The sequence below is a fragment of the Actinophytocola sp. genome, from assembly GCF_036555685.1.
Lineage (GTDB): Bacteria > Actinomycetota > Actinomycetes > Mycobacteriales > Pseudonocardiaceae > Actinophytocola.
Genome location: NZ_DATBKY010000296.1, coordinates 1 through 56978, shown reverse-complemented (window position 1 = coordinate 56978; position 56978 = coordinate 1). Strand labels below are relative to the sequence as shown.

The following is a 56978-nucleotide window of genomic DNA, read 5'->3' as shown; positions in this document are numbered from 1 at the left end:
TGCGCATCGCCAACGACACCACCTACGGCCTCGCCGGCGCCGTCTGGAGCCAGGACGCCGGCCGCGCGCAGCGGGTCGCCGGCCGGCTGCGGCACGGCACCGTGTGGATCAACGACTACCACCCGTACGTCCCGCAGGCCGAGTGGGGCGGCTACGGCCGGTCCGGCATCGGCCGCGAGCTCGGGCCGTCCGGGCTGGCCGAGTACCGCGAGACCAAGCATGTCTGGCACAACATCGATCCGAAGCCGCAGTACTGGTTCCACGCGTGAGCTCGCGGGCGAACCATGAGTCAGGAGAGGGGCCGGCCGTGACGACATCCGCCGATCCGGTGATCTCGGTTCGCGACCTGTGGAAGGTGTTCGGCCCGAAGGCCGACCGGGTGCCGACCGACACCAGCCTCACCGAGCTCTCCCGCCGGGAGCTGCTGTCGAAGACCGGCTGCACGGCGGCGGTGCGGGAGGTGTCGTTCGACGTCGCGCCGGGCGAGGTCTTCGTGGTGATGGGGCTGTCCGGCTCGGGCAAGTCCACGCTCGTGCGCTGCCTGACCCGGCTGATCGAGCCGACCGCGGGCGACGTCATGGTCGAGGGCGAGAACATCCGCACCGCCGACCGCAAGCGGTTGCGTGACCTGCGCCGGCGCAAGTTCGCCATGGTGTTCCAGCACTTCGGCCTGCTGCCGCACCGGCGGGTCATCGACAACGTCGCGTTCGGACTGGAGATACGCGGCATGAGCCGCGCCGACCGCCGCCGGCGGGCCGCCGAGGTGGTCGAGCTGGTGGGCCTCGCGGGCTACGAGAACTCCTTCCCCGACCAGCTCTCCGGTGGCATGCAGCAGCGCGTCGGCCTCGCCCGCGCGCTCGCGGTCGACCCGGACGTGCTGCTGTTCGACGAGCCGTTCTCCGCGCTGGACCCGCTGATCCGCCGCGACATGCAGCAGGAGGTCATCCGGCTGCACCACGAGGTCGGCAAGACGATGGTGTTCATCACCCACGACCTGTCCGAGGCGCTCAAGCTCGGCGACCGGATCCTGATCATGCGCGACGGCGACATGGTCCAGGTCGGCACCGGCGACGAGCTCGTCGGCGCCCCGGTCGACGACTACGTGGCGGACTTCGTGCGCGACGTGGCGCGGGCGAACGTGCTGACGCTGCGCTGGATCATGCGCGAGCCCCGGCCGGACGACCCGCTGGACGGCCCGGAGCTCGGCCCGGAGGTAGTCGTCCGCGAGGCGACCCGCGCGGTGCTCGCCGCGGAGAAGCCGGTGAAGGTCGTCGAGGGCGGTGAGCTGCTCGGCGTCATCGGGGACGAGGAGATCCTCGAGGTGATCGCCACGATGCCCGAGGTGCGCGAGACAGTGCAGGTGTCCGCCTCCGTGTCCACACCGCAAGCCGCACCGGCGAACGGCTCCGAGCCGGACACCGCCGACGCCGAGCCCGAAGCGGCAAGGAAGAGCGCGACATGACCACGTGCCGACCGCGCCCAGGAGGAACGGGACGCGACCCGGCCGGCGGTACGCGCCCAACCGCCGGGCGGCAACCGATGGCGACCACGAGGGTTCGGTCCGGGGAGGCGGAACACCAGTGACCACCACCGTCGCACCGCCGGCCCCGGCGAAGGCCGAGCCGCCGCGACCGCCGGCCCCGAAGGCCGAACGCGGACCCCGCAGATGGGTCGCCGCCATCGTCATCGTCGTGGCGTGGCTGGTCCTCTTCGTGATCTTCCGCGGGCGCGCCACGCTCGAGCTGGCGCCCGCCCAGCTCACCGGGCTGCACCGCTGGTTCAACGAGGTCAACGACGCGATCGGGGCCAGCCGCAACTCCAACCCGATCTTCCTCTACTTCTTCAACGAGATCCGGCTGGTGATCGACAACTTCGTCACCGGCATCCAGTACCTCATCGCCCAGCCGATACCCGGCCGCGGCGTGCCGCTCATCGGCTGGGTCGGCGTGGTCGCGCTCGCCGGCTACACCGCCTGGGTGTTCGGCAACGTCCGCGTCGCGGTCCTCGCGACCGTCGGCTTCTTCTTCTTCGGCCTGCAGGGCCTGTGGGAGGAGAGCATGGACACGCTGGCACTCGTCGCCGCGTCCGTGATCATCGCCCTGCTGATCGGGATCCCGCTCGGCATCTGGGCGGGCATGTCGCGGCGGGTGAACCGGATCATCACGCCGGTGCTCGACTTCATGCAGATCATGCCGACGTTCGTCTACCTCGCGCCGCTGACGCTGTTCTTCCTGATCGGGCCGGCCTCGGCGACGATCGCGACGCTGATCTACGCGATGCCGCCGGCCATCCGGATCACCGCACACGCGATCAACTCGGTGCCCGGCAACAGCCGCGAGGCCGCCGACTCGCTCGGTGCCACCCGCGGGCAGACGCTGGTCAAGGTGCTGCTGCCGATGGCCAAGCGCACGATCGTCGTCGGCATCAACCAGTGCATCATGGCCGCGCTGGCGATGGTCACGATCTGCGCGCTGATCGACGCGCCCGGGCTCGGCAAGACCGTGATCAAGGCGCTGCAGACCCTCGACGTCGGCACGGCGTTCAACGCCGGCCTCGCGATCGTGATCATGGCGATCGTCCTCGACCGGGTCACCACGGCGGCCGGCGACCGCGCCGAGCGCCAGCTGCGGCACTCGGGCGGGCGGTCACCGGCGGCGCGGCTGCGCCGGCCGCTCCTGATCGGCGGCGGCGTGGTCACCGCGGTCTGCGTGTACCTGTCCTACACCTACGTCTGGGCCGCGGAGTTCCCGGTCGACTGGAACATCGGGCCGTGGATCTCCCGCACGACGACCGACATCACGCTGTGGATCCAGGACAACTTCTCGGTCATCACGAACGACCTGCGGGACTGGGTCACCCGGGCGATCCTCAACCCGTTCGAGGCGCTGCTCACCGAGTCGCCGTGGTGGCTGATGTGCGCGGTGATCATCGCGTTCGCCGTGGTGATCGGCGATCTGCGGGCGACCGCGGTGACCGCGATCTGCCTGGCGCTGCTGCTCGGCACGGGACTGTGGCACGACTCGATGACCACGCTCGCGTCCACGCTCGTCGCGACCGTCGTGGTGATGGTGGTGGGCGTGCTGATGGGCGTCTGGATGGGCCGCAGCCGCCGCGCGGACCGGGTGATCCGGCCGGTGCTCGACGCCGCCCAGGTCATGCCGCCGTTCGTGTACCTGGTGCCGTTCGTGGCGCTGTTCGGACCGTCCCGGTTCACGGCGATCGTGGCGGCCTTCGTGTACGCGGCGCCGATCGTCATCAAGATCGTCACGGACGGGATCCGCGGGGTGTCCGCCACGACCGTCGAGGCGGCCACCGCCTCGGGTGCCGGCCGCTGGCAGACGATCTCGAAGGTGCAGCTGCCGATGTCGTCGAAGTCGCTGACGCTCGCGACGAACCAGGGGCTCATCTACGTGCTGTCCATGGTCGTCGTGGGCGGTCTGGTCGGCGCGGGCGCGCTGGGCTACGACGTCGTGGCGGGGTTCTCACAGGGGCAGCTCTTCGGCAAGGGGCTCGCCGCCGGGCTCGCGATCGTGCTGCTCGGCATCATGCTCGACCGAATCACGCAGGCCGCGGCTCGCCGGACCGGGCGGACCGCTGGTTAGACCCGACGAGGAGGACGGTCACGATGAGAAGAAGGTATCTGCGCACGTCGGTGCTCTTCGCCGCGGTCTCGCTGGTGCTCGCCGGATGTGGCGGTGCGAAGGTGGGCGAGGACTCCAGTTCCGGCGGCGGCGGTGGCGACAGCGCCGACTGCGGCGACTTCAACATCGCCGTCAACCCGTGGGTCGGCTACGAGGCCGACGCGGCCGTGGTCGGCTACGTGGCGGAGAAGGAGCTCGGCTGCAATGTCACGAAGAAGGACCTCAAGGAGGAGGTCGCCTGGCAGGGCTTCGGCACCGGCGAGGTCGACGTGGTGCTGGAGAACTGGGGCCACGACGACCTGAAGAAGAAGTACATCGACGACCAGAAGACGGCCGTGCGGGTGGGCTCCACCGGCAACACCGGCACCATCGGCTGGTACGTGCCGCCGTGGATGGCCGAGAAGTACCCGGACATCACCGACTGGAAGAACCTGAACAAGTACGCGGACATGTTCAAGACGTCCGAGTCAGGTGGCAAGGGCCAGCTGCTCGACGGCGACCCGTCGTTCGTCACCAACGACGCCGCCCTGGTGAAGAACCTCAACCTGAACTTCAAGGTCGTGTACGCGGGCAGCGAGACCGCGCTGATCCAGTCGTTCCGGCAGGCGGAGAAGGACAAGAAGCCGATGATCGGCTACTTCTACGAGCCGCAGTGGTTCATGCTCGAGGTCAAGCTCGTGCACGTGAAGCTGCCCGAGTACAAGACGGGCTGCGACGCGGACGCGGAGAAGGTCGCGTGCGACTACCCGCCCTACGACCTGGACAAGATCGCGAGCAAGAAGTTCATGGACTCCGGCAGCCCGGCCGCGGACCTGGTGAAGAACTTCAAGTGGACGAACGACGACCAGAACCTCGTGGCCAAGTACATCGCGGTGGACAAGATGAGCCCCGAGGACGCCGGCGAGAAGTGGGTCAAGGACAACCAGTCCAAGGTGGACGCCTGGGTCGGCAAGTCCTGATCCCGTAACGACACCCACACCGGCAACCACACCGGCGACCACACGGCGCCGGCCGTCGCGGGCTACGACCCGAGGCGGCCGGCGCCGCCGTCGATGCCCCGCCACGGGTCCGTCTTGCGCGCGAGCCTGCGCCGGATCCGTTGCGGGGTGAAGCCGTTGGGGTAGGCGCGGCTCAGCTCGTCCCAGTCCAGCGGGGTCGCGACGGGCGCGCCGGGGCGGGCGCGCAGCGAGTAGGGCGAGACGAAGGTCTGGCCGAAGCCGTTGCGGTTGACGTCGAGGAACACCCGGTCGCCGCGCTTGTACTTGCGCTGCGCGGTGGTCAGCAGGTCCGGGTCGGCGGCGGCGAGCTCGCCGGCGAGCTCGGCGGCGGCCGCGCGCACCTCGTCGTGGTCGGCCGAGCGGTCCAGCGGCGCCACGATGTGGAACCCGCGCCCACCGGTGGCCTGCAGGTACGGTGTCAGCCCCCGTTCGGTGTACGCATCGCGCACGCGCCGGGCGATGTCGCGCAGCGTCGCGACCGGCGTCCGCCCGGGCGGGTCGATGTCGACGACCACCCGGTCCGGGTGCTCCAGATCGTCCACGGTGGACGACCAGACGTGGAACTCGAGCGTGGCCTGGTTCGCCAGGTAGAGAAGGGTGTCGGCGCCGGCCTCGGAGTCCTCGCACACGACGTGGCGCACGGTGCCCTCGGCCGACTTCCGGGCGATCTCGACGGTGCGGACCCAGTCCGGGAAGTGGTCCGAGGCGTCCTTCTGGAAGAAGCCCTGGCCGTCGATCCCGTCGGGAAACCGGCGCATCGTCAAAGGTCGTCCGGCCAGGTGGGGCAGCATCGAGCGGGTGACCGTGCGGAAGTGGGCCACCACGTCGGCCTTGGTGAGGCCGTCCGCCGGGAACAGCACCTTTTCCGGGTGCGAGACCTCGATCGTGCCCACGCCCGCCGCGTACCCAGTGGACGGATCGGCAAACGAGAGCGTTTCAAAACCGACACTTTGCAGTGCGTGACGTCGGGAACCGTAGGTCCTAGGGTCGATCCGACATCGTCGTCAGGCATTGACCAACGAGGTAGGCCAACATGACCTCTGGAAACTCACGAGGCAAGGTCTCCGGGCTGGTTTTCAACCCATGGAACCTGCTGCTGATAGTTCCGTTCATTGTGCTGCTGACACCCATATACAACATGAGATCCCCCGAGTTCATCGGGATGCCGTTCTTCTACTGGTTCCAGTTCCTCATCATCCCGGTTGGCGTGCTCTGCACGATCATCGTCTTCCGGATGACGCGGAAGGTGCGGGTGGACGACGCACCCGGCGAAGTGGCGGACGTCGACTCGCTGGACGAGGGGAGTGAGCGCTGATGCAATGGGTGGAGCTCATCGAATTCGTGCTCCTGTTCGCGTTCGTCACGGTGATCGGCTTCGTGGCGGCGCGCTGGCAGTCCGGCAAGACCCTGGAACATCTCGACGAGTGGGGGCTCGGCGGGCGCAAGTTCGGCTCGTGGGTCACCTGGTTCCTGGTGGGTGGTGACCTCTACACCGCCTACACCTTCGTCGCGGTGCCCGCCCTGCTGTTCGGTGCCGGCGCGACCGGGTTCTTCGCGCTGCCGTACACGATCATCGCCTACCCGCTGGTGTTCCTGCCCGTGCTGCGCATGTGGTCGGTCTCCCGGGCGCGCGGCTACGTGACCCCGGCCGACTTCGTGCGCGGGCGTTACGGGTCCTCGTTGCTGGCCCTGCTGGTGGCCATCACCGGGATCGTCGCGACCATGCCCTACATCGCGCTGCAGCTCGTCGGCCTCGAGGCCGTGCTGCGGTCCATGGGCTTCAACGGCGGCGGCTTCTTCGGCCACCTGCCGCTGCTGATCGCGTTCATCATCCTGGCGCTCTACACCTACCAGTCCGGGCTGCGCGCGCCGGCGCTGATCGCGTTCGTCAAGGACATCCTGATCTACCTGGTGATCCTGGTCGCGATCATCTACCTGCCGATCAAGCTCGGCGGGTGGAGCGAGATCTTCGGCGCGGCGGAGGACAAGTTCGACGCGACCCCGGCCCCGGCCGACGGCATCCTGCTGAACTCGAACAACCAGCTGCAGTACGCCACGCTGGCGTTCGGCTCGGCGCTCGCGCTGTTCCTGTACCCGCACTCGGTCACCGGCGTCCTCGCCTCCCGCGGCCGCGACGTGCTCAAGCGCAACATGTCCGCGCTGCCGGCGTACTCGCTGCTGCTCGGCCTGCTCGCGCTGCTCGGGTTCGTGGCGATCGCCGCGGGGACCAAGCCGATCACGAACAACGCCACCGGCCGCCCGGACGGCAACACGATCATCCCGGAGCTGTTCAACGGCCAGTTCCCGTCGTGGTTCGCGGGCATCGCGTTCGCGGCCATCGGCATCGGCGCGCTGGTGCCGGCGGCGATCATGTCGATCGCGGCGGCGAACCTGTGGACCCGCAACGTCTACAAGGAGTACGTCCGCCGCGACGCCTCCCACGCGCAGGAGGCCAAGCAGGCCAAGATCGCCTCGCTGGTCGTGAAGTTCGGCGCGGTCGTGTTCATCGTGTTCATCGACCCGCAGTACGCGATCGACCTGCAGCTGATCGGCGGCGTGATCATCCTGCAGACGCTGCCGGCGGTGGCGATCGCGCTCTACACCCGCTGGCTGCACCGGTGGGCGCTGGTCGCGGGCTGGGCGGTCGGCCTGCTGTGGGGCATGGTCATGCTCTACGGCATCCCGAACCCGGCCACGGGCCGCGCGCACTTCGGCGGCTCGGCGCTCGCGCTGGGCAAGCTGAACATCTTCGGGTGGGAGCCGTTCGCCGGCTCGACCGTGCAGATCTACGTGGGCTTCGTGGCCCTCGCCGGCAACCTGCTGGTGGCGATCATCGTCTCGCTGGTCATCCGGCGGATGAACGTCTCCAACGGCGTCGACGAGACGACCGGCGAGGACTACCACGTCGACGAGCACACCGAGAACCTCCGCCCGATCGCGGGGGAGGAGCCGACGCGGCCGGCTCCGGTGACCTCGTCCTGACCCGCTGACCGGTGGTGCGCCGGGCCGTTCGGCGCACCACCGGTCACCGCGGCCGCAGCTGCCGGTCGTGGACCCGGCTCAGCACGAGCTGGGCCACGATCGCGCCGCACAGGCACAGGAACATGTCCCACTGGGTGTCCCAGACGTCGCCTTGCGTGCCGAGGAAGTCGTCCGCCCCCGCGCCGAGGATCACCGCGGACGCCCACTCCACGAACTCGAAGCACGCGCTCACCGAGAGGCAGACCGCGACGGTCAGCGTGAACGTCCAGCCGCCGCGGCGCAGCGGGGTGAGCCGCAGCAGCAGCTCGCGCACCAGCATGGCCGGCACGAAGCCCTGCACGAAGTGCGCGATGCGGTCGTAGTTGTTGCGCTGCCAGTCGAACACGTCGCGCAGCCAGTCGCCGAGCGGGGTCTGCGCGTACGTGTAGTGGCCGCCGTAGCAGAGCACGATCGCGTGGCCGACGAGCAGCCAGCACACGAGGCGGGTCAGCGGGAAGCGCCGGCGGTTGAGCAGCACGAGCGGTGCGCCGATGAGGATCCACACCACCTCGAGCGCCCACGTGCCGAGGCTCCTCGCGCCGATCGCGGACCACACGAGCGCCGCGGCGAGGATCGTGACCAGCAGGAAGCCCTCGCGCCGCGACACCGTGCGCACCGGAACCCGAACCGTCGTCATCACGACAATGTGCCGCATCGTGCCCGGCCGCGCGCTTTCGCCGCGCCGTACTACCAGTGCCGCGGCCGGGGTCGGCGGGTGAGCGCTCGGCGACGTTCCGTCAGCCGACGAGCCGAGTCGGCGAGCTGAGCCGACACTGCGAAGGGCGCTCCCGGGGAGCCGGGAGGGCCCTGCCGCGTTCGTAACGCTTTCGTGATGTTCGGGATGTATTTCCCGAACGGTTGGCGACACGTGGAAGGGCAGAAGTCGCGTGCCCAGAGAAGGGGAGGCCTGATGGACTTCTACATCAGCCGCGACCCGCAGGTCGCGGGCCTCGGCGCCGAGGCTCCGGAGCTACCGGCCGGACTGCGGGACCGGTACGGCGTGGGCGGGTCGCGTCCCGATCAGACGCGCCGCCCGGCGACGTACCGCCCGGACGCGCTGCGTGTCCCACGCTCCGTGGACCGCACCGTCCTCGATCGATCGCTCGCCGAGATCAACCTCAAGCTCGCCGAGCCGGGCGACGTGGCCGGCCGGCCCGTGGTGGTGCGGCTCGAGCCGCTCGACCCGGCCAGGGGACGCGACGTCGACGCGTCACAGGCCCTGGCGCACCTGCGCCGCGCCGCCGACGAGGCGGGTGGCGACCTGCGGACCGCGGTCGGCACGCCGGACCCGGTCGGCCTGGAACACCTGCTGTTCGTCGGTGTCGGGCCGGTGCCGTGGGACTCCCACCCGTGGGACTCCCACCCGTGGGACTCGCACGACGCCGGCGCGGTGCCGTGGGACTCGCACGGGTGGTTCAGCTCGGACTCCTACATCCGCAACGCCCGCGGCGGGCCCGTGCCGGTGAGCGTCGCCTTCCGGCCGGACCAGCCACGTCCGGTGGTCGCCGGGACCGGGTTCGACCGCAGGCCCGTCGTCGCCGTGCTGGACACGGGCATCGCCGGGCACGACTGGTTCGGCACCGTCGGCCCGCAGGGCGGCCTGCCCGACGGCGGGTTCATCCGCGAGCTCGCCGACGTCCAGGACGCGATCACGGCCAGCAGCCGCGAGTCGGGCATCGAGGACCGGCACATCGAGGACATCTGGGACCGCGACGTGCTGACCGACCCGATGACCGGGGTGCTCAGCCGGCACGCCGGTCACGGCACGTTCATCGCCGGGATCGTCCAGCAGATCGCGCCGGACTCGCAGGTCGCGATGGCCCGGGTCATGGCGGGCGACGGTGTCGCGTACGAGAGCGACCTGATCGCGGCCCTGGAGACGCTCGTCCACCGCGTGGACAGGGCGCAGGCGCCCGGCGGCGATCCGCGCGAGATGGTCGACATCCTGGCGCTGTCGATGGGCTACTACATCGAGGACGAGCAGGACGTGAAGGAGACCCGCCAGTTCACCGACCTGCTCAACGCGCTGGCCGACCGCGGCGTGCTCGTCGTGGCCGCCGCCGGCAACAACGCCACGATGCGGCCGTTCTACCCGGCCGCGCTGGCGGCCGACCCGCCTGCCGGCGGCGGGCCGGCGGTGCTGTCCGTCGGCGCGCTCAACCCCAACGGCACCAAGGCGTTCTTCTCGAACCAGGCACCCTGGGTGCACGCGTGGGCGACGGGCGCGGGCGTGGTCAGCACGTATCCGAAGCTGCGCGGGAGCATGGGCCCGGCACAGGTGATGTCCGACCTGGGCCGCGAGTCGATGGACCCGGACGACTTCACCAGCGGCTTCGCCGTCTGGCACGGCACCTCGTTCGCGGCGCCCCACGCGGCCGCCGTGCTCGCCAACAAGCTCGTCGCCGCCGCGGACGGCGGCGCGCCCGCGATGAGCAACGTGACGGGGGACGCGATGCTCGAGCGCGCCCGGCGGGCGGTCGACGCATGCGCTCGGCAGAAGGACTGACGTAACGGATGCCGGTGGACCAGGACCAGGTCGGGGCGCTGTTCCGCGCGGCGCGGGACGGCGACCGCGACGCGCTCGCCGACCTGGTCCGCCGGCTGACGCCGATGCTCTGGCAGGTCGCCCGGTCGCAGGGGCTGGACCGGGAGGCGAGCGTCGACGTCGTCCAGACGGCATGGCTGGAGCTGCTCGGGTCCCTGGCGGACATCCAGAGCCCGAGCGCCCTGGCCGGCTGGCTGGTCACCGTCACGAAGCGGGAGGCGTGGCGGGTTCGCAAGGCAGGTCGTAGCGAACACGTGGAGGAGGACGCGGTGTTCGTCGAGATGCGAGATCCCCGGCCCGGACCGGCCGACCAGGTCGTCGACGGCGAAAGCCGGGCCCGGTTGTGGGCCGCGGTCGACGCGCTGCCCGAGCGGTGCCGCACGCTGCTGCGCATCGTGGCCTTCGTGCGGCGGCCCGACTACGCGGAGGTCAGCGAGGCGCTCGGCATGCCCGTCGGCAGCGTCGGGCCGAACCGCGGGCGCTGCCTCGCCAAGCTGCGCGAGCTGCTGGTCGCCGACCGCACGGGAGGCTGGCGGTGAACCGGGAGAACAGCCGCAACGGCAACGGAGCCGGCACCGGCACCGGCGCGAACGAGCCCCTGTCGGATGTCGACGAGTCGATCCTGGCCGCGGTACGCCGGCTGTGGGAGACCGCCGACCCGATGCCGGCCGGGCTTATCGAGCAGATCCGGTTCGCGCTCGACCTCGACACCTCGCTCGACCTCGAGGTGTCCCGGATGGTCGAGACGCAGGAGCTCGCCGCCGCCCGCACCGACGAGCTGACCCGGCTCGTCACGTTCCAGAGCGACAGCCTGAGCATCATGATCACCATCGAGCCGCGGGTGGACGGGACCGCGCGCATCGACGGCTGGCTCACCCCGGCTGCCTGCCACGAGATCGAGCTGCGCTGCCCGGCCACGCCGATCACGACCTCGTCCGACGACGCCGGGCGGTTCTCCCTGGACTCGGTGCCTACGGGAATCGTGCAGCTGATCGTCCATCTCAGCGGGAACTCGCGGCGGATCATCACGCCGACGATGGAAATCTAAGGACCTTTCACGGAATCCTGAGATACGGACCATAGCCCCTGTCCTGCACCGCCCGGCTGACTCGATACTGAGCCAATGCCTGGTGTGGTGGCCGCCGAGGCCGTCGAAGCTCGCGCGCGCGAGCTGCACCGGCGGGGACTCGAGGCGCTCAACCGCGGCCGGCCGCTGCTCGGGGCCCGGTCGCTGCGCGCGGGGCTGCGCCGGCTCGGCTGGCCCGAACCCGGCGGCGCCTGGGCGGACCACCGCGAGCTGACCTTCCGCCTGCTCGGCACGCTGTCCGCCGCCGAGGTCGCGCGCGGCAACAGCGACCTGGGCTTCGAGCTGCTGGACAGCACCGAGCAGCTGATCACCGGGGACAACCGCGGCGTGCTGCTGCTGCAGCGCGGGCTGCTGCTGACCATGACCGGCCGCGTGGACGAGGCAGTGACCTCGTTCGACGCCGCCGTGCCGATGCTCGACCGCGCGGGCGAGCGGGTCGCGCTGGCCCGGACGCTGCTCAACCGCGCGTTCATCCACCAGATCGCGGGCCAGGTCCGCCCGGCGCTCGCCGATCTCGCGCGCAGCGAGGAGATCAGCCGCGAGCTGGGCATGGACGTCCAGGTCGCGAAGGCCTTCCACGGCCGGGGCTCGTGCCTGCTGCTCGCCGGGGACATCCCGGGCGCGCTGCGGGCCTTCGAGGCGGCCGAGCGGGGCTACACCGAGACCGCGGACGGCATGCTCGTCGTGCTGGCCGTGGAGAAGGCACGGGCGCTGCTCGCGGCCGGCCTGTGCGTGGACGCGGCCGACGTGCTCGACGCCGCGCTGCCCCGGTTCCCCGACCTCGGCATGACGCAGGAACACGCGGAGGCCGAGCTGACCCGCGCGCAGATCGGCCTCGCGCTCGGCGACCAGGAGTCCGCCCGGCGCTGGGCGATCCGGGCGGAGCGCCGCTTCCGCCGCCGGCACAACGAGACCTGGGCCGCGGTGGCCGAGCTGACCCGGCTGCGCGCGGAGCTCACCGGTGGTCGCCGGCCGTCGCGGATCGCCGCGGTCGCGGCGGAGCTGGCCGAGCGGCTGCGCGAGCTTGGGCTGGAGAACGACGCGGAGGCCGCCGAGCTGCTGGCCGCCCGCGCGCACCTGGGGCGCGGCGAGATCGGCGCGGCGGCCACCCGGATCCGCCGCCAGCCGGGCCGGCGGTCGACCCTGGACACCCGGCTGCAGCGCCTGCTCGTGCGGGCGCGCATCGCGGCGGCACGCGGCGAGCGGGCGGCGACGTTCCGGTACGCGCGGACCGGGCTGGACCTGCTCGGCGAGCACCGCAGCCACTTCGGCAGCATCGACCTGCAGACGGGCGTGACCACGCTCGGCGCCGAGTTGGCCCGCGCCGGCCTGGACGCCGCGCTCGCCGACGGCCGCCCGCCCACGGTGTTCCGCTGGCTCGAGCACTCCCGAGCGCAGGCGTTCCGCTCGCGCGCGGTTCACCCGACCGACGACCCGGTCACCGCCGACGCGCTCGCCGAGCTGCGCCAGCGCTCGCGGGTGGCGCGGGCGAGCGAGCTGGAGGGCCGCCGGGACGCGGCCGCCACGCGGCGCATCGCCGAGCTGGAGCGCCAGATCCGCGCGCACAGCTGGCAGCTGAGCGGTACCGGGGAGAGCGAGGACGAGGCGTCGCTGGCCGACGTGCGCGCCGAGCTCGCCACGGCCGGCGCGACCCTCGTCAGCCTGCTGACCGTCGGCGGGCGGATCCACGCGTTCCTCGTCGGCGAGCGCACCCCGCGCATCGTCGAGCTGGGCGACTTCGCGGTGGCGGCGGAGGCCGCGGCCCGGCTGCGCAGCGACCTCGACGTGCTGTGCGGGCGGCGGCTGCCGGACGCGCTCGACGCCACCGTCCGCAACTCCGTGCGCCGCCAGCTGGATGTGCTGACCGAGCACCTCATGACCCCGCTGCGCGACCACCTCGGCGCCGAGGAGCTGGTGATCGTGCCGACCGGCTCGCTGTCCGGCGTGCCGTGGGCGCTGCTGCCGGACCTGCGCGGGCGGCCGGTGACGGTCTCGCCGTCGGCGACCGTGTGGCTGTCCGGCAGGCGCGCCGCGAGCCCCGCGGCCACCGGCAAGCTGCTCGTCGCCGGGCCGAACCTGGAGTACGCCGCGGACGAGGTCGAGCAGCTGTCCGCGATCTACCCGGAGGGCGAGACGCTGCTCGGCGCGGACGCGACGGTCGAGTCGGCGATGAAGGCACTCGACGGCTGCGCCATCGCGCACTTCGCCACCCACGGCCACCACGAGCAGGACAGCGTGCTGTTCTCCCGGCTCGACCTGGTGGACGGGCCGCTGATGGCCTACGACATCCACCGGCTCGGCGCGGCGCCCGAGCAGGTGATCCTCTCCTCCTGCGACGTCGGCCGGTCGGTCGTACGCGAGGGCGACGAGATCCTCGGCTTCACCGCCGCCCTGCTCTACAGCGGCACCCGGACCGTCGTGTCGAGCGTGGCCCGGATGGACGACGAGGCCGCGGTCGGCGTGATGACCGCGTACCACCGCGGCCTGGCCACCGGGGTCGCGCCGGCCCGGGCACTCGCCGACGCCGCGCTCACCGAGCCACTGACGCCGCTGGTCTGCTTCGGCAGCGGCTGAACCGCCGGTTCGCCGACCGGCCCGACCCGTAACGGGGCCGCCGCGTGTCCCGACTCTTGGGGCGGTCTCCCACAGCACTGCCACCGCGCGTGAGGACGGTCCGATGCGCAACCGAAACAAGGCCGGGTCGCTCAGCGCGCACGCCATCGCCGGCAGCTACGTCGTCCTGCTGGGCCTGGACATCGCGAAGCGGGACACCGCGGGGCTGCTCGGGTTCGCGATCGAGCGGGCGGATCCCGCGACCGGCGACCGGCACTGGCTGCGTGGCCTGAAGGTGTTCGCCGAGACCGGCCGCGACCTGCCGCCCGGCACCTCGGTGAGCCTGCGCGACCACCCGCTCCAGTCGTTCCAGTGGGGCGACTACGGCGTAGAACCCGGCCGCGCCTACTCCTACCGCGTCGTCGCCCTCTACGGCACGCCGGCCGCGCTCGAGGCCCGGCACGAGGTGACGGTCGCGGTCACCACCGAGCCCGTCGACGAGAGCGCGCACGCGGTCCACTTCAACCGCGGCGTGGCCGGCAGCCAGGCCTACGTGCGCGAGTTCGGCGACCGCGAGCCGCGTGCGGGTGACCGGTCCGACCCGGCGTACACGTGGTTGTCGCGCGGGCTCGAGGAGGCGCTGCTCGGCTTCATCGCCACCGCGACGGGGCCGGACTTCGCCTTACGCGGCTCGGTCTACGAGTTCAACTACCCGCCCGTGCTGGCCGCGCTCAAGTCGGCCGCCGACCGCGGCGTCGACGTCCGCATCGTCTACGACCGGCGCGGCAAGGCCGGCACGGGGGAGCGGGCGAAGGTCTGGCAGGCCAGCGAGCCCGCCATCGAGCGGGCCGGCCTCGGCCCGGACATGATCCCGCGCAGGACGAACAGCGCGATCTCGCACAACAAGTTCCTCGTGCTGCTGCGCGCCGGCGTGCCGCTGGCGGTGTGGACCGGCTCGGCGAACATCACCTGGGGTGGCCTGTTCGGACAGTCCAATGTGGGCCACCTGATCCGCGACACGGACGTGGCGACCCGCTACCTCGACTACTGGACACGGCTGTCGGCCGACCCCGCGTACGCGCGGATCCGCCCGGCGAACACGGCCGCGAGCCCCACCCCGGGCACGCCGCCGAAGCCGGGCATCGGCACGGTGTTCAGCCCGCGGACCACTCTGGACATGATCGACTGGTACGCGACGCAGGCGGGCGGGGCGAGGAAGTCCTTCTTCATGACCGCGGCCTTCGGCGTGCACGACAAGATCGCGGCGGCCATCCGGCCCGAGTCGGACGTGCTGCGCTACCTCGTGCTGGAACAGCCGCCGGGCAAGGGCGACGTCCGGTTCGACGTGGACCACGACGTGAAGGTCGCGGTCGGTTCCCTGCTGGCGAAGGGAGTCCTCGATCGCTGGGTCGCCGAGCACCTGACGAACCTGGACACGCACGTCCACTTCACGCACACGAAGTTCATGCTCGTCGACCCGCTCGGCGACCACCCGCTGGTGGTGTCCGGCTCGGGCAACTTCAGCGACCCGTCGGTGCACGAGAACGACGAGAACATGCTGGTGATCCAGGACGACCCGCGGGTGGCCGACATCTACCTGGGCGAGTTCATGCGGATCTTCAACCACTTCTACTTCCGCTTCCTGAGCGCGAGGAAGAGCGCCGGGTCCGGCTTCCTGAGCCCGGACGACAGCTGGGCGGCCCGCTACTTCGACGCCACGACGCCGAGCCACCGCCAGCGGCTGCTGTTCCGCTGACTCACGCGGCCGCCGGCTCGAGCAGCTCGCGGAGCTCGCGCACCGCGGCCCGGCCCGCGCGGTTCGCGCCGACCGTGCTCGCGGAGGGGCCGTAGCCGACCAGGTGCACGCGCGGGTCGGCGACGACGCGCGTGCCGTCCATGACGATCCCGCCGCCCGGGCCGCGCAGGTGCAGCGGCGCGAGGTGGTCCAGCGCGGCGCGCCAGCCGGTGCACCACAGGATCACGTCGGCGGCGAGGAACGAACCGTCGTCCCAGGCAACTCCGGCGGGCGTGAGCCGGGTGAACATCGGGTGCCGGTCGAGCAGCCCACGCCGCCGCGCCGCGCGTACCTCGGGCGTGAGCGCCAGCCCGGTCGCCCGCACGACGCTCTGCGGCGGCAGACCGGCTCGCACCCGCTCGTCGACCCGCGCGATGACCTCGCGGCCGTAGTCCCCGGTGAACGGGCCCGCGAAGAACTCGGGCGGGCGGCGCGTCACCCACGTCGTCTCGGCGACCTCGGCGATCTCCAGCAGCAGCTGCACCGCGGAGGTCCCGCCGCCCACGACGACCACGCGCCGGCCGGCGAACTCGGCGGGGCCGCGGTAGTCGGCGGTGTGCAGCTGGCGGCCGCGGAAGGTCTCCTGACCGGGGTAGCGGGGCCAGAACGGGCGGGTCCACGTGCCGGTGGCGTTGACCAGCGCCCGGGCCGACCAGGTGTCCACGTCGGACTCGACGAGCAGCCGTCCGCCGGTTCCCTCGCGTACGGCGCGGACGGACACCGGCCGGTGGACGTCGAGGCCGAACTCCAGCTCGTAGGCGGCGAAGTAGGCGGGCACCGCCGTCGCGGCCGGCTCGGCCGGGTCCGGGGGGTCGAAGTGCATGCCCGGCAGGTCGAAGATCCCGTGCACGGTCGCCATCCGAAGCGTCGGCCACCGGTGCTGCCACGCGCCGCCGGGAGCCGGGTTCCCGTCGAGCACGACGTGGTCGCGCCCCGCCCGGCGCAGGAAGTAAGCGGCCGAGAGCCCGGCCTGCCCGGCCCCGATCACGACGACGTCCGTATCCCGCACACCCCGCACAACACCCGGGACCGCGCCGCGCATCCCGGCCGGGCGGAGATCACACGAGCGACGTCCGCGAGATCGACCATGCGCCGCCGTCCGGGTGGGCACCCCGCAGCCCGCCGGACGTGTCCACCCCGCCGGCTCAGTCCGGGAACCGGCCGCCGAGTGCCCGGGTGATCCGCTCGGCGTGCTCGACGACGACCTCGACCCACTCGACGCACGTCTCGTACGGCATCCGCAGCGTCGGCCCCTGCACGGTGACCGCGCCGACGAGGTCGGCGGCGGCGTCGAACACCGGCGCGGCGAGGCCGGACGCGCCGTCGATGCGCTCGCCCGCGGTGATCGCGTACCCGTCCGCGGCCGTCTGCTTGACGAGCCGGCGCAGCTCGTCGCGGTTGGTGACCGTGCTGTCGGTCAGCCGCGGCGGCTCGTGCCGGAGCACGGCATCGGCGAGGCCGGGGGTCCACGCGAGCAGCACCCGGCCCGAGGAGCCCGCGGTCAGCGGGAAGACCCGGCCGACGGCCATCTCCCGGCGCAGCGCGTGGCGGGTCTCGGCGACCGCGACGCAGACCCGCTGCTCGCCCTCCACGCGGAAGAAGCAGGCGGTCTCCCCGGTCCGGTCGCGAAGGTCCTTGAGCACGGGGCTGACCACGTCGAGGACGTCCAGCTCCTTTGCGGCGGCCGCCGCCCAGTACGCCATCTTGACCCCGATCCGGAACCGGTCGCCGGTCCGGTCGAGGAAGCCGTTGGCGACGAGGTTCGTCACGAGCCGCTGGACGGTCGAGGCGGGGAGACCGGTCGCACGCTGGATGTCGCGCAACGTCAGCGACGGCTGCCGCAGCGTGAACGCGTTGAGGATCTCGGTGATCTTGCCGAGCACGAGCAGCGGCGTGTGTGCCGCCCCCTGGTTCTGGGGCTCGTCGCGGCCGGTCATGATGTCGAACATACGACAGGAGGAGCCGTGACAGAGCATCCCGTGGTCGCCGCCGACGTCGCGGCGGCGGCAGAGCGCTTCGTGGGCGTGATCCCGCCGAGCCCGCTGCAGCGCAACGAGCGGCTTTCGGTGCGCCACGACCTCGAGGTGTGGCTCAAGCGCGAGGACCTCAACACCGTCCGCTCGTACAAGGGCCGCGGCGCGCTGAACTTCGTGAGCGGGCTGTCCGCGGCCCAGCGCGAGGCCGGCGTCGTGTGTGCCAGTGCCGGCAACCACGGCCAGGGCGTGGCGTTCGCGTGCGCCGCGCTCGGCGTGCGGTCCCGCGTGTACCTGCCGCGCACGACGCCGCGCCAGAAGCGGGACCGCGTGGCGAACCTCGGCGGCCGGTTCGTCCAGGTCGTGGTCGAGGGCGACACCTACGACGACGCGGCCGCCGCGGCGCATGCCTACGCCGCCGAGCACGGCATGACCCTGATCCCGGCGTTCGACGACCCGCGCACGATCGCCGGCCAGGGCACGGTGGTCCGCGAGGTCGTCCAGCAGCTGGGTCGCGTGCCGGACGCCGTGGTCGTGCCGGTCGGCGGCGGCGGGCTGCTGGCCGGGACGCTGACGTGGCTGTCCGAGGCCCACCCGTCCGTGCGGGTCTTCGGCGCCGAGCCCGCGGGTGCGGCGAGCATGGCGTTCGCGCTGGCGCAGGGCCGCCCGGCGCCGCTGCCGCACCTGGACCCCTTCGTCGACGGCGCCGCGGTACGCCAGGTCGGTGGCCACACCTTCGCCGTCGCCGACAAGTTCCGCCCGGAGCTGTTCGCGGTCCCGGAGGGGCGGATCTGCGTGGAGATGCTGGACCTGTACCAGTCGGACGGCATCATCTCCGAGCCCGCCGGCGCGCTCGCGTCGGCCGCGCTGCGGGACGTCACGCTGCCGCCCGGTGCGACGGTCGTCTGCATCCTCTCGGGCGGCAACAACGACGTGAGCCGGTACGCGGAGATCGTCGAGCGGGCGCTGGTCTTCGAGGGGCGCAAGCACTACTTCCTCGTGGAGTTCCCGCAGGAGCCCGGCGCGCTGCGCCGCTTCCTGCACGACGTGCTCGGGCCGGACGACGACATCACGCTCTTCGAGTACGTGAAGCGCAACAACCGCGAGACCGGGCCCGCGCTGGTCGGCATCGAGCTCGGCACCCCGGAGAACCTGGAGCCGATGCTCAAGCGGATGCAGAGCGCACCGCACCGTATCGAGCGCGTGCCACCGGACAGCCCGCTTTTCACTTTCCTGGTCTGAAACAACGCACGCGTTCGCCGCGCGTCCTTTCTGGCAAGAACCGCGAAGAATACGTGGTTCGCGTTCCGAGGGAGCCGGAGAAATGCTGCGAAGAACGAGAGTCATGGTGGTGGCGGCCGCCGTCGCGATGGCCGGTCTGACGCCGGTGGTGGCGACGACCGCATCGGCCGCACCCGCGCCGTACTGCGGGATCACGTGGGGATCCCTGGCGAAGTCGCACAGCCCGACGACGTCGCCGCAACTGACGAACATCCGCGCCGGGCGGCACGACTGCTACGACCGGCTCGTTTTCGATGTCCGTGGAAATGTCACCGGATACACGGTCAAATACGTGAATACCATGACCGAGGATCCGTCGGGCCGGGTCGTTCCGTTGCGGGGCGGCGCGAAATTGTCGATCGCGATTCAGGCACCCGCGTACGACACCGCGGGCCGGCCGACCTACCGGTACGCGAACCGGGCGGAGCTCGTGAACGTCGCCGGCTACCGGACCTTCCGCCAGGTCGCCCTGGCCGGCTCGTTCGAGGGCGTGACGACGGTGGGGCTCGGCGTCCGCGCCCGCCTGCCGTTCCGGGTGTTCACGCTGCCGAACCGGATCGTGGTCGACGTCGCCCACGCCTGGTGACGCTGGGGCGGTCAGCCGCCCTGGCGCCACATCGAGTACAGCAGCGAGTCGCCGTCCGCGCAGATGACCTGCGGGACGTCCGGGTAGGGGACCTGGTTGCAGGCGAACCCGGCCACCGCGATCGGGTCCGAGCCCGGGTCCGGGTCCGGCCGCTCGGCGTAGTAGTCGACGAGCACGGCCGATGCCTGGTCGCAGTCGACCCGCCCGGCCGGCGTCTCCACCACGACGACCATCATCTCCTTGCCGAACGCGCCGGTGATCGGGCGCTCGCAGTACCGCTGGTTCGCGGCGGGGTCGATCGACGTCGGCGGCGCCGGGAGGTCCGGCTCGCCGGACTCCCCGGTCGCCGGCGTCTCCCCGGTCGTCGTGCCGGCGGTGATCCTCGGTTCCGTGTCCGGCGGCCGCGAGCCCGCGGGTGCGCCGGAGACCGTGGACGTGCAGCCGGCGAGCAGCGCGAACAAGGCCACCGCCACGACCCATCTCATGATCCCGACGTCGGCACGTCCGGGCCCGCCGTTACGGGACGCCGCTACGGGACGCCGTTACGGGACGAGGACGATCCGGCCGGCGGTGGTGCCGGCGGCCTGCCGCTGCCACGCCGTCGCCGCGTCGGCGAGCGGCACGGTCTCGTGCGCCACGGCCAGCCGCCCGGCCAGCGACTCGGCGGCGACGGTGCGCATCGCGTCCGCCTTCCGTTCGCGGGTCACCTCGTTGTTCGTGTACCCGAGCAGCCGCAACGACTTGCTGCGCAGCGTCGACGAGTCGATCGGGGACGTCTCGGACGCCGAGCTGCCGAGGTTGACCAGCCGGCCGGCGGGCCGCAGCGCGCGTGCCGCGGCGGCCGCCGGGGCGCCGAACAGCGGGTCCAGCACCAGGTCCACCGGCCCGTCCGCGGCCGCGGCGAACCGGCTCGCGAGCTCGCCGACGTCCTCGGTGTCCAAGGGGACGACCGCGTCCGCACCGGCCTCGGCGGCCCGGGCCTGCGCGGCCGCCGACCGCGCGCCGGCGACCACCCGCCGCGCGCCCGCGATCCGCGCGAACTGGACCGCCGACTGCCCGACCACGCCGCCCGCCCCGAGCACGATCACCTGCTCGCCGGCCGCGAGCTCGCCACGCCACGTCAACGCCAGGTAGGCGGCGATCGCCGACAGCCCGAGCGCCGCCACCGCCACCGGGTCGGCCTCGGCCGGCAGGTCGACGAGGTCGACCGCGGGCACCGCGGCCACCTCGGCCATGCTGCCGTCGCCCGGCCGCATCCCCGCCGAGGTCGGGAACCAGACGTGCCGCCCGTCCACGGCCCCGACACCCTGCACGCCCGGCACGTACGGGGTGGCCGGCCGCCCGAAGTACGACGTGCCGGACGCGCACAGCAGGTCCAGCGGCATGATCGGCGCGGCCCGCACGCCGACCAGCACCTCGCCCGCGGCGGGCACGGGCTCGGCCCGGCCGGTGACCCGCGGCGGCCGCCCGGGTTCGACGACCTCGACGGCACGCATCGGCTGGCTCGTCACGTCACCCCGTCACGTCGAGATGTCCGGGTAGGGCAGCGAGTTGTGCGCGAGCCGCCGCGCGTACTCCAGCTGGAAGCCGAGCGGCTGGTCGTGGTCGCGCTCGAACATCGCGATGAACAGCGTCAGCGTGAGGAACGGGTGCGCGCCCAGCTCGAACAGCTTCGGGTAGTCGTGGCCGGCCAGCGCCGCCCGCTCGGTGTCGTCGAACGCGAGCCACGTCGACGCCTCGCCGGTGTGGCAGTTGAGGATCCGGTTGGCCTCGTTGGCCTCCCACCACTCGACCGTCCCTTGTGGATCCTCGCGGTACCGCTCGACCAGCTCCGGGTCGCGGTCGACGGTGAACAGGAACTTGTCCAGCAGGTACTTGCTCACTGTTCCGCCTCCCCGGAATCAACCCTGTGGGTCACCGTGAGTTGGTCCCATCCTGTTTGGTGCGTACTTGTGGCCGGGTTGCGTCCCGTTCCCCTTGGGTGCGGTTGGGAGCCGCGCGGCTCATGTGGGCCGTGGCAGGCGACGGACAGCAGGTGCTTCATGCCTTGCCTCCGTTCGGGTACCAGGTGAAGTAGGCCTCCATCGTGTGGAACAGGTCGTACGTGTCGACGAAGTCGGCCTTGCGGCCCTCGCCGGCCACGCCCATCATCAGCATGAAGTCCATGAACCCGTGCGTGGCGTTGCCCGGCAGGTGCAGGCTGTCGAGCGTCACGTCGCCGCAGCAGCCCTCGATGTCGCCGGTGGAGATCCACTCGACGGCCTTGCGGTCGAACTCCGGGTCCGGCCCGTGCGGCCCGAACTGGCGTGGCCCGCCGAGTTCCAGCGACAGGTGCCCGGTGCCGATGACCGCCACCCGCTGGTTCGACGGCCAGGACTCGACGAGCTCGCGGATCATCTGTCCCAGTTGGACGAACCGGCGCGGCCGGGGAAGCGGCGGGGCGAAGATGTTGGTGTAGATCGGCACGATCGGCAGGTCGTTCTGCGGCCGCAGCGTGATGATCGGGCACGTGATCGAGTGGTCGATGCGCAGCTCGTTGGAGAACGCGAGGTCGAAGCCGGCGTCGATGCCCTCGCGCAGGATGTAGGACGAGAGGTCCTCGTTGCCGCGCATGGTCATCCGCGGCAGGCCGAACTCGCGCTCCTCGTTGTACCAGTTGGCATCGTAGAAGGGCGCCTTGCCGACGAGGAACTGCGGCATGTTGTCCAGCCACAGCTGGTGGAAGTGGTCGGAGCCGACCATCACCAGCAGGTCCGGGTTCGCCCGCGTCAGCGTCTCCCGGAACGCCTCGACCTTGCGCACCCACTCGTCGGCGAACGGCGGCCGGTCCGCCCCGGTCGACGTGCTGGCCCGGTAGTAGAACGGGTGATGGGTGGACGCGATGACCGCGACCAGTTCAGCCATGCTGACCTCCGTACGGCTCAGGCGGGACGGACAGGTTGTTCAGATCGACGGACAGGAATATCTCGTTCGCGACCGGGTTGCGCAGCTCCTCCGCGAGCTGGCCGATCAGCCCGGCGGTGCGGGCCAGCAACGCGAAGCCGCGCAGCAGCTCCATCGGCAGGCCGAGGTCGGCGAGCGCCGCTCCGCACACGCCCGCGCCGTTGAGCGGCAGCGTCCGGCCCAGCACCCGCGGGTGCACGCGGCCGATCGCGGCGAAGAGCGACAGGTGCGGCCCGTAGTGCCCTTCCTCGCGGGCGATCTCGAACAGCCGCGGCGTGCGCGGGTCGCCGTCCTTGTGCACGTGGTGGCCGAGGCCCGGGATGAACCGCTTCGCCTCGCGCTCCTGACGCACCACCGAGAGGGCCAGCTCGTCCCAGCCCTCGCCGTCCATCCGCACGTCCAGCGGGAGCTGCCGGTCGCGGAGCACCTCGTGCAGGAACCGGCCGCAGTCCTCGGTGACGCCGAGGAACCGCGAGCCGCCGCCGAGCAGCCCGGCCGCCAGCGCGCCCTGCACGGAGTCCGGTGCGGACAGGTAGGTCAGCCGCGTGACGATCGCGGTCGGGGTGAACCCGTGGTCGGCGAGTGCCGCGAGCACGGCCTCGAACACCCTGGTCTCACCCGTGGTCGGCCGCCGCTGCGTGGCGAGCCAGAACGCCAGCTCGCCGAAGGAGACCTTGCCCATCACGTCCTCGGCGAGGTCCTGGCCGAGCAGCGTGATCTTGTCGGGGGTGGACGCGCCGAGCGCGGTCGGGTACTCAGGCATCGGCATCCCCCGGGCGACCCTCCGCCAGCCACTTACGCAGCTCCGTGCCGTGCTCGTCGAGCAGCGGCGGCGGCAGCGCGTAGTCCACCGGTGTCGCGGAGAACCGGATCGGGTGGCGGGTGGTCGGGATGACCCGGTCGCCCTCGCCGACGTCGACGATCGGGTCGAGCTCGAAGCGCTCCGCCATCGCGAACCCGCCGTCGATCGTGTTGATCGGTCCACTCGGGACGCCCGCCTCGACGAGCAGGTCGAACCACTCGACCGCGCCCCGCTCGACGAGCCGCTCGGTGAGCAGCGGCCGCAGCTGTTCGCGGTTCGCCGTGCGGTCGGCGTTGCGGGCGAACCGCGGGTCGTCTGCGACCTCCGGGATGCCGAGTACCTCGCAGAGCTTGCGGAACTGGCTGTCGTTCGCGGCGGCGACGATCAGGTCGTTGTCCTTGGTCGGCAGCGGCTCGTACGGGAAGACGCTCGGGTGCGCGTTGCCCATCCGGTAGGGCACGACCCCGCCGGCGGCGAACGCCGAGCTGTGGTTGACCAGGCCGGTGAGCGCGGAGGACAGCAGGTTGACCTCCACGCGCTGGCCCTGCCCGGTCGCGTCGCGGTGGCGCAGCGCGGCGAGGATGCCGATGACCGCGTGGTTGCCCGCCATCACGTCGAAGACGGAAATGCCCGCGCGGTAGGGCGGGCCGTCCGGGTCGCCGGTCAGGCTCATCAGGCCGGACATCGCCTGGACCATCAGGTCGTAGCCGGGCACGTGCCGGCCCGCGCCCGAGCCGAACCCGGTGATCGACGTGTAGACCAGGCCCGGGTTCGCCGCGCGGACCGAGGAGTAGTCCAGCCCGTACTTGTCCAGCCCGCCCGGCTTGAAGTTCTCGATCAGGACGTCCGCGCGCCGCGCGAGCTCGCGGCCGAGCCCGGCATCGTGCTCGTCGCGCAGGTCCAGCACGATCGACCTCTTGCCCCGGTTGATGCCGAGGTAGTACGTCGACTCGCCGTCCCGCACCGGCGGCATCCAGGTCCGGGTGTCGTCACCGCGCGGGCCCTCCACCTTGACGACCTCCGCGCCCATGTCGGCCAGCAGCATCGTCGCGTAGGGGCCGGCGAGGATCCGGGAGAAGTCGGCGATGAGGATGCCGTGCAGCGGGCCTGCCATGAGCCTCCGTCCGGGTTGCTGTCCGTATCACGGACACCTGTCCGCCATTCTGGCACGGGAGCCGCGAGGGTCAAGACGCCTCGGTTCGGGTCACGTGCGGCACGGCCTCGAGCCGGGCGAAGTCCGCGCTGATCTCCCCGGCCGCCTTGAGCAGCAGCGGCAGGTGGTGGTCGAGGAGGTGCTCGACCGGCGTCTCCGCCGCGTGCGTGTTGACGTTGAGCGCGCCGACCACCCGGCCGCCGCCGTCCCGCAGCGGCGCGGCCACGGAGCGGATGCCGAGCGCGAGCTGCTGGTCGGTGAGCGCCCAGCCGCGGGCCCGCACCTCGCGGAGCGCGGCGTCGCGCTCGGCGGCGTCGGGCTGCCAGACCGGGGTCAGCCCCGAGCGCGTCGGCTCGGCGAGCACGGCCGCCACCTCGGCCGGCTCCAGCGCGGCGAGCAGGACCTTGCCGAGCGAGGTCTGCAGGGCGGGGAACCGGGTGCCGATCTGGACCGCCAGCGCGACGATCTTGGGCACCGCGACGCGGGCGACGTAGACGATGTCGGACCCGTCGAGCTGGGCGACCGAGCACGACTCGTTGGTCGCGGCCGACAACTCCTCCATGTGCGGCCGGGCGATGTCCCACAGGCCCTGCGAGCGCACGTACGCCACGCCGAGGTCGAGCACCCGCGGGGTGAGCGCGAACCCGGGGCCGGCGGCGCGGACGAAGCCCAGCTCGGTGAGCGTGAGCAGGATCCGGCGCGCGGTCGGCCGGGCGAGCCCGGTGGCCGTGGCGACCTCGGCGAGCGTCATCACCGGCCGGCCGGGCTCGAAGGCCGCGATGACCTCGAGCCCGCGCGCGAGCGCTTCGATGAAGTCCGGTCCGGTGCCTTCGCGCGGCATGGAGGCTCCTGTCTGTGAAGGCCATTGACTTCGTCGCGGTCCAGGATCAGAGTAGCTGTCGTCGGGATACGGACAAGAGTCCGCTAGACGGTCGAGGAGTTCCCCGATGAACGACTTCCAACCCGGACGGCCAGTTCTCCTGCGCGGCGGCACCGTGCTGCCGATGGACGACGCGCGCTCGGTGCTTGCTGACACCGATGTCCTCGTGCTCGACGACCGCATCGCCGAGATCGGCCGCGGCCTGGTGGCCCCCGAGGGCGCCACGGTGATCGACGCGTCCGGCGGCATCGTGCTGCCGGGGATGATCGACACGCACCGCCACATGTGGCAGACCGCGATGCGCGGGTACGGGGCCGACTGGACGCTGACCCAGTACTTCGTGTGGTACTACCTCGAGCACGGGAAGTCGTTCCGCCCGCAGGACATCCACGCGGGCAACCTGCTCGCCGGGATCGAGGCGCTCGACGCCGGGGTGACGACCTGTGTGGACTGGTCGCACGGCCTGCAGACGACCGAGCACGCGGACGCGGCGGTCGACGCGCTGCGCTCGGTGCCGGGCCGGTTCGTGCTGGCCTACGGCAACATCCAGCAGCCGCCGGCGCAGTGGAGCGGCACGCCGGAGTTCCGCGACTTCGTGAACCGCCTGCCGGGCGATGACATGCTGGGCTTCCAGATGGCGTTCGACGTGACCGGCGACCCCTCGTTCCCGGAGAAGGGCGCCTTCGAGGTGGCCCGCGACCTCGGCGTCCCGGTGACCACGCACGCGGGCGTCTGGGGCGCGACGAGCGACGACGGCATCCGGCTCATGTACGACAACGGCTTCATGACCTCGTCGACGATCTACGTGCACTCCGCGTCCCTGTCGGCGGACTCCTACCACCGCATCGCGGCGACGGGCGGCTCGATCTCGGTGGCGACCGAGAGCGAGCAGAGCGCGGGGCAGGGCTACCCGCCCACCTGGGCCATCCGTGCCCACGGCATCCCGGTGTCGCTGTCGATGGACACGAGCGTGTGGTGGAGCGGCGACCTCTTCTCGGCCATGCGCACCACCCTCGGTGCCGACCGCTCCCGCGAGCACATGGAGGCCCACCGCAAGGGCGACACCGTCACCCACTCCAGCCTGCGCGCCGACCAGGTGGTCGAGTGGGCGACGCGGGGCGGCGCGGCCGCGCTCGGCCGGTCCGACATCGGCACGCTGGAGGCCGGCAAGAAGGCCGACGTCGTCCTGATCAAGAACGACAGCTCCCCGGTCTCGTTCCCCATCCTGAACGTCTACGGCCACGTGGCGTTCCAGGCCCAGCGCGGCGACGTGCACACGGTGCTCGTCGACGGCCGGATCGTGAAGCACGACGGCAAGTTGGTCGGCATCGACCTGGCCGCGGCACGTCGCGAGGTCGAGGACACCGTGTCCTACCTGCGTGCCGAGCTCGGCGAGGAGGAGTGGCAGAAGGGCATGAACCCGGATATCCCGGAGTCCAAGGTCCTCGACAACCCGTACCAGTACACCGACTACCAGAGCTCGGCCACGCGAAGCGGCGCGGGCGCCGACGCCTGACGGCTACGAACGGACGGTGCGCAGGTCAGGTCACGTTGAGTACATTGCTCGACGAACAGCGTGTTCGTCGAGCTCAACGGAGATGACGTCATGCGACGGTTCAGGCTGCCGCGCATCAGGCTCGCGGGCCGAGGGGAGCGCGAGCCGGGGGACGAGCACGAGCGGCTCGTGCTCGTGGCCGTGATCGCGGGGTTCGTCGTCGTGCTCGCCGGGATCGCCGGGTTCGTGTTGTTCGCCGCCGCCAGCGGGAACGGCAGCGCGGCGCCCGAGAACCCGGCCATCCCGTCGATCACGGACGCCGGCAACGCCGATCCGACGACCACGACGGAGCCGGCGGCACTGCCCCCGCCGGTGACCAAGCCGTCCGCCAAGCCGTCCACCAAGCCGTCCGCCACGCCGTCCGCCACGCCGTCCCCGACCCGGGCGGAGGTCGCCAAGCCGCGGCCCCGGCCGGCCACGCCGACCTCGCGGCCGGCGGTGCCCACCTCCGGCACGCTCCCGGTCCCGGGGCCGGGTGGCGGCCAGGTCGCGAACCCGTGGGACGGGTGCTCGCCGGAGGGCGCGCGCGCGTCGACGCCGAGGTTCCACCTGCCGATGGTGTGCCACGACGGACGCTGGCACGTCGTGTCGTCCGGACACGGCGGACACGGCGACCACGACGGGCACGGCGGACACGGGCACGGCGACCACGGTGGTCACGGCAGGCACTGAGCCCGCACGGGTCAGCCGGCGTTCTCCTCGACCCACAAGCCGAGCAGCCCCCGGAAGTGCGCGACGAACTTGTCGTGCTCGTGGGCGGGATAGGTCGACCGCACGGTGTCCACGAGGAGCGCGTCGAACGCCGGCGAGGTGACCCAGTCGCGTACCAGTTCGTCCACGTTGGACAGCGCGGTGGCGCAGAACTCGTGGTAGCGGGCCGTCTCGAAGTAGTCGTCGGCCAGCCGGCGGTACTCGGCCAGCTTCTCCTCGTAGGAGAGCGAGGAGTCCGCCACCTCGAAGTAGTTCGCCGTGTCCAGGTCCAGCCGCGGGCGCCGGCCGGACACCGCGCAGAACGCCGACCATTTCAGCAACGTGGCGATGGCCCACGGGAAGTAGTAGTGCAGCGACGTGATCGAGATGTCCGGGCACGCGTTCGCGTAGTCGATCGGGTGCACCGACGTGCCGATCACCAGCGACTCGCACGAGTTGAACTCCCAGCGGAAGAACGCGTTGATCAGCCGGGAGATGGTCAGCACCTCGTCGCCCGCCTCGGGGGACAGGAAGGCGTGGTCCACCGCGTACCGGTCGTGCATCGGCTTGTCCGGCTGGAAACGCATCACCATGCTGTCCGGGCCGATCGTCAGCGAGCGCGCGAACACGTCGTAGCCCTCGACCGACGCCTGCAGGTGCATCAGCATCTCGCCGGACTCGTCGTACGCGCGGTTCAGCGTGCGCGCGTCCCGGATGCGGGACACGCCCCGCCACGCGCCGCCGTCGAAGGGCTTCATGTACAGCGGGTAGCCGATCCGCGAGGCGATCTTCTCGAGGTCGAAGGGCTGGTTGTACCTGGCCGCGGTGTAGGCGTACCGCGCGTTGTCGACGGGGTTCTTGTACGGCACCAGCCACGTGTCCGGCACCTTGAGCCCCAGCCGGATCATCGCGCAGTACGCCGCGTGCTTCTCCATCGACTGGAACGTGAACGGGCTGTTCAGCAGGTACACGTCGTTCATCAGCGCGACCTTCTTCAGCCACTCGCGGGGCACGTAGTACCAGTGCGCCAGCCGGTCGATGACCAGGTGGTAGCGCGGGGTCGCGCGCAGGTCGAACGGCTCGATCGTGATCCGTTCCGTGCGCAGCGTGTGCGAACGCCCGTCGTGGCGCACCGGGCCGAGCCTGCGGACGAGCTCCTCGAAGGCTCGCGGCCAGTCCTCCTCGGTACCCAGCAACAGACCCAGCAGGTGTTCGGTGCGATCGGGCATCCGGGGCCTCCTAACAGAACCGGGGCAGGTGGTGGGCCAGCTGCGCACGCCAGGACGGCCAGTCGTGCGGGACGTCGTGCCCCCACACGTCCAGCTCGCAGCGCAAACCCTTCTCGCGCAACAGGTGCGCGAAGTGCTGGGTGGACGGCAGCGACCCGGTCGTGTCCTCCCACTGCCCCTGCCCGACGACGAGCAGGACCGACAGCCGGTCGCGCAGCCAGTTCAGGTGGTCGCCGTGCAGGTTGGGCACGAAGTCAACCGGGTTGGTGAAGTACGCCGCGTCCGCGCGGTCGCCCCAGCCGTTCCAGGTGGCCGGGTCGTAGTTGCCGGACATGCCGAACGCGAAGGGGAACAGGTCGGCGCGGCGCAGTCCGAAGAGGACGGCGTGGAACGCGCCGAGCGAGCAGCCGAGCGTGCCGATGTCCTGCGGGCCACCGCAGTCGTGGTGGATGGCCGGCACGATGTCGCCCGTGATCCACGACTCGTACACGCCGTGCTGCTGCGCGCGCTGGTCCAGCGGCAGCGAGCTGTTCGACCACGACGCCGCGTCGAACGAGTCCACGCAGTACAGCTTGACCCGGCCGTCGTCGAGCAGCCCGCGGACCGCGTCGATCATGCCGTTGCTCTCGAAGTCCCAGGCGCGGCCCTGCTCGGACGGGAAGACGAGGAACGGCCGCCCGTAGTGCCCGTAGACGATCAGCGTGCCGCCGCCGATCTCGTGCTGTTCGCGGCGCATCAGACCTCCCACAGCTCGCGGAGCAGTTCGGCGAGCGCGGGATCGAACGCGTCCCGCCAGCCGACGTAGTTGTGCGCGTCCGGCACCTCGACCAGCCGCGCGTCGTAGCCGTGCGCGACGAGCGTGAGGACCATCTGGCGGTTGTTGGCCAGGTTCTCCTCGGCGAGCCCGCAGGTCAGCACCGTCGGCACGGACTCGAACGGCGCGCCCTCCGCCTGCACCTTCGCCACGTACGTGCTGACCTGGGCGAACTTCGAGAACCGCCCGCTTTCCTGGGGGTCGAGCTCGATCGTGAGGAACGACGCGGACTGCAGGAACAGCCCGCCGAACAGGCCGGGCAGCGCGCGCTGGGCGTGGAGCATGGCGAGCCCGCCGAGGCTCGCGCCCATTCCGGCGACCGGCCCGGTGACCGCGACGGCGTCGCGCAGCGCGGGCAGGATCCGCTGGTGCAGGGTGGCGGCGTACCACGGGTTGGCCGAGTAGTTGTCGTCGCGGGCACCGGGGGCGAGCAGCGCCACGCGGCAGCGCGGAAGCCGCTCCTCGGCGATCATCGCGGCGGCGAACCCGGTGAGGTCGGCCAGCCGGTCGTACTCCGGACCGTCGTGCGCGACGAGCAGCGGTAAGGGCTCGTCGGGGTCTCCCGGGGTCCACACGCGCGCGTCGACGTCGTGTTCGAGCAGCGGTGCGGGGATCGAGAGGTCGACGTACTCGCCGGGCACGCGTTCGGCCGTGAGCCACGCGGGCGCGGCGTAGCCGGGGAACTCGACGACCGACTTGTCGCCGAACGCGCCCGGAGCACGCAGCGGGTTCGCCGGGTCGCAGATCTCCTCGGCGTCGCCCGCAGGGCGGTGCAGCCGGAACTTGTACTCCATGCGGTGTACCGGTGGCCGGGGGAGCGTGAGCCGCCACTCGCCCTCGTCGTGCACGAAGTCGAGCCCGGCGTCCGGCAGCGAGAGCGCGGGCAGCAGCCGCGCCCCGTCCAGGGTCGGCTCGTCGGTCGGCTCGTCCCGGTCCGGCAGCCGGAACGTCACCGAGTCCGCCGTGACCAAGGGACTGACCAGGGGTGGAGTTTCCGTCACGTGGCGATCACCGGGCCCATTCCAGTCATCGTGCCCCGAATGCGTCAAGCTGGCACGGTGTCCACGCGCGAGTTGTTGGTACTGGGAACGGCCAGCCAGGCGCCCACGCGCTACCGCAACCACAACGGCTACCTGCTGCGCTGGGACGGGCTCGGCCTGCTCTTCGACCCCGGCGAGGGCACGCAGCGGCAGCTGCTGCTGGCCGGGGCGAGCTCGCACGACGTCGACCGCATCTGCCTCACGCACTTCCACGGCGACCACTGCCTCGGCGTCCCGGGCGTCGTGCAGCGGCTCTCGCTCGACCGCGTGCCGCACCCGGTCGTCGCGCACTACCCGGCCTCGGGCGCGGAGTACTTCGCGCGCATGCGGTACGCCACGCCGTTCCACGAGCGGACCGAGCTGCGCGAGGAGCCCGTCGCGCGCGGCGGGACGATCGCCACCGGTCCGTTCGGCACGCTCGAGGCCCGCGAGCTGGACCACCGGATCGACGCGTTCGGCTACCGGCTCGTCGAACCCGACGGCCGCCGCATGCTGCCCGCCGAGCTGTCCCGGTTGGACATCAGCGGGCCGGACATCGGGGTGCTGCACCGGGAAGGCGTGCTCCACCATCGCGGCCGGACGGTCCGCGTCGAGGAGGTCAGCGAGCCGCGCCGCGGCCAGCGGTTCGCGTTCGTCATGGACACCCGGCTCTGCGACGGGGTGTACGAACTCGCCGACGGGGCCGACCTGCTCGTGATCGAGTCGACGTTCCTCGACCGGGACGCGGACCTGGCACGCGACTACGCCCACCTCACGGCCGCGCAGGCCGCCCGGGTGGCCGCCGAGTGTGGGGTACGCAGGCTCGTGCTGACGCATTTCTCCAGTCGCTACCCCGACCCGGCGCCCTTCCACGAGGAGGCCGCCGCGGTGTTCGACGGCGACATCGTGGTCGCCGCCGACCTCATGCGCGTGCCGGTGCCCTCCCGCCTCCCCGGAATTTGACGTGTCCGTTGCGTTCCAGCGGATGGTGCGCGGATGTTGGGTTGGTGGTGGTTGCCTGCCGTCACGGTCCCCTGAGGTCACCTTTGGTCGGTCGAAGATCACGCCCGTGTTGGTGCCAAAGCCTCGATGATCTCGGCCGCGCGTTGCGTGGCCGAGGCCACGGACACGTCCGGGTTGCCGACCTGCTTGTCCCAGTTCAGGTCGTAGTACAGCTCGGTGACGCCCTGGCCGGCGAGCCACTCGGCGTCCGCGCGGATCTCGTCGTACGACCCGGACAGCCGGCCCCGCCGCTCGCCGGCGCGCACCACCCCGCGCACGACGATCCGCGGGGTCGCGGTCGCCGCCTCGCGCGCCGCGTCGACCACGACGGCGATCTGCTCGCCGATCCGGTCGAGGTTGGTGGCGCTGACGGAGAGCCAGCCGGCGCCGAGCCGCCCCGCCCGCTTCAGCGCGGCCGGCACGGTGCCGCCGAGCAGGATCGGCGGGCCACCCGGCTGGACCGGCCGGGGCACCAGCCGGCTCGGCGGGATCGTGTAGAACTCGCCGTCGAACGAGGCGACCTCGTCGGTCCAGAGCGTGCGCAGCACCTGGACGTACTCGCGGGCGCGGGCGGCGCGCCGGGCCGGGGAGGCGCCGGTCGCGGTGAACTCGGGCTCGTACCAGCCGTTGCCCAGCCCCAGGTCCAGCCGCCCGCCGCTCAGCACGTCGAGCGTCGTGGCCTGCTTGGCGAGCACGACCGGGGACACGAACGGCATGTTCACCACGGCCACGCCGAGCCGGATGCGCGAGGTGTGCGCGGCGGCGTAGGTCAGCGCCAGCATCGGGTCGAGCACGCTGCGGTACACCGGGGCGAGGTCGTCGTCCGCGCCGACCAGCAGCCGCTGGAACGTCCACAGCGAGTCGTAGCCCAGCTCCTCGGCGTGGGCGGCGAACCGCGCGATGTTCTCCGGCGTGGCCCACGCGCCGGACACCGGCGCTCCGAGTCCGATCCTCATGGCCCCAACCTAATCCAAGATCGCAACGAGCACGGTTCCGCAACATCCGCCAGGAGATCCGTATTACTCCGAATCTGCGGAGCTAGACTGCCCCACATGCCAAAGTTGCGGATCAGCGAGGCCGCTGACCTGCTGGGCGTCAGCGACGACACCGTGCGCCGCTGGATCGACATGGGCCGGCTGCCGGCCGTCCACACCGAGAACGGCCGCCTGGCGGTCGAAGGCCACGAGCTGGCGGCCTTCGTCCAGCGGCAGGCCGACGCACCGGAGCCCGGGGTCACCGTGGCCGCCTCCGCGCGCAACCGCATGCGCGGCATCGTCACCCGCGTCGTCAAGGACGGCGTGATGGCCCAGGTCGAGATGCAGGCCGGGCCGTTCCGGCTGGTGTCCCTGATGAGCAGGGAGGCCGCGGAGGAGCTCGGCCTCGAGGAAGGCAGCGTCGCCGTCGCATCGATCAAGTCCACCCACGTCGTCGTCGAGATCCCGGAGTCCTCATGAGCCGATCACTCCGGGCGGTCGTGCTGGCCGCCCTCGCCGCCGTGTCCCTCGCGTCGGCCGCCTGCGGCAGCGACGACGGCAACCCGGCGGGTTCCGCGCCGACGTCGGCGAAGGCCGGGGTCTCCGGCGGCATCACCGTGTTCGCGGCCGCGTCGCTGACCGAGTCCTTCGACGCGATCGGCAGGCGGTTCCAGGAGGAGAACCCGGACGCGAAGGTCACATTCGACTACGCCGGCAGCTCGGCGCTGTCCAAGCAGATCAACGACGGCGCGCCCGCCGACGTGTTCGCCTCGGCGGCGCCGAAGAACATGGACGAGGTCGTCGACGCGGGCAACGCGTCCGAGCCGACCGACTTCGTCAGCAACACGCTGATGATCGCCGTGCCGAAGGGCAACCCGGGCGGCATCAGGAGCCTCGACGACTTCGCGGACGCGAGCAAGAAGATCGCCCTGTGCGCGCCCGAGGTCCCGTGCGGTGCCGCCGCGGAGAAGGTCTTCGAGGCCGCCGGCATCACGCCGCAGCCGGACACCCTGGAGCAGGACGTCAAGGCCGTGCTGACGAAGGTGCGGCTCGGCGAGGTCGACGCCGCGCTGGTCTACCAGACCGACGTGAACTCCGGGGGCGAGGAGGTCGAGGGCATCGAGTTCCCCGAGGCCGCGGACGCGGTCAACGTGTACCCGATCGCCGTGCTGAAGGACGCGCCGAACCCCGAAGGGGCCGAGGCGTTCGTCGACTTCGTGCTGTCGGACGAGGGACAGGCCGTGCTGACGGAGGCCGGCTTCGACAAGCCGTGACAGATCAGGCCACCCGGGGCGCGCGGCGGGGGCGCCGGCGAGGACGGCTTCCCGCCGTCCTCGCCGTGCCCGCCTTCGTCGGCCTGGCCTTCCTGGTCGTGCCGCTGGCCGGGCTGCTCGTCCGCGCGCCCTGGTCCACCCTGACCGAGCAGCTGCTCAGTGCCGAGGTCGGCCAGGCGCTGGCGCTGTCGCTCGTGTGCGCGAGCCTCGCGACGGCCGTGTGCGTGGTGCTCGGCGTGCCGCTCGCGTGGCTGCTGGCCCGCGGCGACCTGCCCGGCCGGGGCGTGCTGCGGGCCCTGGTCACGGTCCCGCTCGTGCTGCCGCCGGTGGTCGGCGGCGTGGCGCTGCTGCTGGTGCTCGGCCGCCGCGGGCTCGTCGGGCAGTACCTGCACGACTGGTTCGGCATCTCGCTGCCCTTCACCACGGCCGGGGTCGTCGTGGCGGAGGCGTTCGTGGCGATGCCGTTCCTGGTCATCGCGGTCGAGGGGGCGCTGCGTGCGGCCGACCCGCGCTACGAGGAGGCCGCGGCCACGCTGGGGGCGTCCCGCTGGCTGACGTTCCGGCGGGTCACGCTGCCCTCGATCGCGCCCGGCGTGGTTGCCGGGACCGTGCTGTGCTGGGCCCGGGCGCTCGGCGAGTTCGGCGCCACCATCACGTTCGCGGGCAACTTCCCTGGTAAGACGACGACCATGCCCCTCGCCGTCTACCTCGCGCTGGAGACCGACCCCGGCGCGGCGATCGTGCTGAGCATCGTGCTGCTCATCGTCTCGATCGTGGTGCTGGTGAGCCTGCGGGACCGGTGGCTGCGCGGACTGTCATGACAGGGCCGACATGACGCTGCACGCCGACCTGCACGTCAGCCGCGCCTCCGGGTTCCGCCTCGACCTCGACCTGTCGATCGTGCCCGGCGAGGTCGTCGCGCTGCTGGGACCCAACGGCGCGGGCAAGACGACCGCGATGCGGGCGCTCGCGGGCCTGCTGCCGGTCACGACCGGCTCCATCCGGCTCGACGACACGGTGTGGGACGAGCCGCCGCGGGTGTTCGTGCCGGCCGAGGAGCGGTTCGCGGGCGTCGTGTTCCAGGACTACCTGCTGTTCAACCACCTGAGCGCGCTCGACAACGTCGCCTTCGGACTGCGCGCGCAGGGCATGGCGCGGCACCCGGCCCGCATGCGGGCGCGGGACTGGCTCGCGAAGGTCGGCCTCGAGCAGTTCGCCGGCACGCGGCCGCGGTCGCTGTCGGGCGGGCAGGCGCAGCGGGTGGCGCTCGCGCGGGCGCTGGCCACCGACCCCGCGCTGCTGCTGCTGGACGAGCCGCTGGCCGCGCTCGACGCGAGCAACCGGCTGCACATCCGTGCCGAGCTCGCGCGCCACCTCGGCGAGTACCCGGGCCACACGCTGCTCGTCACCCACGACCCGCTGGACGCGATGGTGCTGGCGGACCGGATCGTGATCGTCGAGGAGGGCAGGGTCGTCCAGGCGGGGCCACCGGCCGAGGTCGCCCGCGCGCCCCGGACCGACTACGTCGCGCACCTCGTCGGGTTGAACCTGTACCGCGGCACGGCGTCCGGGACCACGGTTTCGCTGCCCGGCGGTGGGACGTTCACGGTGGCCGTGCCCGCGTCGGGTGCGGTGTACGTGGCGTTCCCGCCGAACGCGGTGAGCCTGCACGCGACCGAGCCGTCGGGCAGCCCCCGCAACTGCTGGCCGGTGACGGTCGCCGGGCTGGAGCAGCACGCCCACACGGTGCGGGCGCGGTTGGACGGCCTCCCGCCGGTGCTCGCGGACATCACGCCGGTGGTGGTGGCGGAGCTGGCGCTGGCCCCGGGTACCCGGCTGTGGGCGACGGTGAAGGCGACCGAGGCGGTCACCTACCCGGTCTGACCACGCCGCCCGCGTGGAGGGGGCGTCACCCCTCCAGGTCCTCCGTCGGGCTCGGGTGGGCACCGCGGAGCAGCCAGGGGCGGGCCTGCCGGTTGACGCGCGGCAGGATGACCCACGTCAGCAGCGCGGTCAGGATGCCGGAGGTGATCGCGAGCAGCACGAAGCGGGGCAGCTGCGGCAGGACCGCCATCAGGCCCATGCTCACCAGCAGCAGCGTCGGGTACGCGGCGGCCCAGGTGAGCAGGAAAGCCTTCCACTTCGGGGACTCACCGGAGATGTTGAACCAGTTGTGCAGCCCGGACGCCGACGTCGCGCCGCGCTCGGAGATGCGGTCGCCGCGCGCGATCAGGTTCCGCCGCTGCGGCGACTCCTCCCACGCCTTGAGGTTCGGCTCGGAGTCGAACTGGTACACGAGGTGGTTCATGCCCTGCGCGTCGTGCAGCCGGATCCCGCCCAGATGACCGTCGAACTCCGCCGCCGCCTTGTCGACCTCGTCCGCCCACTCGGCGAACTCCTGTTCCTTGCCCGGCCGGATCACCCGCGTGACCGCGACGGTGACCGGCTCCTCCGAACGTCGATCGCCCATCGAGCACGGCTACCCGGTGCGAACCGCGGTACACCTGTTTCCCGGACGGGCACGCCGGTTACCCCAGCTGACATGCCTGAACTTCCCGATGTCGAGGGCTTTCGCCGGGTGCTCGCCGCGCACACGGGCACCCCGATCCGCCGCGTCGACGTGCTCGACGCGCAGGTGCTCCGCGGCACGAGCGCGCAGCGGTTCGACGACGGACTGCGCGGCCGCCGGTTCGGCAAGCCGCGCCGGCACGGCAAGTGGCTCCTCGCCCCGACCGACGGCGCCGACACCGTCATGCTCCACTTCGGCATGACCGGCGAGCTGCGCTGGGCAGCGGCTGACCAACCGGACGAGAAGCGGCATCCGCACGACCGGGTCGTGTTCGTGTTCGAGGGTGGGGAGCTGCGCTTCCGGGACATGCGCAAGCTCCAGGGCCTCCGGCTCGCCGACGACCGGCAGGTCGACCGGATCCTCGGCGAGGTCGGGCCGGACGCCCTCGACGTCACCGCGAAGGAGCTCGGCGAGCTGCTCGGCCGGCGGCGCCAGGTGAAGGCCACGCTCACCGACCAGTCGGTCCTCGGCGGCATCGGCAACCTGCTCGCCGACGAGATCCTGTGGCGCGCCCGGGTCAACCCGCGCCGCAAGGGCACTGATCTGTCCACAGAGGACGTCAAGCGCATCCACGGCCGGCTGCGTTCGGTGCTGCGCCAGGCCATCCCGGCCGGGCGGGTGCCGCCGCGCAAGTCCTGGCTGACCGGCCGCCGCGACGAGCCGGCCGGGTCCTGCCCGCGCTGCGGCACGACGCTCTCGCACGGCCGCGCGGGCGGGCGCGGCACGGTCTGGTGTCCGGGCTGCCAGCCCGAATGAGGTTAGGGTCAACTCGGGCCGAGTGGGGGTCGACGATGCGAGCACTCGTGGTGGATCCGGTGGCGCCGGACGCGGTGCGGCTGTCCGACGTGGCCGAACCGGTCGCGCGGGACGGGATCCTCGTCGAGGTGCGGCACGCCTCGCTCAACCGCGGCGATCTGAACGACGCCCGCTCCGGCCGGGTGCCGCCGGGCTCGGTGCTCGGCTCGGACGTCGCCGGGGTCGTGCTCTGGGGCGGCTCGCTCGCGCCCGGCACTCGCGTCGCCGGCCTCGCGCCGGGCGCCTTCGCCGAGCGAGTGGTGGTGCCGCCCGATTCGATCGCCGAGGTGCCGGCGATGGTGGACCTCGCCCAGGCGGCCGCGCTCCCGGTCGCCGGTGTGGCCGCCCTGCGCGCGTTGCGCGCCGCCGGCGCGCTGCTCGGGCGGCGCGTGCTGGTCACCGGCGCGTCCGGCGGGGTCGGCCGGTTCGCGGTCCGGCTCGCGAAGATGGCCGGCGCCCACGTGATCGCCTCGGTCGGCTCGCTCGCGCGCGGCGAGGGGCTCGGCGCCGACGAGGTCGTCGTCGGGCTGGACGGGATCGGCGAGCCGGTGGACGTCGTGCTGGACAACGTCGGCGGGCCGCAGCTCGTCGCGGGCTGGCAGCTGCTCTCCCCGGGCGGCAGCCTGCAGAGCATCGGCTGGAGCTCCGGCGACCCCGCGGTCTTCCCGCCCTACGCGACGATCGGCCCGGCCAAGTCGCTGACCTCGTTCCTCAACACCGGCCCGGTCGGCGCGGACCTGGCCGACCTCGTGCGGCTCGTCGCGTCCGGCGACCTCGCCGTGGAGATCGGCTGGCGCGGCCCGCTGGACCGGTTCGCCGACGCGGCCGCCGCCCTGCGCGACCGCCAGGTCGGCGGCAAGGCCGTGTTCGACGTCAGCTGACGGACCGGTTGATCACCTGACCGTGTCGGCCGACCGCCGGTCAGGCGGTATGTCCGGGCGGTCAGTGCACCCCGGGCATGAGCCGCCGGATCCACGGGACGCACGCCGCGAGGATCAGTCCGAAGAGGACGGCCGCGCCGCCGACCACGAGGAAGTACGGCGCCTCGTGCTCGGGGTCGTAGTTCTCCGCGAAGAACCCGGCCGCGGCGGTGCCGAGCGCGACCGACAGGAAGTTCAGCGCGACCATCTGCGTGCGGAACGCCTCCGGCGCGAGCTTGGTGGCGAGCGACAGGCCGACGGGGGAGAGCAGCAGTTCCGCGATCGTGAACAGCAGCAGGATCAGCACGAGCGCGTACAGCGGGGTGGTGTTGCCCGTGTTTGCGCTCCACGGCAGGAAAAGCAGGAACGCGATCCCCGCGGTGATCGTGGCGAGCGTGAACTTCGCCGGCGTCGACGGCTGGCGCGGGCCGAGCTTCGTCCACAGCGCCGCGAAGGCGCCGGCGAGCAGGATGATGAAGATCGGGTTGATCGCGTTCGCCCACGCCACCGGCATCTCCCAGCCGAACAGGTGCCGGTCGAGCCGCTCGTCGACGTAGATCACGACGACCGTGAACTGCTGCTGGAACAGCGAGAAGAACACGAAGCTCGCGAGGAACATCGGGATGAAGCCGAACACCCGGCGGCGTTCCAGCGGGTCGATGCGCCTGCTGGACAGGATCACGGCGAAGTAGGCGACCGACGCCGCCGCGATCACCACGAACGTGATCAGTGCGAGGTTGGCGGCCGTGATCGCGCCGGACAGCACCAGCAGGACGATCACCACGACCGCGCCCAGCGCGACCCCGAAGACGAGTGGCCGGCGTGCCGGCGGCAGCGGGTTGGGCACCACGTCCGCCCGGGGCCCGAGGTTGCGGCGCCCGAAGGCGTACTGCACCAGCCCGAGCGCCATGCCGATCGCGGCGAGCCCGAACCCGTAGTGGAAGCCGAGGTTCTGCTGGGCGAGGCCGGTCAGCAGCGGGCCGGCGAACGCGCCGATGTTGATGCCCATGTAGAACAAGGAGAACCCGGCGTCGCGACGCTCGTCCTCCGGTTCGTACAACCCGCCCACGATCGACGTGGCGTTGGCCTTCAGCCCGCCGCTGCCGAGCGCGACGAGCACCAGGCCGGCGCCGACCCCGGCGGAGCCGGGCAGCAGCGCGAGCGAGATGTGGCCGAACATGATCAGCACGGCGCTGGCGAACAGGACCCGCTCGGAGCCGAACATCCGGTCGGCGAGCCAGGCGCCGATCACGGCGGACAGGTAGACGAGCCCGCCGTACGCGCCGACGATGCTCGTGGCGGCCGCCTGCGAGAGCCCCAGCCCGCCCTCGGTGGCCGAGTAGTACAGGTAGATCGTGAGGATCCCCTGCATCCCGTAGAACGAGAACCGCTCCCACATCTCGAGCCCGAACAGGGTCCCGAGTGCTCGCGGGTGCCCGAAGAATCCCCTTTGTTGCCGGACGTCCATCACTTCGGTGGCCAAGGCAACCCCCTTTCGGTGCCCGGCTACCCCGGAGTGCGCGCCGGATAACGTGCGCCGTTGAACGTGACCCGAGCACGGTCACGGTGCCGTCGTGCTCGGTGCGGTCGGCGGACGTCGCCACGCTCCGGCTCGGACCACGGCCCAACTGTCCTGACGGGACGGTCGCGGGGCGGCGTCGGCGGGCCGCGCCGGCCCGGCGGCGGTCCAGCCGAACCCGGCGAGCACGGCGACGAGCAGCGTGAGCGCGAGCCCGCCCGTGTCGGAAGCCGTCCCCGAGACGCACGGTAGCCGGCCGGCGGAACTGTCCGACTACGACCGCAGGTCGTGGCGAAATTCCACCATTCGGTCAACGGGTGAACTAACAGACCGTAACAACGCTGCTCAGGCGGTTGCCAGCGACGCGGTGAGTCACTCGTTAGTCCGTTTGGCCTCTTAACTTTTGTTGCTCGGAGACATAAGTTCGAGTCGTTTCATCGGAAGCGGCTTTTCCTGCACCAACCACGGCCGATACCCGAGCCGACACGACAGCCACACGACAGCCAACGCGACAGCCAGCGTGAGGGACACCCGGCGGTCTCCGCCGGATGAAAGGCGAGGCAGCGTGACAACGGATGTCACCGCGCCGGTGCCCGGCAGCCTGCACAGCCGTGCGCCGACCGCGGACCCGCGTGCCATCCACGGTGCGCCGCAGCGTCGATCCCACCGTCGATCCCAGCGTCGATCCGCCCGTCGATCCCACCCCCTGCCCATCCCGTCATCCCCCGGCACCGCTCGCGCCGAGCGGTGAGCCGGCCCTGCCCTCCCGACGACCCCGGTGTCCACGAACGGAGATCCACTATGGACGAACCTGCCCAGCGCGCCCGGTGGTCGCGCCGATCCATGCTGGCCGGAGCCGCGGCCGGACTGGTGAGCCCCCTCGTCGTGAACGGCAGTGCGGCGCCGTTCTCGGTCGAGGCTTCCGCGCAGGCGCGCGGCAAGCTCCGCCAGGTCACGATCTACGCGGAGCCGGTCGAGGGCGGGCTGGTCGGCTACGGCCTCGGTCCGGGCCAGGCCACGATTCCCGGCCCGCTGCTGGAGATCTACGAGGGCGACACCCTCGAGATCGAGCTGGTCAACAACACCGACCAGCGGCTGTCGATCCACCCGCACGGCGTGGACTACGACACCGCGTCCGACGGCAGCCCGCTCAACGCCTCCTTCAACGAGCCGGGTGAGACCCGCACCTACACCTGGCGCACCCGCACCGCCCGCAAGGCGGGCGGCTTCTGGATTCCCGGCAGCGCCGGGTTCTGGCACTACCACGACCACGCGATGGGCGACCACGGCACGACCGGCATCGCGCGCGGCCTCTACGGCGGGCTGATCGTCCGCAAGGTCGGGGATCCCTTGCCGGACAAGCAGTTCACCGTCGTGTTCAACGAGATGTCCATCAACAACAAGATGGCCCCGGACACCCCGATGTTCGAGGCCAACCACGGCCAGCGGGTGGAGTTCGTGTGCATCGGCCACGGCAACCAGCTGCACACCTTCCACCTGCACGCGCACCGCTGGGCCGACACCCGGACAGGGCTGCTCGGCAGCGGCGACGACGTGCACACCCGGGCGATCGACAACAAGGACCTCAACCCGGGTGACTCGTTCGGCTTCCAGGTGGTCGCCGGCGACGGCGTCGGGCCGGGCGTGTGGATGTACCACTGCCACGTCCAGTTCCACGCGGACGGCGGCATGGTCGGGCTGTTCCTCGTCCGCAACTCGGACGGCAGCATGCCCGCCGGCGCGCAGGAGGCCATCGACCGCTTCCACGCCCACCAGCACGAGACGGCCCAGCAGCAGAGCTCCAGCACGCACGCGGGCCACCGGTGACTTCCAGACAACCCAACCGAATGAAGGAGCGAGGGATGGGACGAAGAGTTCCCAGTGACCTGACCAGGCGGCGAGCCTGGCGAACCGCCGCGGTGGTGATGATCGGCGCGGCGATGACCTTCGGCACCCTGGCCGCACCCGCCGTCGTGGCCGCGGCCCCCGCCAAGGCGACGGCCCCGGCAGCGGCGCCGAAGGTGCTGGCCGCGGGTGGCGGGGTCAACGTGCTGGTCTTCCACGGCGCGGCCGCTGACCAGAAGGACCCGGTCGAGCGCGCCACCGACGCGATCGCCGGCCTCGGCGCGCAGCACGGCATGACCGTCTCCGTCACCACCGACCCCAGGACCTTCACCCCGGAGAACCTGGCCCACTACCGCGGCGTCGTGTTCCTCTCCGCCGAGGGCTCGTCGCTCAACGCAGACCAGGAGGCCGCGCTCCAGAACTACATCGCGGCCGGCAACGGCTACCTCGGCATCGCGGACGCCGCCAAGTTCCAGCCCGACTCCGAGTGGTTCACCGGCCTGATCGGCACCCGGCCGGTCGGCGCCGTGCCGCCCGCCCTGCCGGCGTCGGGGATCACCGCGAGCGCGGAGAACCCGCCGAACGAGACCAAGGAGAAGCTGAACGACGGCCAGGAGCAGACCAAGTGGCTGACGTTCAACCCGACCGGCTGGGTGGCCTACGAGCTCGAAGAGCCGGCCGTCGTCACCAAGTACGCGCTCACCTCGGCCAACGACTTCGCCGGCCGCGACCCGAAGAACTGGACCCTGCAGGGCTCCTCGGACGGTACGAACTGGACCGACCTGGACTCCCGGTCCGATGAGGACTTCCCGGACCGCTTCCAGCGCCGCGAGTTCGAGGTGGACAACGACACCGCGTACGCGCACTACCGGCTCAACATCACCGAGAACTCCGGCGAGCCGCTGGTCCAGCTCGCGGAGTGGTCGCTGTACACGGCCGACGCGGTGCCGCCGCCCGAGCCGGAGCCGCAGCAGGCGGTCGTCGACGTCCTCGACCGGCACCACCCGGCCAACGCCGGCCTGCCGCTGAACATCACCCGCACCGACCGGTGGCGCAACTGGGACCCGAACCCGGTGGGCACCGTGCACACCATCGCGCAGGTGGAGGAGTGGAAGTACGACCCGGGCCAGGGCGCCAACGGCCCGTTCCACCCGATCTCCTGGTGCCGCGACTACGAAGGCGGCCGGTCGTTCTACACCGGCATGGGCGGCACCGACGGCAGCTACGGCGAGGCCGCGTTCCGCACCCACCTCCTCGGGGCGCTGCGCTGGACGACCGGCATGGTCCGCGCGGACTGCCAGGCCTCGATCGCCTCGAACTACACGATCGAGCGGCTGACGCCGAAGAACCAGCCGGGCCAGCTCGACCAGATCGGCGAGCCGCACGGCATGACGATCGCCCCCAACGGCCGCGTGTTCTACGTCGGCAAGGCGGCCTGCGCGGGCAACACCGTGCCCCAGCCCAACGACTGGACCAACCCGGACATCGGCAAGGGCTGCGGGACGATCCACCAGTGGGACCCGGTCGCCAAGAAGGCCAAGCTGCTCACCACGCTCGACGTGATGGGCAACCGCGGTAGCGGTGACGAGCTGGTCAAGAACGAGGAGGGCCTGCTCGGCATCGTCCTCGACCCGAAGTTCGGCGAGAACGGCTGGCTCTACGTCTACTGGATGCCGCACGCCTCGATCGACCGCGACAAGCGGATCGGTCTGCGCACGATCTCGCGGTTCACCTACGACCCGCAGAACCAGACGCTCGACCAGGCCACCCGCAAGGACCTGCTGCAGTGGCCGGTGCAGATCCACAGCTGCTGCCACGCGGGTGGTGGCATGGCGTTCGACGCGGCGGGCAACCTCTACGTCGGGTCCGGCGACAACAACTCGTCGCAGGGCTCGCAGGGCTACTCCGGGAACAACTGGGAGGCCGAGTACCAGGGCATCTCGTTCCAGGACGCGCGCCGCACCGCCGGCAACACGAACGACCTGGCCGGCAAGATCATCCGCATCCACCCGGAGGCGGACGGCACCTACACGATCCCGCAGGGCAACCTGTTCCCGCCGGGGACCGACAAGGCCCGCCCGGAGATCTACGTGATGGGCGTGCGCAACATCGCGCGCCTGGCCATCGACCCCGAGCACGACTGGCTGACCGCGGGCTGGGTCGGTCCGGACGCTTCCTCGCCGAACCCCGACCTGGGCCCGGCGAAGTACGAGACCGCGACCGTCATCACCGAGGCCGGCAACCACGGCTGGCCGTACTGCATGGGCAACCGGCAGCCCTACCGGGACCGCAGCAACGACGACGCCGACGTGCTGACCGGCTGGTACGACTGCGACCACCCGTTGAACACCTCGCCGCGCAACACCGGCCGCGTGGAGCTGCCGCCGATCAAGGACAACATGATCTGGTACTCACCGGACGGCGGCGGCCCGGTCTTCCCGAAGCGGCCGGGTAGCTCGATCCCGACCTACAACAAGGCCGACGCGGTCTACACCGAGCCGTACCTGCGGGGCGGCGGCCAGGCCATCATGTCCGGGCCGACGTACCACCGCGACCGGGTCGACACCAAGTCCGGTGTCGCGTGGCCGGAGTACTGGGACGACAAGTGGCTCATCGGTGACGAGTCGAACCCGGCCAACCGGGTCGCGGTGACCGTGGACCCGGCGGGCGTCCCGACGCACCAGCCACCGGCGTTCGCCGAGACGCTCGGCAAGATCATCGGTGCCGGGTCCGGCGACAACAGGCTGCAGAGCTGGATGGACGCCCGGTTCGGTCCGGACGGCGCGCTCTACATGCTCGACTACGCGGGCGGGTTCTTCAGCCTCGATCCCAACCAGAAGCTGATCCGCGTCAGCTACCACGGTGGGGCGCCCACCCCGTTGCCGGCCGCCTCGCAGGTCGCGGTGCAGAACAAGCCGCTGACCTACCAGTTCAACGGCACGAAGGCCGGCGGTGTGTCCTACGACTGGGACTTCGGTGACGGCAAGACGTCCACCGAGGCCAACCCGCGGCACACCTACACCCGCGTGGGGCCGTTCACGGCGAAGCTCGTCGTGACCTACGCGGACGGCACGACGGCGAACATCCGGGTGCCGGTCAGCGTCGGCTGCCAGTCGTCCGACCCGAACACCACCGTGACGTTCGGCGACACCGACACGAGGGTCGTGAACAAGAACGCCGGCGGCGGCTGCAAGGTCGACGACATGATCGACGACGAGAGCACGTGGGCCACCCACGCGGCGTTCGTCAACCACGTCAGCACGGTCGTGCAGCGGCTGCGGAACCTCGGCATCCTCAGCGCGAACCAGCAGACGAAGCTGAACAACGCGGCCAAGGCCTCGGACATCGGCAAGGCCGGCACCACCGGCTACGACGCGATCTTCGACGGCACCGACCAGTCCCTGCTGGGCTGGGCCCAGGCCCCGTCCGGCAGGTTCGCCATCCAGCCGGACGGCTCGCTGAGATCCTCCGGCGGGCTGGGCATGCTCTGGTACGCGAAGAAGGCGTTCGGGGACTTCTCGCTGAAGCTGGAGTTCAAGGACATCGCACCGGAGGGCCACCGCGCCAACAGCGGCGTCTTCGTCCGGTTCCCGGATGTCCGGACGCCACTCGACCAGCGACCACCGGGCAGTTGCGGCACCGTCGGCGCCGCGCGCGACTCGGCGGCCTGGGTCGCGATCTACTGTGGACAGGAGGTCCAGATCTACGACGGGGACACCGGTGAACCGCAGAAGACGGGGTCGATCTACAACTTCGACCGCGTCGACCTCCCGGACGCCGGCGTCACGCCGAAGGATCAGTGGAACACCTACGAGATCCGCGTCGTCGGACAGCACTACACGATCATCCGCAACGGCACGGTGATCAACGAGTTCGACAACACGCCGGGCAAGGAGTCCTCGCGCGAGGGCGACCCGCCGACGGATCTGCGGCAGTTCGCGAGCGGTTACGTCGGACTGCAGAACCACAGTGACAACGACCTGATCGAGTTCCGCAACATCCGGGTGCGCCAGCTGTAGCCGGACGGGGGGCCGGCGTGGTGCGCCCGCGCCGGCCCGCGGTTCCGCCTCTCCGGCGTTCAGACGTTTGGTCTCGTCGCGTGGAGATCGACCTGTTGGTCACGTACCTGTGGCCGGGTTGCGTCACGTTCCCCTGAGGCCCGGTTCGTCGAGAACCCGTTTGGCGAATTCCAAGAAAGGCTTCGTCGACATGTTTCGAGCAAGAGCTCTGTCCGCCGCGCTCGTCGCGGCGCTCACCGTCCTGGGGCTGGTGGTGGGGTTGCCCGCCGCCGGCACCGCGGCCGGCGCCGCATCCGCCGCCGCGGACCAGACGCTGACCTGGACCGCGAACGACAGCATCACCTCCTACGCCTCGTTCCCGACCACGGCCGTGGCCGGCGCGACCACCATCGTGTTCGAGAACAGCGAGGCCACCGGCAACACGACCGGCATGACCCACACGCTGACCTTCGACACGTCGACGCCGGGCTACAACCACGACGTCAGCCTCAACATCACCGCGAGCCCGTTCGACTCGAACGGCGGCCGGCACGAGCAGCAGGTGACGCTCACGCCCGGCAAGTACCGCTACTTCTGCGCGATCCCGGGCCACCAGATGGTCGGCGAGCTCACCGTCTCCGGCGGCGGTGGCGAGGACACCACGCCGCCGGCCGTGACCGCCGACATCACCGGCGACCAGGACGCCGACGGCAACTACGTCGGCAGCGCCACGGTCACGCTGACCGCAACCGACGACTCGTCCGGTGTGGACAGCGTGGAGTACTCGCTGGACGGTGGCGCGTGGACCACCTACGGCGCACCGGTCGTGGTCGACACCGTGGGCGACCACATGCTGCACTACCGGGCCACCGACGTCGCGGGCAACACCTCGCCGGAGGGCATGTCCGAGTTCACCGTGGTGGCCGGCGGTGGCGAGGACACCACGCCACCGGCGGTGACCGCGGCGGTGACCGGCGACCAGGACGCGGACGGCAACTACGTCGGCAGCGCCACGGTCACCGTGACCGCGACCGACGACGGCTCCGGCGTCGCCTCGGTCGAGTACGAGGTGGACGACACCGGATTTCAGCCCTACACCGGGCCGGTGACCGTGTCCGAGCCGGGCGACCACGCGGTGCAGTACCGCGCGACCGACGCCGCCGGCAACGTCTCCGAGACGGGGTCGGTGCCGTTCCGGGTCGTCGAGGGCGGCGGCGAGGACACCACGCCGCCGACGGTGACCGCCGAGGTGACCGGCACGCAGGACGGCGACGGGAACTACGTCGACAGCGCCACCGTGACGCTGTCGGCCACCGACGACGCCTCCGGCGTGGCCTCGGTCGAGTACTCGTTGGACGGTGCGGCGTTCGCGCCGTACACCGAGCCGGTGGTGGTCAACACGCCGGGCGCGCACATGCTGCACTACCGCGCGACCGACGCGGCCGGCAACGTCTCGCCGGAGGGCATGGCCGGCTTCACCGTGGTGGCGCGGGACACGACCGCGCCAACCGTGTCGGGCCAGGTGACGGGCCAGCAGGACGCGGACGGCAACTACGTCGGCTCCGCGGTCGTGACGGTCACCGCCACCGACGCGGACTCCGGTGTGGCGTCGGTGGAGTACTCGCTCGACGGTGCGGCCTTCGTGCCGTACACCGAGCCGGTCCAGATCGGCGACCCGGGCGACCACACGGTCGCGTTCCGGGCCACCGACGTGGCCGGCAACGTGTCGGAGGAGGGCTCGGTGTCCTTCTCGGTGGTCGAGGCACCGGGCGACGACACGACGGCGCCGTCGGTGTCCGCGGTCGTGTCCGGCAACCAGGACGCGAGCTGGCACTACCTGGACAGCGCGACGCTGACGATCGACGCGCTGGACGCGGACTCCGGTGTCGCGTCGGTGGAGTACAAGCTGGACGACGGCGACTGGACGCGGTACACCGAGCCGGTCACCGTCGACGACCCGGGCACCCACACGGTGACCTACCGGGCGACCGACAACGCGGGCAACGTGTCCGCGGAGCTGTCCGGCTCGTTCACCATCGTCGAGACGACGGACGACGCCTGTCCGAGCTCCGACACCCGCGCGACGGTCGTCATCGGCATCAACGACACCGGAGTGCCCAATGTGGACACCGGGAACGGGTGCACGATCAACGACCTGATCGCGGAGAACGCCGAGTACGGCACGCACAACAAGTTCGTCAAGCACGTGAACAAGGTGACCGACGAACTCGTCACGGCCGGGGTCATCACCTCCCAGCAGCGCAGCTCCATCGTGGACGCGGCCGTCGACTCCGATGTGGGCAAGCGGGCGAAGTTCGCCTGAGGCGGCCCGCTCCCGGACGCGGACACCGCGGAGAACGACGGGGCCCCGGTTCCACCGGGGCCCCGTCCCGTGCGCGCGGCCGATAACCTCGACGGCGTGGTGTCGCGCAGAGTGAGGGGCTGGTCGCTGCTGGCCGGTGCCGCCGTGCTCGGCGCGGCGGTCGGGGTGGCCGCCGGCCTGCTGCTCGGTGACCGGCTGGCGGGTGCGATCACCGGCGTGGTGGCCGCCGTCGCCGGCGTGTTCGCCGCGCGCGGCCGGGCACTGCTCGACCGGGGCGCCGAGGTCCGCGCCGCGCTGCCGGAACAGGTCCTCGGCGGCGGTCCCCGCCTGGTGCGTGAGCTGGACGATCCGGTCCTGCTCGGCGTGCACCCGGCGGCGCGGGACCGGGCCGGGCAGGTGCCCGCATACGTGCCGCGCGACATCGACGAGCGGGTGGACACCACGCTGCGGGCCGGTGGGTTCGTGCTGCTCTGCGGCGAGTCGGCGGCGGGCAAGACGCGCGTGGCCTACGAGGCGATGCGCCGGGTGCTGCCCGGCCGCCGGCTGGTCGCGCCCGCGTCCCGCGAGTCGGTGCGGACGGTCGTGGACACGGTCGCCGAGCGGCGCGGCTGCGTCGTGTGGCTCGACGACATCGAGCGGTACTTCGGCGCGCACGGCCTGACCGTGCCACTGCTGGACCGGATGCTCGAGGCGGACACCGTCGTCCTCGCGACGATCCGGGCCAGCGAGTTCGACCGGTTCGGCGCGCGGCACGAGGCCGGGCTGGACGGCAACGAGCGCGACGGCTGGCGGACCGCCCGCGAGGTGCTCCAGCGCGGCGTCCAGATCACGCTGCCGCGCCGCTGGAGCGCGCCCGAGCTGGACCGCGCGAGCCGGTCGGCCGACCGCCGGGTGCGCTCCGCGCTGCGCATGACCGAAACGTTCGGGCTGGCCGAGCTGCTGGCCGACGGGCCGGAGCTCGCCCGGGACTGGGAGCACGCCTGGAGTCCCGGTGGCCATCCCCGCGGTGCCGCGCTCGTCGCCGCCGCGGTCGACTGCCGCCGTGCCGGGCTGGGCGACCCGGTGCCGCCCGAGCTGCTGGCCGGGCTCGCCGAGACCTACCTCGACGCACGCGGCGGCGCGACGCTGCGGCCCGAGGCGCTCGACGACGCCGTGCGGTGGGCGACCACCCCCGCGCGCGGGGCGAGCAGCCTGCTGATGCCCGGTGGTGACGGCCGCCTGCTGGCGTTCGACTACCTGATCGACCTCGTGTCCGATCCGGTGCCGCTGCCGGTGTGGCTGGCGCTGGTCGAGTGGTGCGACCCGGCCCAGGCGCTCGGCGTCGGGCTCGCGGCGCGCGACGTGGCCCGGTTCGAGGCGTCGGCGGCTGCGTTCCGGAAGGCGTACGACGGCGGGGTGCCGGGCGCGCAGGCGGAGCTGGCCGAGGGGATCGGCTCGGGCGGGGACCCCGAGGAGGCGGTGGCGCTGCTGACCGAGGCGCTCGCCGGCATGCCCGAGGACGACCCGGAGACGCCACGGCTGCGCAGCTCCCTCGCCCGCTTCACGCACGAGGTCGGCGATCCCGAGGACGCCAAGCGCATGTTCGCCGAGCTGCTCGACGACTGCGCGGAGCGGCTCGGCCCCGACCACCCCGACCTGCTGTCGATCCGGCTGCAGGCGGCCGTCCAGCTCGCCAACACCTACTCGCGCCGGGCGGTGCCGCGGCTGGCCGAGCTGATCGACGACTACGCCCGCCACTACGGGCCGGACCACCACGAGACCTTGCGGACGAGGCACCTGCACGCGATGTGGACCGGCCGGCTCGGGGATCGGCCCCGGGCGCTCGAGCTGTTCACCGAGCTGCTCGCCGACCGGGCGCGCGTGCAGGGCAGCGAGCATCCGAACGTGCTGAGCACCCGGTTCCAGATCGCCGTCTGGACGCGCAACAACGGCGATCCGGAGCGGGCGATCGAGCTGTTCACCGAGCTCCTGTCGGACAGCGTCCGGTTGCTCGGCGAGCACCACCCGCACACGGTCTCCACCCGGTACCGGCTCGGGCTGGGTGCCCGCGAGGTCGGCCGGCTGGATCTCGCGCTCGAGCAGCTGACGATCGTGCGGACCGAGTGGACGGACCGGTTCGGCCCGGACCACCAGCGGGTGGCGGCGATCCGGAACCTGGTCGAGACGGTCACCGCCGAGGCGGGAGCGTGACGCTGCTGAACGTCGTCGACGTCGAGGCGACGTGCTGGCGCGGGGACCCGCCGCCGGGAGAACGCAGCGAGATCATCGAGATCGGGCTGACCGTCGTCGATCTGGCGGCGGGGGAGCGGGTGAGCAGGCACGGGATCCTCGTGCGGCCCGCACACAGCCGGGTGAGCGAGTTCTGCACCGAGCTCACCTCGCTGACTCAGGCCGAGGTCGACGGCGGGGTCGGCTTCGCCGAGGCGTGCCGCCGGCTCGCCGGCGAACACGCCGCACCCACGCGGCCCTGGGCGAGCTGGGGCGACTACGACCGCAACCAGTTCACCCGGCAGTGCCGCGCCGACGGCGTCGGCTATCCGTTCGGGCCCGTGCACACCAACGTGCGCGCCGCGTTCACCGAGGCGCACGCCTTGCACCGGCGGCCGGCCATGCCGGAGGCGCTCACGCTGGCCGGCCTCCCGCTCGACGGGCGGCACCACCGCGGCGCGGACGACGCGTGGAACATCGCCGCCCTGGTGCTGCACCTGCGGGAGCGCGGCGTGACACTGGCACCGTGACCATCCCACCGACCACCGCTCCCGCCACCGCACTCGTCCGGCGGCCGAGCCCGCGGCTCGCCGAGGGGCTCGTGTCCCACATCTCGCGGCAGCCCGTCGACGTCGGGCTCGCCCGCGCGCAGTGGGCGGGCTACGGGCAAGCCTTGCGGGACAACGGATGGCGCACGGTCGAGGTCGAGCCGGCCGACGACTGCCCGGACTCCGTGTTCGTCGAGGACCCGGTCGTGGTGTACCGGGACGTGGCGGTCGTCGCGCGGTCCGGGGCGGCGGCGCGGCGGGCCGAGGCGGCAGGCGTGGCGAAGGCCGTGCGCGACGCGGGCTACCGCGTCGAACGGATCACCGAGCCGGGCACGCTCGACGGCGGCGACGTGCTCAAGGTGGGCTCGACCGTCTACGTGGGACTGACCGGCCGGACGAACGAGGCGGGCGCGCGGCAGCTCGGCCACCACCTCGGCGTCGGCGTCGTTACGGTGCCGGTCACCCGCGTGCTGCACCTCAAGTCCGCGGTGACGGCCTTGCCCGACGGCACGGTCATCGGCCACCCGCCGCTCGTCGACGACCCGGCGGTGTTCCCGTCGTTCCTCGCGGTGCCCGAGGAGGCGGGTGCGCACGTGGTCCTGCTCGGCGGCGACACGGTGTTGCTAGCGGCGAGCGCGCCCCGGACCGCCGACCTGCTGGCGGGCCGCGGTTTCGCGCCGGTGGTCGTGGACATCGGCGAGTTCGAGAAGCTCGAGGGCTGCGTTACCTGCCTGTCGGTCCGCCTGCGCGATCACTGATCCTCGGGCGGCTCGAACCACCACTCCTCGAACGCGGCGCAGCGCCCGTCCGGGGCGAAGCGGACCACCCACAGGTCGCGGAACTCCGCGCGCTCGTAGCGCACCTCGGCCCTGGCCACCCCGGTGTCGCCCTCGACCGCGACGATCTCCGTGGTCATGCTGAACACCTCGGCCGCCCCCTCCCGCTCGGCCTCCCAGTCCCGCGCGATCGCGGCCAGCCCGGCGACGGGCTCCGCGTAGGGCGAGTGCCGGTAGGTCGCGTCCTCGGTGAACAGCTCGGGCAGCAGCACGGTGCCCGCGGTGCGCCAGGCCCGCTCGTAGTTCTCGATCCATGCGGCGAAGTCCGCCCGATCCACCATGGCCGCGATCCTGTCACGCGTACTGTGTCCGCACCGAACACGTGGGAGGACGTGATGACAGATCCGGGGAACTTCGGCAGCGGCGGGCTCGGTGGCGCGCTGGGCAACGTTGCCGGCAACGCGATCGTGCGCCGGCGCGCGGAGAAGTACGCGGCCGAAGGCAAGGCGGAGGTGGCGTTGCGCGTGCTCGAGGGCACGCAGGAGGGCCTGAAGGGCGGCTGGCGCCGCGGGGTGGCGACCCTGTGGTCCGGCCGCCTGGACTTCGAGAGCGCGGTGGGCGGCTTCCACCCGTGGCGCCGCCCTGCGGCAGCGATCCCGGTGACCGCGATCGACGCGTCCGCACCCCGTACGGCCGCCGGCAAGGACGCGCTCACGCTCGACCAGAACGCGCTGATCGTCGGCGTGCTGACGCCGACCGCGCGGCTGGAGCTGGCGGTGGCCCCGCCATACCGGCTGGAGTGGGTGCTCCAGCGCATCTGGCCGGCGCGCTGAGGCGGAGCCGCTTCGCGGCGGTCGAGGTCACATCCCGGCTTTCCGAGCCGTCCGGGACACTGAACGCATGAGTGACGCATTCGTCTACGACGCGGTCCGTACCCCGTTCGGCAGGTTCGACGGTGCGCTGGCCAAGGTGCGCCCGGACGACCTCGGCGCCACCGTCCTGCGTGCGATCGCCGAGCGCTCGCCGGCGCTCGACACGGCGGCCGTCGACGAGGTGGTGTTCGGCAACGCCAACGGCGCGGGCGAGGACAACCGCAACGTGGGGCGGATGGTGTCGCTGCTCGCCGGCTACCCGGTGACCGTGCCGGGCAGCACGGTGAACCGGCTGTGCGGTTCGAGCCTCGACGCCGCGATGATCGCGTCCCGGGCGATCGAGACCGGCGACGCGAACGTCGTCGTCGCGGGTGGCGTCGAGTCGATGACCCGCGCGCCGTGGGTGCTGCCCAAGCCGGACCGCGCGTTCCCGGCACGCGACGTCACCGCGGTGTCCACCACGCTCGGCTGGCGGCTGGTCAACCCGGAGATGCCGAAGGAGTGGACGATCTCGCTGGGCGAGTCGAACGAGCAGCTGCAGGAGGAGTTCGGCATCTCCCGCGAGCGGCAGGACGAGTTCGCCGTGCGCTCGCACCGGCTCGCGCACGCGGCGTGGGCGGCCGGCTTCTACGACGACATCACCGTGCCGGTCGCCGACCTGACCCGCGACGAGGGCGTCCGGGCGGACACGGGCGTGGCCAAGCTCGCGAAGCTCAAGCCGTCGTTCCGTCCGGACGGGACGATCACCGCCGGCAACGCCTCGCCGCTGTCCGACGGCGCGTCGGCCGTGCTGCTGGGCTCTGCCGGGGCGGCGTCGGTGCTGGGCCGCTCGCCGGTGGCCAGGGTCGCGGGCCGCGGCGCGTACGCGCTGGAGCCGCAGCGGTTCGGTTACGCGCCCGTCGAGGCGGCCAACCGCGCGCTCGAGCGGGCCGGTATCGGCTGGGCGGACGTGGGCGCGGTGGAGCTGAACGAGGCCTTCGCCGTGCAGTCGCTGGCGTGCGTCGACGCGTGGAAGATCGACCCGGAGATCGTCAACGTGAAGGGCGGCGCCATCGCGATCGGCCACCCGCTGGGCGCGTCGGGCGGCCGCATCCTCGGCACGCTGACGAAGGTCCTCCGCGACGGCGGCCACCGCTGGGGCGTCGCCGCCATCTGCATCGGCGTGGGCCAGGCCCTGGCAGTAGTCCTGGAGAACGTGGCGTAACCGCCTCCCCGGAATTCAAACTGTTGTCGCGTTGGGTCGGCATCGTTCGGCTCCGGCGCGTACTCGTGGCTGGGTCGCGTCCCGTTCCCCCTGGGTGCGGTTGAGAGGCGGGGCGTGCGGGCATCCGTCCCATGACTTCGACTCGATCGACTGGCAGCGGGCGCCGCGGCGGGCATTTCCGCGGCGCCCACTGGTCCTAGATGAGGCCTTCGCGCAGTGCGTAGGCCACCGCGTGGGCGCGGTTGCGCAGCTGGAAGCGGTTGGTCACGTCGTGCAGGATGCTCTTCACCGTGCGCTGGGAGTAGCACAGCTTGTCCGCTATCTCCTGTGTGGACAGTCCGGACGCGACCAGGCGCAGCACCTCGCCCTCCCGGTTCGTGATGCCGCCCAGCTGCAGGCCCCGCGGTTCGAGCACGTGGCGCTGCAGCCGCGACACCCGGTTCAGCAGCCGGCCGAGCAGGTCCGGCGGCAGCGCGCCCTCGCCGGCCGCGGCCGCGGTCACCAGGCGCACCAGCGCGTCCGGCGTGCTGTCGGCGCGGCGCGCCACGGCACACACGCCGGCCTCGACCGCGGTCAGCATCTCCGCGTCCGCCAGCTCGCCCGACACGAGCACGACCCGCGTGAAACCCTTGCCCTGCACCGCTTTCAGCAGCCGCGTGGTCCGCTCGTCGAAGCGGTCCGCGGCGACCAGCGCCACCGTCCGCACCGGGTCGGCGTCCTCGTCCACCAGCCACACCTCGGGGCGGGTGCGCAGCGCCAGCTGCACGCCGTTCTGCAGGATCGGGTCGGTCGCGCGGGCGAGCACCTGGATCCGGTTCGTCGACATGATTCCCCCGTTCAGCCGAGCCGGTCGGCGTAGACGATGACGTTGTCGCGGTAGCTTCGCGCGGCCGGGTCGAACTCGCCGCCGCACGTGATCAGGCGCAGCACCGGGCGCTTCGTCGCGGCCCAGATCCGCTTCGTCGGCAGCGCGGACTTGTCGACCTGCTCGGTGTCCGTCACCACGAACGTCGCCGTGGCGTCGTGGTAGCCCACGCGCACCCGGTCGCCGCGCTTCAGCTCGTGCAGCCGGTAGAACACGTCCGGCCCGTCGGCCTTCGAGTCCACGTGTGCCAGCAGCACGGCCGCGCCCCGGTCGCCCGGCCGCGGGCCCGGCTCGTACCACCCGGCGAGCCCGAACCGCGGTGTCTCCACGGCACCGTCGCCCTTCAGGCCGACCGGCACGAGCTGCGCGTCCACCCCGATCGCCGGGATCGTGACCCGCTCCGGCGCACCCTGTTCCGGTGTTGTCGCGGGCACGCCGGCCGGCGCGCTGGTGTCGGCGATCCGGCCGACCTGCACGGCGATCGTCCCGCCCGCGGCGACGGCGAGCGCGGCAGCGGCGACGAGCGCGATCACTCCCGCGGCCCTCATCGCGCGCCCCGGTCCGTGCGCCGGATCCACAGGTACGCGCCGCCGGCCGCGAGGCTCAGCAGCGCCAGCGCCGGCGCGCCGATCAGCAGCCAGTTCGGGGCTTCGGCATCGCCGGGGCCCTCGCCGGTGTCGATGCGGGTGGGCGTCGGGATGCCAGCCGGAGCCGAGCGCGGGCGGCCGACCGGGCCGGCGGACGGTCTCGGCCGCGGGGCGGCCTGCGGGGTGGCCTCGGGTTCGTCGGCGGGCGTGCCGGCCGGCGCCTGCGGCTCGGACGGTACGGCCGAGGGCGGGCAGGCGTCACAGGGCTCGCCGGTGGCGACCTCGGTGGCGACCTCGGTGGCCGGCGTGGCGGCGTCCGGTCGCGGCGGCTTCGGTTTGGGCGGCACGGGATCCCCGGCATCGAGGACGGGCCGGTCGATGCCGGTCGGCTCGGCGGGCGGCAACTCGGCCGCGGCGGCCGCGGCGGCCGCGGCGCCGGTCCCGCCGAGCAGCAGCGCGCCGAACAGGATCGCGCCCGTGACGGCGGCGATGCGGTGGCTCTTCATCGTGTTCCTCCTGGGTGACGGTGTGTCGCCCGGTAGGAGCCACGTGCCGGAGAGAGCCTTACAACTTTTCCGCGGAAGTCATTCGACGGTCCCGCAGCGGATGACGTTGACGTCGCCTCCGCTACCGCTGCCCGGGTTGCCCGCGGCGTCGGTCGCGGTGACGGTTATTGAGTAGAGGCCTTCGGCGTTGAACGGGCCCAGCGTGCCGAACCAGGTGTCGCCGTCACGGCTCAGCTTGGTGCTGCCCGACTCCGGGCCGCTCCAGGTGGCGGTGACTCCGATGACCCCGACATCGTCGGTGGCCGTCGCATTGATGCTCGCGGAGGCTTTGCACGGAACCTGCTGCGGGCTCGCGGAGGCGCTGACGATGACCGGTGGCGTGGTGTCGGGCGGGTCCGGGGGATCGGGCGGGTCTTCCGGCGGCACCACGCGCGTGGTGGTGGTCGGACCGCCGACCGGGCCCGGACCTGGACGCGGCCCGGGAACCGGGTCGTCCACGCCGCCCGGGACGGCGGCGTCGGTCGTCGTCGTGTCGTCGGCCGGCGCGGCGCTGCTCGAGGACGAGGCCGCGCTCGACGGGCCGTTCGACGACGTGGCCGTCCCGATCGCCCGCGACTCCGACGGCGCGGGCAGGTCCAGTGCGATCGGCTCGCCCTCGTTCGAGTCGCTGCGCCAGTACGCCACGGCCGCCGTGATCACGGCCAGGGCCAGCACCGCGGCGGCAGCGGCCGCGATCCGGCCCCGCTGCCGGGTCCGCGACGGCGCCGAGGCGGCCGCCATGGCCGACACCGGCGCGGCTTCGCTCCGGGTCGGCGAGTCGTCGCCGAGCAGCTCGCTCGTGAGGTCGTCGGGGAACTCGGCGCGGCCCAGGTCGCCGTCGAACGCGGCCAGCTCCACGTCGTCCAGTACCCGGTCCCGGAGCCACACCGGCGCGGCGACCAGCGGCACGGCCGCGAGCAGCGCGAACGGGCTGACCATGATCCGCCGCCGGTCCGCGCAGACGTCGCACGAGTCGACGTGCCGGGCGACCCGCTTGCGCATCAGCGGCGAGTACCGGCCGTCCCAACCGGACAGAAGGGCGTCCAGCTCGGTGCAGTCCGCGCGGCCCTGCCGGGCGATCAGCAGCGCGCCGAGCGAGCGCTCCACCTGGTCGCGCAGCCGGCTGAGCAGCACGTACGCGTGACCGGCGCTCACGCCCATCGCGTCGCCGAGGTCGGCCCCGTCGAGGCCCTGCCGCACGTGCAGGTCGAGCAGCGCTCTGTCCCGTTCGGACAGCCCGGCCGCGGCGCTCCACACGAGGTCGCGCAGCGCGACCTGCTCCGCCACCCGCTCCGGTCCCGGGTCGGTGTCCGCCATGTCCTCCACCTCGTCGAGCACGACCCGGCGGCGGGCCCGGACCTTGCGCAGCGCCACGCTTCGCGCGACGGCGTAGAGCCAGGGCCGGAGCCGGCCGGGGTCGTTCAGCTGCGCGAGCCGCTGGGCGACGAGAACGAAGGTGTCCTGCACTGCGTCCGCGGCTTCGTCGCGGTCGCGCAGGACGGAGTGGCAGAAGTCGTGCAACCGGTCGGCGTAGCGGTCGTAGATCTCCGCGAACGCCGCGCGGTCGCCGTCGAGCACAGCGACGACCA

52 protein-coding genes (1 of these 52 running past the window's edge) are annotated in these 56978 nt (G+C 72.1%); 30 read left to right on the top strand and 22 right to left on the bottom strand.

All coding sequences use genetic code 11. The features are described 5' to 3' along the window. The 4 genes from VH969_RS30535 to VH969_RS30520 all read left to right on the top strand — a co-directional run. Positions 1 to 269 carry the end of an aldehyde dehydrogenase family protein gene (locus VH969_RS30535; RefSeq protein WP_331980580.1) on the top strand. 1201 nt of this gene lie to the left of the window's left edge, so the window shows 269 of its 1470 coding nt (coding positions 1202-1470); its start codon lies beyond the left edge, outside the window; its stop codon occupies positions 267 to 269. 38 nt (positions 270 to 307) lie between these two features. Beyond that, positions 308 to 1462: a quaternary amine ABC transporter ATP-binding protein gene (locus tag VH969_RS30530; protein WP_331980578.1), complete on the top strand. Its 1155-nt coding sequence runs from the start codon at positions 308 to 310 to the stop codon at positions 1460 to 1462. 118 nt (positions 1463 to 1580) lie between these two features. Beyond that, on the top strand, positions 1581 to 3602 hold the full coding sequence (locus tag VH969_RS30525; RefSeq protein ID WP_331980576.1) for an ABC transporter permease: 2022 nt from the start codon (positions 1581 to 1583) through the stop codon (positions 3600 to 3602). A gap of 23 nt (positions 3603 to 3625) precedes the next feature. Further along, positions 3626 to 4600: an ABC transporter substrate-binding protein gene (locus VH969_RS30520; protein ID WP_331980574.1), complete on the top strand. Its 975-nt coding sequence runs from the start codon at positions 3626 to 3628 to the stop codon at positions 4598 to 4600. Between the two features lie 62 nt (positions 4601 to 4662). Here VH969_RS30520 and ligD read toward each other — a convergent pair whose 3' ends face one another. Beyond that, entirely contained in the window at positions 4663 to 5532 is an 870-nt protein-coding gene (gene ligD / locus VH969_RS30515; RefSeq protein ID WP_331980572.1) for a non-homologous end-joining DNA ligase, read from the bottom strand. A 140-nt stretch (positions 5533 to 5672) separates the two neighbouring features. Here ligD and VH969_RS34595 point away from each other — a divergent pair, with 140 nt between their 5' ends. Both VH969_RS34595 and mctP read left to right on the top strand, forming a co-directional pair. Beyond that, on the top strand, positions 5673 to 5954 hold the full coding sequence (locus tag VH969_RS34595) for a DUF3311 domain-containing protein (protein WP_414638640.1): 282 nt from the start codon (positions 5673 to 5675) through the stop codon (positions 5952 to 5954). Continuing rightward, the gene (gene mctP / locus VH969_RS30505) at positions 5954 to 7621 is read left to right on the top strand and encodes a monocarboxylate uptake permease MctP (RefSeq protein WP_331980568.1); all 1668 of its coding nucleotides are present in this window, start codon (positions 5954 to 5956) and stop codon (positions 7619 to 7621) included. The genes VH969_RS34595 and mctP overlap by 1 nt, the downstream gene beginning before the upstream one ends. 43 nt (positions 7622 to 7664) lie before the next feature. Here mctP and VH969_RS30500 read toward each other — a convergent pair whose 3' ends face one another. Further along, the gene (locus tag VH969_RS30500; RefSeq protein WP_331980566.1) at positions 7665 to 8297 is read right to left on the bottom strand and encodes a DUF2238 domain-containing protein; all 633 of its coding nucleotides are present in this window, start codon (positions 8295 to 8297) and stop codon (positions 7665 to 7667) included. A gap of 273 nt (positions 8298 to 8570) precedes the next feature. Between VH969_RS30500 and VH969_RS30495 the strand changes: the two genes are divergently transcribed. The 5 genes from VH969_RS30495 (at position 8571) to VH969_RS30475 (ending at position 15601) form a co-directional block, all read left to right on the top strand. Next, positions 8571 to 10166, top strand: coding sequence for a S8 family peptidase (locus VH969_RS30495; protein ID WP_331980564.1), 1596 nt, complete (start codon positions 8571 to 8573; stop codon positions 10164 to 10166). Positions 10167 to 10174: 8 nt separating this feature from the next. After that, entirely contained in the window at positions 10175 to 10744 is a 570-nt protein-coding gene (locus VH969_RS30490) for an RNA polymerase sigma factor (protein WP_331980562.1), read from the top strand. Continuing rightward, positions 10741 to 11253, top strand: a complete 513-nt coding sequence (locus VH969_RS30485) for a hypothetical protein (RefSeq protein WP_331980560.1) — start codon at positions 10741 to 10743, stop codon at positions 11251 to 11253. Before VH969_RS30490 ends, VH969_RS30485 begins: the two co-directional genes overlap by 4 nt. Positions 11254 to 11328: 75 nt before the next feature. After that, positions 11329 to 13866: a CHAT domain-containing protein gene (locus tag VH969_RS30480; RefSeq protein WP_331980558.1), complete on the top strand. Its 2538-nt coding sequence runs from the start codon at positions 11329 to 11331 to the stop codon at positions 13864 to 13866. A 103-nt stretch (positions 13867 to 13969) separates the two neighbouring features. After that, on the top strand, positions 13970 to 15601 hold the full coding sequence (locus tag VH969_RS30475) for a phospholipase D-like domain-containing protein (RefSeq protein ID WP_331980556.1): 1632 nt from the start codon (positions 13970 to 13972) through the stop codon (positions 15599 to 15601). 1 nt (position 15602) lies between these two features. Here the strand turns inward: VH969_RS30475 and VH969_RS30470 are convergent, their stop codons facing one another. Further along, entirely contained in the window at positions 15603 to 16682 is a 1080-nt protein-coding gene (locus VH969_RS30470; protein ID WP_331980554.1) for an FAD-dependent oxidoreductase, read from the bottom strand. Positions 16683 to 16785: 103 nt separating this feature from the next. Beyond that, positions 16786 to 17577, bottom strand: coding sequence for an IclR family transcriptional regulator (locus tag VH969_RS30465; RefSeq protein ID WP_331980552.1), 792 nt, complete (start codon positions 17575 to 17577; stop codon positions 16786 to 16788). Between the two features lie 42 nt (positions 17578 to 17619). Here VH969_RS30465 and ilvA point away from each other — a divergent pair, with 42 nt between their 5' ends. Then, positions 17620 to 18855: a threonine ammonia-lyase IlvA gene (gene ilvA / locus VH969_RS30460; RefSeq protein ID WP_331980612.1), complete on the top strand. Its 1236-nt coding sequence runs from the start codon at positions 17620 to 17622 to the stop codon at positions 18853 to 18855. 82 nt (positions 18856 to 18937) lie between these two features. Then, the gene (locus VH969_RS30455; protein WP_331980550.1) at positions 18938 to 19480 is read left to right on the top strand and encodes an AMIN-like domain-containing (lipo)protein; all 543 of its coding nucleotides are present in this window, start codon (positions 18938 to 18940) and stop codon (positions 19478 to 19480) included. A gap of 11 nt (positions 19481 to 19491) precedes the next feature. On the opposite strand, the gene VH969_RS30450 is transcribed toward VH969_RS30455, so the two are convergent. From VH969_RS30450 to VH969_RS30420, 7 genes are all read right to left on the bottom strand, one after another. Beyond that, positions 19492 to 19965, bottom strand: a complete 474-nt coding sequence (locus VH969_RS30450) for a hypothetical protein (protein ID WP_331980548.1) — start codon at positions 19963 to 19965, stop codon at positions 19492 to 19494. Positions 19966 to 20022: 57 nt separating this feature from the next. Then, positions 20023 to 20991 carry a quinone oxidoreductase family protein gene (locus tag VH969_RS30445; protein ID WP_331980546.1) on the bottom strand — a complete coding sequence of 323 codons (969 nt, stop codon included), beginning with the start codon at positions 20989 to 20991 and terminating at the stop codon, positions 20023 to 20025. 9 nt (positions 20992 to 21000) lie between these two features. After that, on the bottom strand, positions 21001 to 21363 hold the full coding sequence (locus VH969_RS30440; protein ID WP_331980544.1) for a hypothetical protein: 363 nt from the start codon (positions 21361 to 21363) through the stop codon (positions 21001 to 21003). Between the two features lie 157 nt (positions 21364 to 21520). Beyond that, on the bottom strand, positions 21521 to 22384 hold the full coding sequence (locus VH969_RS30435) for a DODA-type extradiol aromatic ring-opening family dioxygenase (RefSeq protein WP_331980542.1): 864 nt from the start codon (positions 22382 to 22384) through the stop codon (positions 21521 to 21523). Then, on the bottom strand, positions 22377 to 23192 hold the full coding sequence (locus VH969_RS30430) for a citryl-CoA lyase (RefSeq protein ID WP_414638639.1): 816 nt from the start codon (positions 23190 to 23192) through the stop codon (positions 22377 to 22379). The genes VH969_RS30435 and VH969_RS30430 overlap by 8 nt, the downstream gene beginning before the upstream one ends. Next, positions 23179 to 24339 (bottom strand): CaiB/BaiF CoA transferase family protein, encoded by a 1161-nt coding sequence (locus VH969_RS30425; protein ID WP_331980538.1) that lies wholly within the window; start codon positions 24337 to 24339, stop codon positions 23179 to 23181. Before VH969_RS30425 ends, VH969_RS30430 begins: the two co-directional genes overlap by 14 nt. Positions 24340 to 24409: 70 nt before the next feature. Beyond that, entirely contained in the window at positions 24410 to 25219 is an 810-nt protein-coding gene (locus VH969_RS30420; protein ID WP_331980536.1) for an IclR family transcriptional regulator domain-containing protein, read from the bottom strand. A gap of 106 nt (positions 25220 to 25325) precedes the next feature. Here VH969_RS30420 and VH969_RS30415 point away from each other — a divergent pair, with 106 nt between their 5' ends. Then, a complete protein-coding gene (locus VH969_RS30415; protein WP_331980534.1) occupies positions 25326 to 26774 on the top strand; it encodes an amidohydrolase family protein in 1449 nt (482 codons plus the stop codon). Positions 26775 to 26864: 90 nt separating this feature from the next. After that, entirely contained in the window at positions 26865 to 27485 is a 621-nt protein-coding gene (locus VH969_RS30410) for a superantigen-like protein SSL4 (protein WP_331980532.1), read from the top strand. Positions 27486 to 27496: 11 nt separating this feature from the next. Here VH969_RS30410 and VH969_RS30405 read toward each other — a convergent pair whose 3' ends face one another. The 3 genes from VH969_RS30405 to VH969_RS30395 are packed head-to-tail and all read right to left on the bottom strand — an operon-like array spanning position 27497 to position 30547. After that, positions 27497 to 28732 carry an ATP-grasp domain-containing protein gene (locus VH969_RS30405; RefSeq protein WP_331980531.1) on the bottom strand — a complete coding sequence of 412 codons (1236 nt, stop codon included), beginning with the start codon at positions 28730 to 28732 and terminating at the stop codon, positions 27497 to 27499. 10 nt (positions 28733 to 28742) lie between these two features. After that, positions 28743 to 29468, bottom strand: a complete 726-nt coding sequence (locus tag VH969_RS30400) for an esterase family protein (protein WP_331980529.1) — start codon at positions 29466 to 29468, stop codon at positions 28743 to 28745. Then, complete coding sequence (locus tag VH969_RS30395; protein WP_331980527.1) at positions 29468 to 30547, bottom strand: alpha/beta hydrolase; 1080 nt, start codon at positions 30545 to 30547, stop codon at positions 29468 to 29470. Before VH969_RS30395 ends, VH969_RS30400 begins: the two co-directional genes overlap by 1 nt. A gap of 57 nt (positions 30548 to 30604) precedes the next feature. Between VH969_RS30395 and VH969_RS30390 the strand changes: the two genes are divergently transcribed. Beyond that, positions 30605 to 31528, top strand: a complete 924-nt coding sequence (locus VH969_RS30390) for a ribonuclease Z (protein ID WP_331980525.1) — start codon at positions 30605 to 30607, stop codon at positions 31526 to 31528. A gap of 98 nt (positions 31529 to 31626) precedes the next feature. On the opposite strand, the gene VH969_RS30385 is transcribed toward VH969_RS30390, so the two are convergent. Continuing rightward, complete coding sequence (locus tag VH969_RS30385; protein WP_331980523.1) at positions 31627 to 32523, bottom strand: TIGR03619 family F420-dependent LLM class oxidoreductase; 897 nt, start codon at positions 32521 to 32523, stop codon at positions 31627 to 31629. A 96-nt stretch (positions 32524 to 32619) separates the two neighbouring features. Between VH969_RS30385 and VH969_RS30380 the strand changes: the two genes are divergently transcribed. From VH969_RS30380 to VH969_RS30365, 4 genes are all read left to right on the top strand, one after another. Continuing rightward, positions 32620 to 33021, top strand: coding sequence for a TOBE domain-containing protein (locus VH969_RS30380; RefSeq protein ID WP_331980521.1), 402 nt, complete (start codon positions 32620 to 32622; stop codon positions 33019 to 33021). Then, positions 33018 to 33815, top strand: a complete 798-nt coding sequence (modA, locus tag VH969_RS30375) for a molybdate ABC transporter substrate-binding protein (protein ID WP_331980519.1) — start codon at positions 33018 to 33020, stop codon at positions 33813 to 33815. Before VH969_RS30380 ends, modA begins: the two co-directional genes overlap by 4 nt. Positions 33816 to 33880: 65 nt before the next feature. Next, positions 33881 to 34636, top strand: coding sequence for a molybdate ABC transporter permease subunit (gene modB / locus VH969_RS30370; protein WP_331980517.1), 756 nt, complete (start codon positions 33881 to 33883; stop codon positions 34634 to 34636). Positions 34637 to 34646: 10 nt separating this feature from the next. Next, complete coding sequence (locus VH969_RS30365) at positions 34647 to 35699, top strand: ABC transporter ATP-binding protein (protein ID WP_331980515.1); 1053 nt, start codon at positions 34647 to 34649, stop codon at positions 35697 to 35699. A 25-nt stretch (positions 35700 to 35724) separates the two neighbouring features. On the opposite strand, the gene VH969_RS30360 is transcribed toward VH969_RS30365, so the two are convergent. After that, positions 35725 to 36285, bottom strand: coding sequence for a putative antibiotic biosynthesis monooxygenase (locus VH969_RS30360; protein ID WP_331980513.1), 561 nt, complete (start codon positions 36283 to 36285; stop codon positions 35725 to 35727). Between the two features lie 72 nt (positions 36286 to 36357). On the opposite strand from VH969_RS30360, the gene VH969_RS30355 reads away from it, so the two are divergent. After that, a complete protein-coding gene (locus VH969_RS30355; RefSeq protein ID WP_331980511.1) occupies positions 36358 to 37140 on the top strand; it encodes an Fpg/Nei family DNA glycosylase in 783 nt (260 codons plus the stop codon). A gap of 35 nt (positions 37141 to 37175) precedes the next feature. Continuing rightward, positions 37176 to 38060: a zinc-binding dehydrogenase gene (locus tag VH969_RS30350; RefSeq protein ID WP_331980509.1), complete on the top strand. Its 885-nt coding sequence runs from the start codon at positions 37176 to 37178 to the stop codon at positions 38058 to 38060. Between the two features lie 61 nt (positions 38061 to 38121). Here VH969_RS30350 and VH969_RS30345 read toward each other — a convergent pair whose 3' ends face one another. Continuing rightward, a complete protein-coding gene (locus VH969_RS30345) occupies positions 38122 to 39567 on the bottom strand; it encodes a peptide MFS transporter (protein ID WP_331980610.1) in 1446 nt (481 codons plus the stop codon). Positions 39568 to 40419: 852 nt separating this feature from the next. Here VH969_RS30345 and VH969_RS30340 point away from each other — a divergent pair. The 6 genes from VH969_RS30340 (at position 40420) to ddaH (ending at position 51298) form a co-directional block, all read left to right on the top strand. Further along, complete coding sequence (locus VH969_RS30340; RefSeq protein WP_331980507.1) at positions 40420 to 41445, top strand: multicopper oxidase domain-containing protein; 1026 nt, start codon at positions 40420 to 40422, stop codon at positions 41443 to 41445. Between the two features lie 35 nt (positions 41446 to 41480). Further along, the gene (locus VH969_RS30335; RefSeq protein ID WP_331980505.1) at positions 41481 to 45482 is read left to right on the top strand and encodes a ThuA domain-containing protein; all 4002 of its coding nucleotides are present in this window, start codon (positions 41481 to 41483) and stop codon (positions 45480 to 45482) included. A 190-nt stretch (positions 45483 to 45672) separates the two neighbouring features. Continuing rightward, entirely contained in the window at positions 45673 to 47784 is a 2112-nt protein-coding gene (locus VH969_RS30330) for an OmpL47-type beta-barrel domain-containing protein (RefSeq protein ID WP_331980503.1), read from the top strand. 96 nt (positions 47785 to 47880) lie between these two features. After that, a complete protein-coding gene (locus VH969_RS30325; protein ID WP_331980501.1) occupies positions 47881 to 49974 on the top strand; it encodes a tetratricopeptide repeat protein in 2094 nt (697 codons plus the stop codon). Continuing rightward, a complete protein-coding gene (locus VH969_RS30320; RefSeq protein ID WP_331980499.1) occupies positions 49971 to 50522 on the top strand; it encodes a 3'-5' exonuclease in 552 nt (183 codons plus the stop codon). Before VH969_RS30325 ends, VH969_RS30320 begins: the two co-directional genes overlap by 4 nt. Then, positions 50519 to 51298, top strand: coding sequence for a dimethylargininase (gene ddaH, locus VH969_RS30315; RefSeq protein ID WP_331980497.1), 780 nt, complete (start codon positions 50519 to 50521; stop codon positions 51296 to 51298). Before VH969_RS30320 ends, ddaH begins: the two co-directional genes overlap by 4 nt. Here ddaH and VH969_RS30310 read toward each other — a convergent pair. Then, positions 51292 to 51657 (bottom strand): nuclear transport factor 2 family protein, encoded by a 366-nt coding sequence (locus VH969_RS30310; RefSeq protein WP_331980495.1) that lies wholly within the window; start codon positions 51655 to 51657, stop codon positions 51292 to 51294. The two genes, ddaH and VH969_RS30310, sit on opposite strands and share 7 nt — an antisense overlap. Before the next feature lie 54 nt (positions 51658 to 51711). Between VH969_RS30310 and VH969_RS30305 the strand changes: the two genes are divergently transcribed. Together VH969_RS30305 and VH969_RS30300 are read left to right on the top strand one after the other, a co-directional pair. After that, on the top strand, positions 51712 to 52149 hold the full coding sequence (locus tag VH969_RS30305) for a hypothetical protein (RefSeq protein WP_331980493.1): 438 nt from the start codon (positions 51712 to 51714) through the stop codon (positions 52147 to 52149). Between the two features lie 67 nt (positions 52150 to 52216). Beyond that, a complete protein-coding gene (locus tag VH969_RS30300) occupies positions 52217 to 53392 on the top strand; it encodes a thiolase family protein (protein WP_331980491.1) in 1176 nt (391 codons plus the stop codon). A 196-nt stretch (positions 53393 to 53588) separates the two neighbouring features. On the opposite strand, the gene VH969_RS30295 is transcribed toward VH969_RS30300, so the two are convergent. From VH969_RS30295 to VH969_RS30280, 4 genes are all read right to left on the bottom strand, one after another. Beyond that, complete coding sequence (locus tag VH969_RS30295; protein ID WP_414638638.1) at positions 53589 to 54218, bottom strand: response regulator transcription factor; 630 nt, start codon at positions 54216 to 54218, stop codon at positions 53589 to 53591. An 11-nt stretch (positions 54219 to 54229) separates the two neighbouring features. Beyond that, entirely contained in the window at positions 54230 to 54805 is a 576-nt protein-coding gene (locus VH969_RS30290; protein ID WP_331980489.1) for a class F sortase, read from the bottom strand. Further along, positions 54802 to 55350, bottom strand: a complete 549-nt coding sequence (locus tag VH969_RS30285; RefSeq protein ID WP_331980487.1) for a hypothetical protein — start codon at positions 55348 to 55350, stop codon at positions 54802 to 54804. Before VH969_RS30285 ends, VH969_RS30290 begins: the two co-directional genes overlap by 4 nt. Positions 55351 to 55428: 78 nt before the next feature. Then, positions 55429 to 56978: sigma-70 family RNA polymerase sigma factor (locus tag VH969_RS30280; RefSeq protein WP_331980485.1), on the bottom strand; the 1550-nt coding region annotated here is incomplete at its 5' end.

What these genes read in the sequence shown, in the direction of transcription:
- VH969_RS30305 (WP_331980493.1), top strand. Translation starts at nt 51,712, where the DNA reads ATGACAGATCCGGGGAACTTCGGCAGCGGCGGGCTCGGTGGCGCGCTG.
- VH969_RS30345 (WP_331980610.1), bottom strand. Translation starts at nt 39,567, where the DNA reads ATGGACGTCCGGCAACAAAGGGGATTCTTCGGGCACCCGCGAGCACTC.
- VH969_RS30425 (WP_331980538.1), bottom strand. Translation starts at nt 24,339, where the DNA reads ATGGCAGGCCCGCTGCACGGCATCCTCATCGCCGACTTCTCCCGGATC.
- VH969_RS30365 (WP_331980515.1), top strand. Translation starts at nt 34,647, where the DNA reads ATGACGCTGCACGCCGACCTGCACGTCAGCCGCGCCTCCGGGTTCCGC.
- VH969_RS30475 (WP_331980556.1), top strand. Translation starts at nt 13,970, where the DNA reads ATGCGCAACCGAAACAAGGCCGGGTCGCTCAGCGCGCACGCCATCGCC.
- VH969_RS30435 (WP_331980542.1), bottom strand. Translation starts at nt 22,384, where the DNA reads ATGGCTGAACTGGTCGCGGTCATCGCGTCCACCCATCACCCGTTCTAC.
- VH969_RS30500 (WP_331980566.1), bottom strand. Translation starts at nt 8,297, where the DNA reads ATGACGACGGTTCGGGTTCCGGTGCGCACGGTGTCGCGGCGCGAGGGC.
- VH969_RS30300 (WP_331980491.1), top strand. Translation starts at nt 52,217, where the DNA reads ATGAGTGACGCATTCGTCTACGACGCGGTCCGTACCCCGTTCGGCAGG.
- VH969_RS30480 (WP_331980558.1), top strand. Translation starts at nt 11,329, where the DNA reads ATGCCTGGTGTGGTGGCCGCCGAGGCCGTCGAAGCTCGCGCGCGCGAG.
- mctP (WP_331980568.1), top strand. Translation starts at nt 5,954, where the DNA reads ATGCAATGGGTGGAGCTCATCGAATTCGTGCTCCTGTTCGCGTTCGTC.
- VH969_RS30355 (WP_331980511.1), top strand. Translation starts at nt 36,358, where the DNA reads ATGCCTGAACTTCCCGATGTCGAGGGCTTTCGCCGGGTGCTCGCCGCG.
- VH969_RS30470 (WP_331980554.1), bottom strand. Translation starts at nt 16,682, where the DNA reads ATGCGCGGCGCGGTCCCGGGTGTTGTGCGGGGTGTGCGGGATACGGAC.
- modA (WP_331980519.1), top strand. Translation starts at nt 33,018, where the DNA reads ATGAGCCGATCACTCCGGGCGGTCGTGCTGGCCGCCCTCGCCGCCGTG.
- VH969_RS34595 (WP_414638640.1), top strand. Translation starts at nt 5,673, where the DNA reads ATGACCTCTGGAAACTCACGAGGCAAGGTCTCCGGGCTGGTTTTCAAC.
- VH969_RS30330 (WP_331980503.1), top strand. Translation starts at nt 45,673, where the DNA reads ATGTTTCGAGCAAGAGCTCTGTCCGCCGCGCTCGTCGCGGCGCTCACC.
- VH969_RS30415 (WP_331980534.1), top strand. Translation starts at nt 25,326, where the DNA reads ATGAACGACTTCCAACCCGGACGGCCAGTTCTCCTGCGCGGCGGCACC.
- VH969_RS30350 (WP_331980509.1), top strand. Translation starts at nt 37,176, where the DNA reads ATGCGAGCACTCGTGGTGGATCCGGTGGCGCCGGACGCGGTGCGGCTG.
- VH969_RS30405 (WP_331980531.1), bottom strand. Translation starts at nt 28,732, where the DNA reads ATGCCCGATCGCACCGAACACCTGCTGGGTCTGTTGCTGGGTACCGAG.
- VH969_RS30340 (WP_331980507.1), top strand. Translation starts at nt 40,420, where the DNA reads ATGGACGAACCTGCCCAGCGCGCCCGGTGGTCGCGCCGATCCATGCTG.
- VH969_RS30465 (WP_331980552.1), bottom strand. Translation starts at nt 17,577, where the DNA reads ATGACCGGCCGCGACGAGCCCCAGAACCAGGGGGCGGCACACACGCCG.
- VH969_RS30380 (WP_331980521.1), top strand. Translation starts at nt 32,620, where the DNA reads ATGCCAAAGTTGCGGATCAGCGAGGCCGCTGACCTGCTGGGCGTCAGC.
- VH969_RS30450 (WP_331980548.1), bottom strand. Translation starts at nt 19,965, where the DNA reads ATGAGATGGGTCGTGGCGGTGGCCTTGTTCGCGCTGCTCGCCGGCTGC.
- VH969_RS30430 (WP_414638639.1), bottom strand. Translation starts at nt 23,192, where the DNA reads ATGCCGATGCCTGAGTACCCGACCGCGCTCGGCGCGTCCACCCCCGAC.
- VH969_RS30295 (WP_414638638.1), bottom strand. Translation starts at nt 54,218, where the DNA reads ATGTCGACGAACCGGATCCAGGTGCTCGCCCGCGCGACCGACCCGATC.
- VH969_RS30420 (WP_331980536.1), bottom strand. Translation starts at nt 25,219, where the DNA reads ATGCCGCGCGAAGGCACCGGACCGGACTTCATCGAAGCGCTCGCGCGC.
- VH969_RS30285 (WP_331980487.1), bottom strand. Translation starts at nt 55,350, where the DNA reads ATGAAGAGCCACCGCATCGCCGCCGTCACGGGCGCGATCCTGTTCGGC.
- VH969_RS30310 (WP_331980495.1), bottom strand. Translation starts at nt 51,657, where the DNA reads ATGGTGGATCGGGCGGACTTCGCCGCATGGATCGAGAACTACGAGCGG.
- VH969_RS30410 (WP_331980532.1), top strand. Translation starts at nt 26,865, where the DNA reads ATGCGACGGTTCAGGCTGCCGCGCATCAGGCTCGCGGGCCGAGGGGAG.
- VH969_RS30400 (WP_331980529.1), bottom strand. Translation starts at nt 29,468, where the DNA reads ATGCGCCGCGAACAGCACGAGATCGGCGGCGGCACGCTGATCGTCTAC.
- VH969_RS30495 (WP_331980564.1), top strand. Translation starts at nt 8,571, where the DNA reads ATGGACTTCTACATCAGCCGCGACCCGCAGGTCGCGGGCCTCGGCGCC.
- VH969_RS30520 (WP_331980574.1), top strand. Translation starts at nt 3,626, where the DNA reads ATGAGAAGAAGGTATCTGCGCACGTCGGTGCTCTTCGCCGCGGTCTCG.
- VH969_RS30455 (WP_331980550.1), top strand. Translation starts at nt 18,938, where the DNA reads ATGCTGCGAAGAACGAGAGTCATGGTGGTGGCGGCCGCCGTCGCGATG.
- VH969_RS30335 (WP_331980505.1), top strand. Translation starts at nt 41,481, where the DNA reads ATGGGACGAAGAGTTCCCAGTGACCTGACCAGGCGGCGAGCCTGGCGA.
- VH969_RS30385 (WP_331980523.1), bottom strand. Translation starts at nt 32,523, where the DNA reads ATGAGGATCGGACTCGGAGCGCCGGTGTCCGGCGCGTGGGCCACGCCG.
- VH969_RS30290 (WP_331980489.1), bottom strand. Translation starts at nt 54,805, where the DNA reads ATGAGGGCCGCGGGAGTGATCGCGCTCGTCGCCGCTGCCGCGCTCGCC.
- VH969_RS30360 (WP_331980513.1), bottom strand. Translation starts at nt 36,285, where the DNA reads ATGGGCGATCGACGTTCGGAGGAGCCGGTCACCGTCGCGGTCACGCGG.
- VH969_RS30490 (WP_331980562.1), top strand. Translation starts at nt 10,175, where the DNA reads ATGCCGGTGGACCAGGACCAGGTCGGGGCGCTGTTCCGCGCGGCGCGG.